Origin of the sequence: Pseudomonas sp. GM30 (assembly GCF_000282275.2) — a bacterium.
Lineage (GTDB): Bacteria > Pseudomonadota > Gammaproteobacteria > Pseudomonadales > Pseudomonadaceae > Aquipseudomonas.
Genome location: NZ_AKJP02000028.1, coordinates 1 through 57,671 on the forward strand (window position 1 = coordinate 1; position 57,671 = coordinate 57,671).

General features: G+C 60.4%; 50 protein-coding genes (1 of these 50 running past the window's edge). 20 read left to right on the forward strand and 30 right to left on the reverse strand.

Annotation, left to right across the window (positions count from 1 at the left end):
- Positions 1-696: 696 nt before the first annotated feature.
- Positions 697-3,765, reverse strand: coding sequence for an efflux RND transporter permease subunit (locus tag PMI25_RS19775; RefSeq protein ID WP_007964238.1), 3,069 nt, complete (start codon positions 3,763-3,765; stop codon positions 697-699).
- Between the two features lie 6 nt (positions 3,766-3,771).
- Positions 3,772-4,872, reverse strand: a complete 1,101-nt coding sequence (locus PMI25_RS19780; protein ID WP_007964236.1) for an efflux RND transporter periplasmic adaptor subunit — start codon at positions 4,870-4,872, stop codon at positions 3,772-3,774.
- A 94-nt stretch (positions 4,873-4,966) separates the two neighbouring features.
- On the opposite strand from PMI25_RS19780, the gene PMI25_RS19785 reads away from it, so the two are divergent.
- Positions 4,967-5,602 (forward strand): TetR/AcrR family transcriptional regulator, encoded by a 636-nt coding sequence (locus PMI25_RS19785; protein WP_007964234.1) that lies wholly within the window; start codon positions 4,967-4,969, stop codon positions 5,600-5,602.
- Positions 5,603-5,711: 109 nt separating this feature from the next.
- On the opposite strand, the gene PMI25_RS19790 is transcribed toward PMI25_RS19785, so the two are convergent.
- The gene (locus PMI25_RS19790; RefSeq protein WP_007964232.1) at positions 5,712-6,494 is read right to left on the reverse strand and encodes a class I SAM-dependent methyltransferase; all 783 of its coding nucleotides are present in this window, start codon (positions 6,492-6,494) and stop codon (positions 5,712-5,714) included.
- A 93-nt stretch (positions 6,495-6,587) separates the two neighbouring features.
- Between PMI25_RS19790 and PMI25_RS19795 the strand changes: the two genes are divergently transcribed.
- A complete protein-coding gene (locus tag PMI25_RS19795) occupies positions 6,588-7,208 on the forward strand; it encodes a hypothetical protein (RefSeq protein ID WP_045122152.1) in 621 nt (206 codons plus the stop codon).
- Positions 7,209-7,212: 4 nt separating this feature from the next.
- On the opposite strand, the gene PMI25_RS19800 is transcribed toward PMI25_RS19795, so the two are convergent.
- The 7 genes from PMI25_RS19800 to ppc form a co-directional block, all read right to left on the reverse strand.
- Positions 7,213-7,905, reverse strand: coding sequence for an extensin-like domain-containing protein (locus tag PMI25_RS19800; protein WP_007964228.1), 693 nt, complete (start codon positions 7,903-7,905; stop codon positions 7,213-7,215).
- A 2-nt stretch (positions 7,906-7,907) separates the two neighbouring features.
- Positions 7,908-8,744 (reverse strand): isocitrate lyase/PEP mutase family protein, encoded by an 837-nt coding sequence (locus PMI25_RS19805; protein WP_007964226.1) that lies wholly within the window; start codon positions 8,742-8,744, stop codon positions 7,908-7,910.
- A gap of 32 nt (positions 8,745-8,776) precedes the next feature.
- Positions 8,777-9,637, reverse strand: coding sequence for a DUF72 domain-containing protein (locus tag PMI25_RS19810; RefSeq protein ID WP_007964224.1), 861 nt, complete (start codon positions 9,635-9,637; stop codon positions 8,777-8,779).
- Positions 9,637-9,945: a hypothetical protein gene (locus PMI25_RS19815; RefSeq protein WP_003222071.1), complete on the reverse strand. Its 309-nt coding sequence runs from the start codon at positions 9,943-9,945 to the stop codon at positions 9,637-9,639. Before PMI25_RS19815 ends, PMI25_RS19810 begins: the two co-directional genes overlap by 1 nt.
- Before the next feature lie 313 nt (positions 9,946-10,258).
- Positions 10,259-10,933 (reverse strand): tRNA (adenosine(37)-N6)-threonylcarbamoyltransferase complex dimerization subunit type 1 TsaB, encoded by a 675-nt coding sequence (gene tsaB, locus PMI25_RS19820; RefSeq protein WP_007964222.1) that lies wholly within the window; start codon positions 10,931-10,933, stop codon positions 10,259-10,261.
- A 93-nt stretch (positions 10,934-11,026) separates the two neighbouring features.
- Entirely contained in the window at positions 11,027-11,674 is a 648-nt protein-coding gene (gene adk / locus PMI25_RS19825; RefSeq protein ID WP_003222067.1) for an adenylate kinase, read from the reverse strand.
- Between the two features lie 289 nt (positions 11,675-11,963).
- Positions 11,964-14,594, reverse strand: a complete 2,631-nt coding sequence (gene ppc, locus PMI25_RS19830) for a phosphoenolpyruvate carboxylase (RefSeq protein WP_007964221.1) — start codon at positions 14,592-14,594, stop codon at positions 11,964-11,966.
- 213 nt (positions 14,595-14,807) lie between these two features.
- Between ppc and PMI25_RS19835 the strand changes: the two genes are divergently transcribed.
- The 3 genes from PMI25_RS19835 to PMI25_RS19845 all read left to right on the forward strand — a co-directional run bounded on the left by PMI25_RS19835 (position 14,808) and on the right by PMI25_RS19845 (position 16,768).
- Positions 14,808-15,152 carry a hypothetical protein gene (locus PMI25_RS19835; RefSeq protein ID WP_007964220.1) on the forward strand — a complete coding sequence of 115 codons (345 nt, stop codon included), beginning with the start codon at positions 14,808-14,810 and terminating at the stop codon, positions 15,150-15,152.
- 366 nt (positions 15,153-15,518) lie between these two features.
- Positions 15,519-15,923 carry a DUF4398 domain-containing protein gene (locus PMI25_RS19840; RefSeq protein ID WP_007964219.1) on the forward strand — a complete coding sequence of 135 codons (405 nt, stop codon included), beginning with the start codon at positions 15,519-15,521 and terminating at the stop codon, positions 15,921-15,923.
- Between the two features lie 56 nt (positions 15,924-15,979).
- Positions 15,980-16,768 (forward strand): OmpA family protein, encoded by a 789-nt coding sequence (locus PMI25_RS19845; RefSeq protein WP_007964218.1) that lies wholly within the window; start codon positions 15,980-15,982, stop codon positions 16,766-16,768.
- A gap of 174 nt (positions 16,769-16,942) precedes the next feature.
- On the opposite strand, the gene PMI25_RS19850 is transcribed toward PMI25_RS19845, so the two are convergent.
- The 14 genes from PMI25_RS19850 to PMI25_RS19920 form a co-directional block, all read right to left on the reverse strand.
- Positions 16,943-17,272 (reverse strand): hypothetical protein, encoded by a 330-nt coding sequence (locus PMI25_RS19850; RefSeq protein WP_007964217.1) that lies wholly within the window; start codon positions 17,270-17,272, stop codon positions 16,943-16,945.
- A complete protein-coding gene (locus PMI25_RS19855) occupies positions 17,269-18,174 on the reverse strand; it encodes an alpha/beta hydrolase (protein ID WP_007964216.1) in 906 nt (301 codons plus the stop codon). The genes PMI25_RS19850 and PMI25_RS19855 overlap by 4 nt, the downstream gene beginning before the upstream one ends.
- A gap of 151 nt (positions 18,175-18,325) precedes the next feature.
- Entirely contained in the window at positions 18,326-19,603 is a 1,278-nt protein-coding gene (locus PMI25_RS19860) for a flavohemoglobin expression-modulating QEGLA motif protein (protein ID WP_003222055.1), read from the reverse strand.
- 24 nt (positions 19,604-19,627) lie between these two features.
- Entirely contained in the window at positions 19,628-20,185 is a 558-nt protein-coding gene (locus PMI25_RS19865) for a hypothetical protein (protein WP_007964214.1), read from the reverse strand.
- Between the two features lie 149 nt (positions 20,186-20,334).
- The gene (locus PMI25_RS19870; protein ID WP_007964212.1) at positions 20,335-21,048 is read right to left on the reverse strand and encodes a TetR/AcrR family transcriptional regulator; all 714 of its coding nucleotides are present in this window, start codon (positions 21,046-21,048) and stop codon (positions 20,335-20,337) included.
- A 105-nt stretch (positions 21,049-21,153) separates the two neighbouring features.
- A complete protein-coding gene (lysS, locus tag PMI25_RS19875) occupies positions 21,154-22,656 on the reverse strand; it encodes a lysine--tRNA ligase (protein ID WP_007964210.1) in 1,503 nt (500 codons plus the stop codon).
- A gap of 112 nt (positions 22,657-22,768) precedes the next feature.
- Positions 22,769-23,864 (reverse strand): peptide chain release factor 2 gene (gene prfB, locus PMI25_RS19880; RefSeq protein WP_096795805.1). Its coding sequence is split into 2 segments (ribosomal slippage): positions 22,769-23,791 and positions 23,793-23,864, totalling 1,095 coding nucleotides; the frame shifts between segments, so codons are not numbered across the junction.
- A 235-nt stretch (positions 23,865-24,099) separates the two neighbouring features.
- Positions 24,100-25,101 (reverse strand): response regulator, encoded by a 1,002-nt coding sequence (locus PMI25_RS19890; protein WP_007964207.1) that lies wholly within the window; start codon positions 25,099-25,101, stop codon positions 24,100-24,102.
- 48 nt (positions 25,102-25,149) lie between these two features.
- Positions 25,150-26,160 (reverse strand): chemotaxis response regulator protein-glutamate methylesterase, encoded by a 1,011-nt coding sequence (locus PMI25_RS19895; RefSeq protein ID WP_007964205.1) that lies wholly within the window; start codon positions 26,158-26,160, stop codon positions 25,150-25,152.
- Entirely contained in the window at positions 26,157-28,445 is a 2,289-nt protein-coding gene (locus PMI25_RS19900) for a hybrid sensor histidine kinase/response regulator (protein ID WP_007964203.1), read from the reverse strand. The genes PMI25_RS19895 and PMI25_RS19900 overlap by 4 nt, the downstream gene beginning before the upstream one ends.
- On the reverse strand, positions 28,442-29,137 hold the full coding sequence (locus PMI25_RS19905; RefSeq protein WP_007964201.1) for a chemotaxis protein CheW: 696 nt from the start codon (positions 29,135-29,137) through the stop codon (positions 28,442-28,444). The genes PMI25_RS19900 and PMI25_RS19905 overlap by 4 nt, the downstream gene beginning before the upstream one ends.
- Complete coding sequence (locus PMI25_RS19910) at positions 29,134-30,411, reverse strand: CheR family methyltransferase (protein WP_007964200.1); 1,278 nt, start codon at positions 30,409-30,411, stop codon at positions 29,134-29,136. Before PMI25_RS19910 ends, PMI25_RS19905 begins: the two co-directional genes overlap by 4 nt.
- Positions 30,408-30,926, reverse strand: a complete 519-nt coding sequence (locus tag PMI25_RS19915) for a chemotaxis protein CheW (protein WP_007964199.1) — start codon at positions 30,924-30,926, stop codon at positions 30,408-30,410. The genes PMI25_RS19910 and PMI25_RS19915 overlap by 4 nt, the downstream gene beginning before the upstream one ends.
- Positions 30,926-32,548: a methyl-accepting chemotaxis protein gene (locus PMI25_RS19920; RefSeq protein ID WP_007964198.1), complete on the reverse strand. Its 1,623-nt coding sequence runs from the start codon at positions 32,546-32,548 to the stop codon at positions 30,926-30,928. Before PMI25_RS19920 ends, PMI25_RS19915 begins: the two co-directional genes overlap by 1 nt.
- Positions 32,549-33,073: 525 nt before the next feature.
- Here PMI25_RS19920 and PMI25_RS19925 point away from each other — a divergent pair.
- From PMI25_RS19925 to PMI25_RS19945, 5 genes are all read left to right on the forward strand, one after another.
- Positions 33,074-33,589 (forward strand): Hcp family type VI secretion system effector, encoded by a 516-nt coding sequence (locus tag PMI25_RS19925; RefSeq protein ID WP_003226246.1) that lies wholly within the window; start codon positions 33,074-33,076, stop codon positions 33,587-33,589.
- 131 nt (positions 33,590-33,720) lie between these two features.
- On the forward strand, positions 33,721-35,769 hold the full coding sequence (gene tssI / locus PMI25_RS19930; RefSeq protein ID WP_024164481.1) for a type VI secretion system Vgr family protein: 2,049 nt from the start codon (positions 33,721-33,723) through the stop codon (positions 35,767-35,769).
- Positions 35,770-36,642, forward strand: a complete 873-nt coding sequence (locus PMI25_RS19935; RefSeq protein ID WP_007967741.1) for a DUF4123 domain-containing protein — start codon at positions 35,770-35,772, stop codon at positions 36,640-36,642.
- Positions 36,639-40,055 carry a toxin VasX gene (locus PMI25_RS19940; protein WP_150113653.1) on the forward strand — a complete coding sequence of 1,139 codons (3,417 nt, stop codon included), beginning with the start codon at positions 36,639-36,641 and terminating at the stop codon, positions 40,053-40,055. Before PMI25_RS19935 ends, PMI25_RS19940 begins: the two co-directional genes overlap by 4 nt.
- Entirely contained in the window at positions 40,048-41,238 is a 1,191-nt protein-coding gene (locus tag PMI25_RS19945; protein WP_238547092.1) for a DUF6708 domain-containing protein, read from the forward strand. The genes PMI25_RS19940 and PMI25_RS19945 overlap by 8 nt, the downstream gene beginning before the upstream one ends.
- 39 nt (positions 41,239-41,277) lie before the next feature.
- Here the strand turns inward: PMI25_RS19945 and PMI25_RS19950 are convergent, their stop codons facing one another.
- Positions 41,278-42,000 (reverse strand): tellurite resistance TerB family protein, encoded by a 723-nt coding sequence (locus PMI25_RS19950; RefSeq protein ID WP_007967747.1) that lies wholly within the window; start codon positions 41,998-42,000, stop codon positions 41,278-41,280.
- 176 nt (positions 42,001-42,176) lie between these two features.
- On the opposite strand from PMI25_RS19950, the gene PMI25_RS19955 reads away from it, so the two are divergent.
- The 8 genes from PMI25_RS19955 (at position 42,177) to PMI25_RS19990 (ending at position 52,201) form a co-directional block, all read left to right on the forward strand.
- Positions 42,177-43,091, forward strand: a complete 915-nt coding sequence (locus PMI25_RS19955) for a LysR family transcriptional regulator (protein WP_007967749.1) — start codon at positions 42,177-42,179, stop codon at positions 43,089-43,091.
- A gap of 130 nt (positions 43,092-43,221) precedes the next feature.
- Positions 43,222-44,679: a gamma-aminobutyraldehyde dehydrogenase gene (locus PMI25_RS19960; RefSeq protein WP_045122138.1), complete on the forward strand. Its 1,458-nt coding sequence runs from the start codon at positions 43,222-43,224 to the stop codon at positions 44,677-44,679.
- Between the two features lie 85 nt (positions 44,680-44,764).
- On the forward strand, positions 44,765-45,916 hold the full coding sequence (gene ydcS, locus PMI25_RS19965; protein WP_007967754.1) for a putative ABC transporter substrate-binding protein YdcS: 1,152 nt from the start codon (positions 44,765-44,767) through the stop codon (positions 45,914-45,916).
- A gap of 224 nt (positions 45,917-46,140) precedes the next feature.
- Positions 46,141-47,178, forward strand: a complete 1,038-nt coding sequence (locus tag PMI25_RS19970) for an ABC transporter ATP-binding protein (RefSeq protein ID WP_007967755.1) — start codon at positions 46,141-46,143, stop codon at positions 47,176-47,178.
- Between the two features lies 1 nt (position 47,179).
- Positions 47,180-48,115 carry an ABC transporter permease gene (locus PMI25_RS19975; RefSeq protein WP_045122139.1) on the forward strand — a complete coding sequence of 312 codons (936 nt, stop codon included), beginning with the start codon at positions 47,180-47,182 and terminating at the stop codon, positions 48,113-48,115.
- On the forward strand, positions 48,105-48,914 hold the full coding sequence (locus tag PMI25_RS19980) for an ABC transporter permease (protein ID WP_007967757.1): 810 nt from the start codon (positions 48,105-48,107) through the stop codon (positions 48,912-48,914). Before PMI25_RS19975 ends, PMI25_RS19980 begins: the two co-directional genes overlap by 11 nt.
- 165 nt (positions 48,915-49,079) lie before the next feature.
- The gene (locus tag PMI25_RS19985; protein ID WP_007967758.1) at positions 49,080-50,504 is read left to right on the forward strand and encodes a gamma-aminobutyraldehyde dehydrogenase; all 1,425 of its coding nucleotides are present in this window, start codon (positions 49,080-49,082) and stop codon (positions 50,502-50,504) included.
- 212 nt (positions 50,505-50,716) lie between these two features.
- Positions 50,717-52,201: an APC family permease gene (locus tag PMI25_RS19990; protein ID WP_007967759.1), complete on the forward strand. Its 1,485-nt coding sequence runs from the start codon at positions 50,717-50,719 to the stop codon at positions 52,199-52,201.
- Positions 52,202-52,259: 58 nt separating this feature from the next.
- On the opposite strand, the gene PMI25_RS19995 is transcribed toward PMI25_RS19990, so the two are convergent.
- Both PMI25_RS19995 and PMI25_RS20000 read right to left on the reverse strand, forming a co-directional pair.
- A complete protein-coding gene (locus tag PMI25_RS19995) occupies positions 52,260-52,817 on the reverse strand; it encodes a hypothetical protein (RefSeq protein ID WP_007967760.1) in 558 nt (185 codons plus the stop codon).
- Positions 52,818-52,822: 5 nt separating this feature from the next.
- Positions 52,823-53,404 carry a ComF family protein gene (locus PMI25_RS20000; protein ID WP_007967761.1) on the reverse strand — a complete coding sequence of 194 codons (582 nt, stop codon included), beginning with the start codon at positions 53,402-53,404 and terminating at the stop codon, positions 52,823-52,825.
- Between the two features lie 346 nt (positions 53,405-53,750).
- Here PMI25_RS20000 and PMI25_RS20005 point away from each other — a divergent pair, with 346 nt between their 5' ends.
- On the forward strand, positions 53,751-54,263 hold the full coding sequence (locus tag PMI25_RS20005) for a BRO-N domain-containing protein (protein ID WP_007967762.1): 513 nt from the start codon (positions 53,751-53,753) through the stop codon (positions 54,261-54,263).
- Between the two features lie 64 nt (positions 54,264-54,327).
- Here the strand turns inward: PMI25_RS20005 and PMI25_RS20010 are convergent, their stop codons facing one another.
- Entirely contained in the window at positions 54,328-54,513 is a 186-nt protein-coding gene (locus PMI25_RS20010; protein ID WP_003222012.1) for a hypothetical protein, read from the reverse strand.
- A gap of 393 nt (positions 54,514-54,906) precedes the next feature.
- On the opposite strand from PMI25_RS20010, the gene PMI25_RS20015 reads away from it, so the two are divergent.
- Positions 54,907-56,535, forward strand: coding sequence for a glucan biosynthesis protein D (locus PMI25_RS20015; RefSeq protein ID WP_007967763.1), 1,629 nt, complete (start codon positions 54,907-54,909; stop codon positions 56,533-56,535).
- Positions 56,536-56,660: 125 nt separating this feature from the next.
- Here PMI25_RS20015 and PMI25_RS20020 read toward each other — a convergent pair whose 3' ends face one another.
- Together PMI25_RS20020 and PMI25_RS20025 are read right to left on the reverse strand one after the other, a co-directional pair.
- The gene (locus tag PMI25_RS20020; protein WP_007967765.1) at positions 56,661-57,194 is read right to left on the reverse strand and encodes a GNAT family N-acetyltransferase; all 534 of its coding nucleotides are present in this window, start codon (positions 57,192-57,194) and stop codon (positions 56,661-56,663) included.
- 88 nt (positions 57,195-57,282) lie between these two features.
- Positions 57,283-57,671 carry the end of an NADH:flavin oxidoreductase/NADH oxidase gene (locus PMI25_RS20025; RefSeq protein WP_007967767.1) on the reverse strand. The gene runs 718 nt beyond the window's last position, so the window shows 389 of its 1,107 coding nt (coding positions 719-1,107); the start codon falls outside the window, past its right edge — the gene reads right to left on this strand; it ends in the stop codon at positions 57,283-57,285.

The window sequence follows — 57,671 nt, forward strand, 5'->3', positions numbered from 1 at the left end:
AGTGGGATTGGGTGCAGGCAGTTGGAGATTGGTCGGCTCATAGGCCGCCATCGCGAGCAGGCTCACTCCTACAGTGGGATTGGGTGCAGGCAGTTGGAGATTGGTCGGCTGTCAGGCCGCCATCGCTGGCAAGCCAGCTCCCACATTTGGATTGGGTGCAGGCAGTTGGAGATTGGTCGGCTACTAGGCCGCCATCGCGAGCAGGCTCACTCCTACGGTGGGATTGGGTGAGTCAGTTAGAGCCTGGTCGGCTGTCAGGCCGCCATCGCTGGCAAGCCAGCTCCCACAGAAAAGCAAAGCAGTCCAGACAAACCGCATGCTTTTCACCACTCAAATGGCCGAGTGTCAGCTCGCCGAAAGCTCTTGATCTTGCCGTGCCGGCCCCTTCGGCAGGCTGAGTGGAGGGGGTTATCCGGGGGTGGGAGCGCAGCGACCGTTTGGCGCAGCCAAACACATCGAGAGGAGGTGCAGCGAAGCAAACCGGAGGCGATGCCCCCGGATGAACCCCGCAACGAAGGAACCCGAGCCTAAGCGAGGGCCGTACGCCGGGGCCAAGACCTTTGCTTCCTTTGGGGCGTTTGCCAAAGGGAGTCGCCGTAAGGGCGAAACCGCCAGTGGCAACACCCGAAGCAACGGATATACACCCAAAACCCCAGGAACATGGTCGGCCCAAAGGCCGCCAAGTCCAAAAAAGCCTCACCCCTCCCGACGCACCCGGAACCAAGCCGCATACAAAGCAGGCAAAAACAAAAGCGTCAACGCCGTAGCCACAATCAACCCCCCCATGATCGCCACCGCCATCGGCCCGAAAAACACACTGCGCGACAAAGGAATCATCGCCAGCACCGCCGCCAGAGCCGTCAAGACAATAGGCCGAAACCGCCGCACCGTCGCCTCGATAATCGCCTGCCAAGGCTTGAGCCCAGAGGCAATATCCTGCTCGATCTGATCCACCAGAATCACCGAGTTGCGCATGATCATCCCCGACAGCGCGATCGTCCCCAGCATCGCCACAAACCCGAACGGCTGGCGGAACACCATCAGAAACAACACCACCCCGATCAACCCCAGCGGCGCCGTCAGAAACACCATTGCCGTACGCGAAAAACTGCGCAACTGCACCATCAGCAACGTCAGCACCACCACAATGAACATCGGCACCCCGGCATTCACCGACTTCTGCCCACGCTCCGAATCCTCCACCGTACCGCCAACATCCAGCAGATACCCGTCAGGCAATTCGGCACGGATCGGGTCCAGCGTCGGCTCGATCTGCTTGACCAGCGTGGCCGGCTGCTCCTTGCCGTAAATGTCCGCCCGCACAGTCACGGTTGGCAGACGATTACGGTGCCAGATGATGCCCTCCTCAAACCCGTATTCCAGCGTGGCAATCTGCGACAGCGCCACACTGCGACCGTTATCGGTCGGCACCGCCAGACTCGGCAGCAACGACAACTCGGTGCGCTCATGCACCGTGCCGCGCAGCAGAATCTCGATCAACTCGTTGTCCTCGCGGTACTGGCTGACACTCGAGCCGGTCAGCGAACTCTGGAGGAATTTCGCCAGATTGGCCGTGCTCACACCCAGCGCCCGGGCACGGTCCTGATCGATGTTCAGGTACACCACTTTGCTCGGTTCTTCCCAATCCAGATGCACATTGACCACGTGCGGGTTCTCGCGAACCTTGGCCGCCACTTTGCGCGCCAGCGCACGGACTTCCTCGATGTGCTCACCGGTGACGCGGAACTGCACCGGATAGCCTACCGGCGGACCGTTTTCCAGACGCGTGACCCGCGAACGCAGGGTCGGGAATTGCTCGTTAAGGGTCTCGATCAACCAGGTGCGCAGGGTCTCGCGCTCTTCGATGTTTTTCGCCAATACCACAAACTGGGCGAAGCTCGCCGCCGGCAGTTGTTGATCCAGCGGCAGGTAGAAACGCGGCGAGCCGGTGCCGACATACGCTACGTAGTTATCGATGCCGGCGTGATCCTTGAGCAGCGCTTCCAGGCGTTTGACCTCGGCCGTGGTGTTGGCCAGCGACGCCCCTTCAGCCAGTTTCAGATCGACCATCAACTCCAGTCGATTGGAGGCCGGGAAGAACTGCTGCGGGACGAAACGAAACAGCATCACCGACGCGATGAACAGCCCCACCGTCAGCACGATCACGGTTTTGCGGTGCGCCACGCACCACTCCACCAGACGTCGCACCCGTTGATAGAACGGCGTGCCATAGGGGTCCGCCTGGCCGTCAGCCGTGCCGTGTTTGGCTGCATGAATTTTCGCCAGATCCGGCAGGAGTTTTTCCCCCAGATACGGCACGAACATCACTGCCGCCACCCATGAGGCGAGCAAGGCGATGGTCACCACCTGAAAGATCGAACGGGTGTACTCACCGGTGCCGGACTGCGCGGTGGCAATCGGCAGGAAGCCGGCGGCGGTGATCAACGTACCGGTGAGCATCGGGAACGCGGTGCTGGTCCAGGCGTAGCTCGCAGCCTTGATCCGGTCGAAGCCCTGTTCCATTTTGATCGCCATCATTTCCACGGCGATGATCGCGTCGTCCACCAGCAAGCCCAGCGCCAGCACCAGCGCGCCGAGCGAGATCTTGTGCAGACCGATGCCAAGGTAATACATGCAAGCGAAGGTCATCGCCAGCACCAGCGGAATGGTCAGCGCAACCACCATGCCGGTGCGCACGCCGAGGGAAAAGAAGCTCACCAGCAACACGATCGCCAGCGCCTCGACCAGCACCTGGACGAACTCGCCGACACCGGTTTTCACCGCCGCCGGCTGGTCAGACACCTTACGCAGTTGCATGCCGGCCGGGAGGTTTTTCTGCAGGCGCGAGAACTCGCCCTCCAGCGCCTTGCCCAGCACCAGAATGTCGCCGCCGTCCTTCATCGCTACAGCGAGGCCAATGGCGTCTTCGCCCATGAAGCGCATGCGTGGAGCCGGAGGGTCGTTGAAACCGCGATGCACATCGGCGACATCGGAGATGCGGAACGTCCGGTCACCAACCCGGATCGGGAAGTTCTTGATCTCCTCGACCGTCTGAAAATTCCCCGAAACCCGCAATTGCACACGCTCGCTACCGGTCTCGAAGAAGCCGGCGGTGGACACCGCGTTCTGCTCTTGCAGCGCTTGCTGCACGGCCGCCAGCGGCAAACCGAGAGTGGCGAGTTTGACGTTGGACAGTTCGACCCAGATCTTCTCGTCCTGCAAACCGAGCAGATCGACCTTGCCGACATCCTTGACCCGTTGCAGCTGGATCTGGATGCGGTCGGCGTAATCCTTAAGCACCGCGTAGTCGAAACCGTCACCGGTCAGCGCATAGATGTTGCCGAACGTGGTGCCGAATTCATCGTTGAAGAACGGCCCCTGAATATCCGGCGGCAAGGTCTGGCGAATGTCGCTGACCTTCTTGCGCACCTGATACCAGAGGTCAGGGATTTCCTTGGAATGCATCGAATCGCGGGCAATGAAGGTCACCTGCGATTCGCCCGGGCGGGAGAACGACACGATGCGCTCGTACTCGCCGGTTTCCATCAGTTTCTTTTCGATGCGTTCGGTAACCTGGCGCGAGACTTCCTGCGCGGTCGCCCCCGGCCAGCGGGTCTGAATGACCATGGCCTTGAAGGTGAACGGCGGGTCTTCGCTCTGGCCGAGCTTGGTGTAGGACAACGCGCCGACGATGGCCAGCAAAAGCATCAGGAACAGTACGATCTGGCGATTACGCAGCGCCCATTCAGAAAGGTTGAAGCGCATCGGGACTTACTCCTTGTCCGCCAGATTGACCACTCGGTTGGAGCGATCCACAGGCCGCACCTGCTGACCTTCGAGCAATACGTGAACCCCGGCGGCGACTACCCAGTCGCTGGCATTCAAGCCTTCGAGCACCGGCACGCTTTTCTCGCCAAACGGGCCGACGCGCACCGGAGTCTTTTTCAAGGTGTTGTTGGCGTTGACGACCCAGACGTAGGTCGCGCCGTTTTCTGCGGTCAGCGCCGAGAGCGGTACCGACAGCGGCACGGCATCCGCCGATTGCACGAACACCCGGGCGCTCTGCCCGAGCTCAGCCGGGACTTTGCCGCTGGTGAACGAGATGCGCGCGGCGAAGGTGCGGGATTTCGGGTCGGCTGCCGGCGATAGCTCACGAATCTGCCCGGCGAAGCGCTGGTTCTGCTGGGTCCACAGTTCAACGGTGACTGGCTGGCCGACCTTGAACCGCCCGAAGCTCTGCTCCGGCAGGCTGATCGACACTTCACGCTCGCCATCGGTGGCGAGGGTGAACACGGTTTGCCCGGCGGCGACTACCTGCCCGACTTCCACCGAACGCTTGGCCACCACGCCGTCCTGAGGCGCGCGCAACACGGCGTAACTGGCCTGGTTGGTCGAGACGTTGAATTCGGCCTTGATCTGCTTGAGGCGCGCCTCGCCGGAGCGGTAGAGGTTTTCCGCGTTGTCGTAGGCCGAACGGCTAACCATCTGCCGCTCCATCAGCGTCTTGTAGCGGTCACGCTCGGCGCGCACCAGATTGAGATTGGCTTCGGCGGCGGCGACCTGTGCGCGGGTGGCTTCCAGTTGCAGGCGCACATCCTGCGGATCGAGTTCGGCCAATGGTTGATCAGCCTTCACGCGCTGGCCTTCCTCGACCAGTCGTCGGCTGACTTTGCCGCCAATGCGGAACGCCAGATCGGGCTCGTAACGGGCACGAACTTCGCCCGGATAACTTTCCATCGCCTGCGCCGAAGGCTCTGGCTGCACCACCATGGCCGGTCGAACGCTGACTTGCGTCGCCTCTTCCTGACCGCACGCGGACAATAAAACAGCCAGGCTGACTGGCACGGCAAACGACAACGCATGGCGGAACATGGTGACGGACCTTTCGCTAATGGTGCTTGGAATATTTATACTGGCCGGTATGGTATTAATAGCAAACTCACCAGTCCAGTATTAAAAGCGAAGAATGTCGAACAATCTTTCAGCTCCAAACGGCCCGGGCCGTCCGAAGGATCCGGCCAAGCGCCGGGCGATCCTCGATGCGGCGAAAACCCTGTTTCTGAGTCACGGCTACGCCAACACCAGCATGGACGCGGTCGCCGCCGAGGCTGGCGTGTCGAAACTGACGGTTTACAGCCACTTCAACGACAAGGAGACGCTGTTCTCCTCCGCGGTGATGGCCAAATGCGAGGAGCAGTTACCGCCGCTGTTCTTCGAACTGCCCGCCGGGATCCCCGTGGAAAATGTGTTGCTGAACATTGCCCGAGGCTTTCATCAACTGATCAACAGCGACGAGTCGGTGAATCTGCACCGCCTGATGATGGCGCTGGGCACCCAGGATCCGAAGCTGTCACAGATTTTCTTCGAGGCCGGCCCCGAGCGCATGGTGCAAGGCATGGAGCGGCTGCTGAAACGCATCGACGAGACCGGCGCGCTGAGCATCGACCTGCCGCGCAATGCGGCCGAGCATTTCTTCTGCCTGCTCAAGGGCGCGGGGAATTTTCGTTTGCTGTATTGCTGTGGCGAGCCGCTGAGCGAAGAGGCCTCAGAGAGTCATGTGCAGGAGGTGGTGGGGTTGTTCATGCGGGCGTATCGGCCCTGATTCAGCGGTGTTTTTGCGGACGCCTTCGCGAGCAAGCTCGCTCCCACATTGGATTGCATTTCAAATGTGGGAGCGAGCTTGCTCGCGAATGAATGGGCGCAACTCGGTCTTAGGGTTTTAGCGCTTTCTTCGGGTAGATGTCATATCGACTGGATTTGCCATCCAGCGCATGACTCGGCTTCGGCCCCTCGATGCACGGCGCCTTGCGTGGGCGCTTGACCACCACCCGGTGCGTCGCCAATGCCAGCGCCGCCTCCAGCAATGCCGGCGCATCCGGATCATCCCCGACCAGCGGCCGGAACAGGCGCATTTCCTTCTTCACCAACGCGGTTTTCTCGCGGTGCGGGAACATCGGGTCGAGGTAGATCACCTGCGGTGGCTCGCCTTCCCAGTTGCGCATGACTTCGATGGAGTTGCCCTTGAGCAGCTTCATCCGCGCGACAATCGGCGCCACGTCGAAGTCTTCCGCCGCCCGCGCCAGACCATCCTCCAGCAGCGCCCCGATCAGCGGCTGGCGCTCGATCAGGCTCATCTCGCAACCCAGACTGGCCAGCACGAACGCGTCCTTGCCCAGCCCCGCCGTGGCGTCCAGCACTCGCGGGCGCACGCCTTGAGCGATGCCGACCGCCTTGGCGATCATCTGCCCGCTGCCGCCGCCGTACAGACGCCGGTGCGCCGCGCCACCCTCGACGAAGTCCACCCGCACCGGCCCCGGTGCATCCGGACCGAGCTGCTGCAGCTGCAGACCCTGCTCGCCGACCTGCAAGGCGAACTCGCCGTCGTCCACCTGCAGCGGCAGGTCCAGACGCTCGGCCCATTGCTCGGCTTGCGCTTCAAACGTCGGGCCGAGGGCCTGGACATGGATGCGGCAGGCCGCGGGTTGCTCAATCATGAAAACACGCTCAAAAAAGTTAAGGATCGGCAAAAAGTGGCCGATAAACCAATCAACGCGCATTTTGCCAGAGCTGAGCGTCAACCGAAAAAAATGTCAGGCATTCTTCCCACATCGATTGGCTACATTTCGCCCAAGGGCGACTTCAGCCGTCATAACACTCAAGCATTGGGCGGCGTCAGTCACCTGTGGCAGGATTTCTTTGCCCAGGCGATGGCCGAACAGACGAGTGATGTGGTGCCGGCCTGTGGCACCTTTCCACCGGTTGACCTGAACAGCCCGGAAGAACCGACCCTGGGCAGCGAGCTGCACGCGCACATCGTCGAGCAGCGTCAGTGCGACGTGGTCGACACCGAAGTGCGTCCGCCGGAGCCGCTGTTCCTGCCGATCGCCGAGTTCGAAACCGATCTGCTGGACAAGCCGTTCCCGCCGTTCCCGCCAGAAGAACTCAAGGCTCAGCAAGAGCAGCAGGACTTCGACAGCAGCTGGGTCCGGCCGATCGTGATCAACAACGGTCAGCCTGTGCCGGAGCCTGGCCCGGCGCCGCAGAAGAAGCCGCTGTACCTGCCTATTGCCGAATTCGACCTCGACCTGCTGCAAAAACCTTATCCGCCGTTCCCGCCGGAAGAAATCGTCGAGCAGCAGAAAGCGCTGGACTTCGACAACGGCTGGGCACGCCCGATCGTGCTGCAGAATCTGCGCCTCGCCGCCTGATCCCTCAGCGACACACGCTCCAGCGCCCGACATCGACATGAAAGTGATTGCGGTGGGCGGCGTTGTAATCCGGACTCAACACCACACTGAACGCCTCACAGGCGCCATCGCGCACCTGACGCAGAAACTGCGCATCCTGATTCTGTTTCGGCCAGTCCTTGAGCACGCTGATGCTGCGCCCGTCCGCCAGACGAAATCCGCTGATATCCAGCGCATCGGCACTGGCATGCCGACTGAGCGCCCCGCTCTCGCGGTTATAGACATTGCGACAGGCAAAGCTGCCGAGGTGATCAAGCCGCACCACCCTCTGCCCGTAAACAGACTGCGTGGCGGGTTGCAGGGTATGCCGCTCAAACATCGCGTAAGCCACCGCCAGCGGACAACTGGCGAGGAAGCTGCTGCTCAGCGCCACCTCACCGCCCTGCACGCGCACGGCGCCGATCAGCGGGCACTTGGCGTCGGGGCTGTCGGCTTGCGCTGTGACGCGCAGACCCGAGCTGCTCAGGACTTGCCCGCATAACTCGGGATTGCCGCGCAGGCGCATCAGTTTGAAACCGGTCAGCCAGTTGGGCGCGGCCTTCACGTCCAGCGGCGCCCACGGGTTCCACTCGGCCGGGACATCGAGCCAGCCGCGCCAGACGCCGATCACGGCGCCCGCAATCATCAACAGTAGCGACAGCGCAATCCAGCGACCCATGCTCAGCCTTTGAAAAACTGATTGGCCTTGGCGTACGGCATCGATTGCGACGTGAAACCGAAGTTGCCGCGCTGCCGGATTTCTTCAGCCGCGCGGTAAAACTCGCCGTACGCCGCCAGCGCCAGGGCCGAACCGGTACTGATGCGCCGCACCCCCATCTCTTCGAGCTGCTGCACCGTCAGTTTCAAACCGCCGGACATCAGCACGTTGACCGGTTTCGGCGCTACCGCGCGCACCACCGCCAGCACTTCTTCGGCATTGCGCAAACCCGGCGCATACAACACGTCGGCGCCCGCCTCGGCGAAGGCCTGCAAGCGGCGAATGGTGTCGTGGATATCGGGATTGCCGTGCAGGTAGTTTTCCGCGCGGGCGGTCAGGGTAAAGGGAAATGGCAGCGTGCGCACCGCAGCGACAGCGGCTTCGATGCGCGCCACGGCGTGTTCGAAGCAGTAGATCGGTAGGTCGGCACGGCCCGTGGCGTCTTCGATCGAACCGCCGACCGCGCCGGCCTCGGCGGCACGCAGCAAGCTTTTGGCGCACTCGGCCGGGTCATCGGCGAAACCGTTTTCCAGATCCACCGACACCGGCAGATCGGTGGCCGCGACAATCGCCCGGACGTTGTCCAGAGTCTCATCGAGACTCAAGGCACCGTCGGCCTTACCCTGAGAAAATGCATAACCGGCACTGGTGGTCGCCAGCGCCTGATAGCCCAGACTGGCGAGCATCTTCGCCGAGCCTGCATCCCATGGATTGGGAATCACGAAAATCCCCGCACGCTCATGCAGGGCTTTGAAGGCTTGGGCTTTGCGCAGTTGTTCTGTACGGGCGTGGGCGTCCATCGGCAGGCTCCTGGGCAGGAAAAAAATCCGCCTCAGAGCAGGCCAAGTTGCTCGGCGGCGGGTTCTCTGTATAGCTCAGGCAAGGATGGCAGGCCAGGCAAACGTTGCATCAATTGTGCGTGAAAACGTTGCGCCAGCTTCGCCGCCATGACGTTGTCGGCGGTGTGCAGGAAGATGTACGGCGTGCGGCCCTCTTCGATCCACTCGGCGATTTTCGCCACCCACGGCACGAGGAACGGATCATTGGCTTCCAGCTGCGGGTGGCCAATGAAGCGCACCTGCGGGAACTGGGTAAACGCCGCCGGACGGGTTGGCACCCGGGGCTTTTTCGATTGTGCGTGGATCACCGAAGACTCGGTCGACAGGCAACTGAACAGCGCCCGTGGATCGAGGCAGATGCGCTCCACACCACGCTCCAGCAGCAGGCGATTGAGCAGACGCTCGCTCTCGCCCTTGGCGAAGAACTGTTCGTGGCGCACTTCCACCGCCAGCGGTCGGTCCAGCGCGTCGATGAACGCGGTCAGCTCCGGCAATCGATGCGGGGTGAAGCTTTTCGACAGTTGCAGCCACAGCGGCGAGACACGTTCACCGAGCGGCTCGAGAAGTTTTACGAAGGTTTCGGCAGCGGTCAGTTGATCGCGCAGGTCACCGCTGTGGCTGATGTCGCCGGGAAACTTGGCGGTGAAGCGAAAGTGTTCGGGCATGGTCTCGGCCCAACGCTGCACGGTGGCCGGCGAGGGGCTGGCGTAGAAGGTCGTGTTGCCTTCGACGGCATTGAACACTTGGGAGTAGAGACCGAGGAAGTCGGAGGTCTTGGCGTCTTCGGGGTACAGATATTCGCGCCAGGCGTTTTCACTCCAGGACGGACAACCGAGGTAGTAAGGCAGATCCATCAGATGTACAGGTCGAGGCCCAGCACGTCCGCATCCCAATCGACAAAACCGGCGGTGCTCAGGTAGCTGGCGAGGGCCATCGCTACGCTTTTGCTCATGGCGCGGTGATAAATCATGTCTTGCTGACGGGCGGGCAGATTGGCCAGGCGTTGTGCGGAGGCTTTGGCAGCGCGGGCGGCCAATTGCTCTTCAGTCGGAAATTCCAGCTCGCCGTCGATATCGTCGACGGATTCATCCAGCGCCACATTACCTTTGCGAGGCTTGCGCTTGATGGGGTAGGACTGAGAGGAAAGGCCGTCTATACGCATAATTTCATGCTCGGTATCGATGATGGCAATTTAGCGGCACTTGACCGACTTAGCAAACTGCCGAGTGATAACTAGAACACATAAAGCGCAAAAGGTTTAAAGCGCGGGGTTGGAAACTGACGATTGGCAGAATTTGGAATAAGCCACTGAATTCTGCGTGAGTGCTTTCGTGGCGAGGGAGCTTGCTCCCGCTGGGCTGCGAAGCGGCCCCCACTGGATTATCAGATAAATCGCGGTCGCAAGTTTTGCGACTGCTCCGCAGCCGAGCGGGAGCAAGCTCCCTCGCCACAATAGCCCCCGCCGCTTTGAATGATCAGCGAGCCTTGGGGGTGGCGACTTTGTCGCGCAGGTAAACCGGTTGCGCGTCGTCTGCCGGGATCGACTCGCCACGCTCCCAGGCAAACCGCGCCAGGGTCAGCAGGTCTTCGGCGTGGGGCAGCATGCCGGCGTCGGAGCCAGTGAGGTTGACCGCAATCCGCTCGCCATAACCCCAACCGGTACCGGCACCGAACCACTCACCGCTGGCATCGGCCGGCAATGCCGCGTCTTCCGGCGGCAGTACCGCCTCGACGCCGACCAGACGCATTTCGCCGGCAGTCTGGCGGTAGCAGCCCCAATACACTTCATCCATCCGCGCATCGATGGCCGCCGCAACCTGGCTGACGCCGTGTTCGCGATACGCACGTTGCGCCAGCACCGCCAGGTTCGACACCGGCAGCACCGGGCGATCCAGCGCAAACGCCAGGCCCTGCACCACACCGATGGCAATCCGCACACCGGTGAACGCACCCGGCCCGCGACCGAAGGCAATGGCGTCCACCGCCTGCAGCGTGGTGCCGGCATCGGCCAGCAGTTGCTGGATCATCGGCAGCAGTTTCTGCGCGTGCAGACGCGGGATCACCTCGTAATGGCTCGTGACCTTGCCGTCATGCAGCAAGGCAACGGAGCAAGCTTCGGTCGCGGTGTCCAGGGCCAGCAAGGTGCTCATCGATGTATCCAAAACAGGTGGTGGAAAAAGTGCGTCAGTATAAACAACTACGGCCCGCAAGCGGGCCGTGGATGATGCAGCCGATCAGCTTTTTCAGCTCAGCGCTTCGAGCACCTTGGCAGTGATCGCTTCAACCGAACCAACGCCCGGGATGTGGCTGTACTTCGGCTTGCCGTTGGCAGCGGAGAGCTTCTGGTAGAAGTCCACCAGCGGCTTGGTCTGCGAATGGTAGACCGACAGGCGATGACGCACGGTTTCTTCGGTGTCGTCTTTGCGCTGCACCAGATCGTCGCCGGTAACGTCGTCTTTGCCAGCCACTTTCGGCGGGTTGTAGACGATGTGGTAAACGCGGCCGCTGGCCTCGTGAACGCGACGACCGGCGATACGCTGAACGATTTCTTCGTCTTCAACAGCGATCTCGACCACGGCGTCCAGCTCGACACCGGCAGTTACCAGCGCTTCGGCCTGTGGAATGGTGCGCGGGAAACCGTCGAACAGAAAGCCGTTGGCGCAGTCTGGTTGAGCGATGCGATCCTGCACCAGCGCGATGATCAGGTCATCCGACACCAGGCCGCCGGCATCCATGATGCTCTTGGCTTGAACGCCCAGCGGAGTGCCAGCCTTGACCGCTGCACGCAGCATGTCGCCGGTGGAGATTTGCGGAATGCCGAATTTCTCGGTGATGAACTTAGCCTGAGTACCTTTACCGGCCCCGGGAGCTCCCAGCAGAATGACGCGCATCGATGTGCTCCTCAATTTTTTATATAGAAAACAACGGGATTCGCCTCTTTGGGCCAATCTTAAAAAACGGGTCGTGGCCGCACAAACGGCCAAAGGCTGATCAAGATACACAGCAGGCTGCGCCCACACAAGACGCCAAAAGTCGGAGAAACCGGCGCCCGCCGCGACCTCGCGACGCGGTAACCCAAGTCGCAACCCCATCACTAACTGTCGCCTGACCGCACTTTCTCTCTGTGTACAAAGCGGCACCCGGCCTGTGCACCGGGTGCCTGATGCCAGCGCAAAAACCTTAGCCGGTATTGCGCAACCCGGCGGCAATCCCCGCCACAGACACCAGCAGCGCCTGCTCCACCGGGCTGCCCTGCTCGACATTTTGCTGCCGTGATCGGGCCAACAGCTCGGCCTGCAATAGATGTAGCGGATCAAGATAGGTGTTGCGCAGACGGATGAATTCCAGGGTGTCTGGGCTATGTGCCAGCAGCTGCGACTGCCCGGTCAGACCAAGCACCACCGCACACGCCTGCGACAATAGGTCGCGTAACTGTGCGCCCAACGGCAGCAAGTCCGGCTCGACCAGCCGCTCATCGTACGACAGCGCGACGTCAGCGTCGGCCTTGGCCAGGACCATTTCCAGCATGTCGATGCGCGTGCGGAAAAATGGCCATTGCTCGCGCATCTGCCCCAGCAACTCGCCCTCGCCGCGCTCCAGCGCCTTGCTCAACGCGCTTTCCCAGCCGAGCCACGCCGGCAGCATCAGACGAGTCTGGGTCCAGCCGAAGATCCACGGAATCGCCCGCAGGCTCTCGATCCCACCGGCACGGCGCTTGGCCGGACGGCTGCCAAGGGGCAAGCGCCCCAGTTCCTGCTCCGGTGTCGACTGGCGGAAATACTCGACGAACTGCGGATTTTCACGCACCACGGCGCGATACGCGGCAACGCCATCGGCGGCCAGTTCATCCATCAGGTGCCGCCATTCGGGCGTCGGTGGCGGTGGAGGCAACAACGTAGCTTCGAGCACAGCGGCCAGATACAGATTGAGGTTCTGCTCGGCGATGTCCGGCAGGCCGAATTTGAATCGAATCATTTCACCCTGTTCGGTGGTACGGAAACGCCCCGCCACCGACCCCGGCGGCTGCGACAGAATCGCCGCGTGTGCCGGACCGCCGCCACGGCCCACGGTGCCACCCCGACCATGGAACAACAGCAGTTCGACTTGCTGCTCGCGGCAGATCTCCACCAGCCGCTCCTGCGCGCGATATTGCGCCCACGCCGCAGCGGTGGTGCCGGCGTCCTTGGCCGAGTCGGAATAACCGATCATCACTTCCTGCGGGCCTTGCAGCCTTGCGCGGTAGCCCGGCAACAGCAACAGCCGCTCCATCACCGGCCCGGCGTTGTCGAGGTCGGCGAGGGTTTCGAACAGCGGCACCACGCGCATTGGCCGCAGTACGCCGGACTCTTTCAGCAGCAGTTGCACCGCCAGCACGTCGGAGGCGGCGCCCGCCATCGAGATCACGTAGGAACCCAGCGAGGCGCCCGGTGCGGCAGCGATTTCCTTGCAGGTGGCGAGCACTTCAGCGGTGTCGGCGGACGGCTTGAAATGCGCCGGAAGCAAGGGCCGGCGATTGCTCAATTCACGGGTGAGGAAGCTGATGCGCTGTTCTTCGTCCCAGTCTTCGTAGCGACCGAGGCCGAGGTAGTCGGTGATTTCGGTCATTGCCGAGCTGTGTCGCGTCGAATCCTGACGCACATCGAGGCGCACCAGGAACAGGCCGAAGGTCACCGCCCGGCGCAGACAATCGAGCAACGGCCCATCGGCAATCACGCCCATGCCGCACTCGTGCAGCGAGTTGAAACACAGTTCCAGCGGATCGAGCAGATCGCGGTTGTTGTGCAACACATCGGCTGGCGGTGGCGTTGTAGCGCTGAGCGAGGCGTGCGCCCAGTTACGCGTGGCGCGCAGGCGTTCGCGCAATTGCTTGAGCACCGCCCGGTAAGGTTCGGCGCTGTCGCCGGCCTTGGCCTTGAGCGCGTCGCTGGCCTGCTGCATCGACAGCTCGGCGGCCAGGTGATCGACATCGCGCAGGTACAGGTCGGCGGCCATCCAGCGCGCCAGCAACAGCACTTCGCGGGTTACCGCCGCCGTGACATTCGGGTTGCCGTCACGGTCGCCGCCCATCCACGAAGCAAAGCGGATCGGCGCCGCTTCCAGTGGCAAACGCAGGCCCGTCGCTTCATGCAGCGCCTTGTCGGCCTTGCGCATATGGTTGGGAATCGCCTGCCAAAGCGAATGTTCGATCACCGCAAAGCCCCATTTCGCTTCGTCGACCGGGGTTGGCCGGGTGCGGCGGATTTCTTCGGTGTGCCAGGCTTCGGCGATCAGCCGCTGCAGGGTGTTCTGGATCTGTTCGCGCTCGGCGCTGGTCAGGTCGCGATGATCCTGCGCGGCCAGTTGCGCGGCAATCGCGTCGTACTTCTGGATCAGCGTGCGCCGCGCCACTTCGGTCGGGTGCGCGGTCAGCACCAGTTCGATTTCCAGGCGCGCCAGTTGCCGGGCCAGGGATTCGGCGCTGTGGCCTTCATTGCGCAGGCGCGCTAGCAGTTCCGGCAGCACGCGGGACTCGAACGGCGCCGGTTGCGACTCTTCGCGGCGATGAATCAATTGATACTGCTCGGCGATGTTCGCCAGGTTGAGAAACTGGTTGAACGCCCGCGCCACCGGCAGCAGTTCGTCTTCACTCAACTGATTGAGGCTGGCGCTGAGTTCGGCGTCCATCGAGCCACGGCGGTCGGCCTTGGCGCCCTTGCGGATCTGCTCGATCTTGTCGAGAAATTCCTCACCGTACTGGTCACGGATGGTATTGCCCAACAGCTCACCCAACAGGTGAACGTCCTCGCGCAAGCGTGCATCAATATCGGTCATCAGCAGTTCTCCAGCGTTAATCGGGACGGCGCAGAAACGAATGCTTTGCCCAGAGAGTGCCGCTCTACGGCGCTTCTTACAAGCAGACGACGAAGGGACTTTAAACCTTGCGGCTTGAAGCTAGTCTCAACAGTAAGCCGTACAGCGGCTTGCCGCCGGCCCTGCCGGACACTCACCAGATCCTGCCACGAGCAGGTGTGACATGAGGTCATCATGAAAATCCGTGAACTCGCCCAGCATTGGGAAGAAAACGCCAAGGGTCGCCTGACCGACACTGGCTACACGATTCATCTGGACGTCGAGGCCGCCGCGCGATTGGCGGCGATTGCCGAGATGTACCCCAAACGCCACCCGGAAGAACTGCTCGGCGAACTGATCGGCGCCGCGCTCGAAGAGTTCGAGGCGAGCCTGCCGTATGTGAAAGGTTCGACGGTGGTGGCGACTGATGAAGAAGGCGATCCGCTGTATGAAGATGTCGGCCCGACGCCGCGTTTTCTGGCGCTGTCGCGGCGGCATTTGCAGGATTTGTCCACTGCTGCCGGCAAGCAAAAGCACTGACACAACAAAGATCAAACTGTGGGAGCGAGCTTGCTCGCGAATGCGGTATTTCAGCCGACATTGATAGCGACTGATTAACCGCATTCGCGAGCAAGCTCGCTCCCACATTGGCTGCATTGAACTTCAAAAATCGTACACTTCTACCCCGCGCGTACCTCTCCCCGCCTCCAAAGTTCCCGGTTTAGAGCCTTGTCGGTTTGGTCAAAAAAAATTTTGGCGATAGGCCATCTTTTCTGAACTTTTGAAAAACGCCTCCGGTCGGAAGCTGTAACCACGCCTGGAACGAGCGTTTCAAAAACGCGCTTTTACACGACGCTTGCGGCTCCTCGACCAGGATGGATTTTCGGTTTTATCAGGAGTTAAACAATGGAGTTGAAGACCATGAAGACCCAAACCTCGTTCTCCCACCTGCGCGGTCTGAAACTGGCTGCTCTGGCTATCGGTACCAGCTTCGTTCTGGCCGGTTGCGCCGGTAACCCGCCGACCGAGCAGTACGCCGTGACTCAATCGGCCGTCAACAGCGCCGTCAGCGCCGGTGGTACCGAGTTCGCCGCAGTGGAAATGAAGCAGGCTCAGGACAAGCTCAAGCAAGCCGAAATCGCCATGCACGACAAGAAGTATGAACAGGCTCGCACCCTCGCCGAACAAGCCGAATGGGACGCTCGCGTAGCAGAACGCAAGGCTCAGGCTGCCAAGGCCGAACAGGCTGTGAAGGATTCCCAGAAAGGTGTTCAGGAACTGCGTCAGGAAAGTCAGCGCACCGTGCAGTAAGCGCGCATCCCGAATCGCAAAGCTGAAACTTTTATCGATAGAAAGGACGACAAATTATGCGTAAGCAACTGATGATCCCCGCTCTTCTGGCCGCAAGCGTTGCCCTGGCTGCCTGCTCTACTCCGCCTAACCCGAATCTGGAACAGGCGCGCACCAACTACGCCGGCCTGCAGGCCAACCCACAGGCAAGCAAAGTCGCTGCCCTGGAAACCAAGGACGCCAGCGATTACCTGGACAAGGCCGACAAGGCTTATCTGGACAAGCAAGACGCGGCCAAGGTTGACCAACTGGCCTACCTGACCAACCAGCGCGTGGAAGTGGCCAAGCAGACCATCGCCCTGCGCACCGCTGAAAACAATCTGAAGAACGCTGCCGCGCAACGTGCCCAGGCGCGTCTGGACGCTCGCGATCAGCAGATCAAGCAACTGCAGCAGAGCCTGAACGCCAAGCAGACCGATCGCGGTACGCTGGTGACTTTCGGTGACGTGCTGTTCGCCACCAACAAGGCTGATCTGAAATCCAGCGGTCTGGTGAACATCAATAAACTGGCGCAATTCCTTCAGGAAAACCCTGATCGCAAAGTGATCGTCGAGGGTTACACCGACAGCACCGGCGCGGCTTCGTACAACCAGTCGCTGTCCGAGCGTCGTGCCACCTCGGTACAAGTCGCTCTGATCAAGATGGGCGTAGATCCTTCGCGCATCGTGGTGCAGGGTTATGGCAAGGAATACCCGGTTGCCGATAACAGCAGCGTCTCGGGTCGTGCGATGAACCGTCGTGTGGAAGTGACCATTTCCAACGACAACCAGCCAGTGATGCCACGTTCGGCGGTCAGCTCGAACTAAGCATTACGCGGTAACGCAAAAGCCCCGCCTGACTGAGTCAGGCGGGGCTTTTTTCATACACGAACACAAAACCCTGTAGGAGTAAGCCTGCTCACGATAGCTGTCTGACATTCAATATTTATGTTGGCTGACACACCGCTATCGCGAGCAGGCTCACTCCTACAATAGACCGGGTTATGGTTCGAGTTTCTGCGGCGTTTCCTGGCCCATGCAGCGCACGGCTTTTTTCTGCGCATTGATCAGCACCCCGGTCAGGCCTTTCTGCTCGGTGTCGAACAGCACCAGCACGCCATCGATGCATTGCGCCACTTGCGGCGCCGGGTCCAGCGAAACTTTGTAGTCTTCGCCCGGTACGGTTTTGAGCATGGTGAATTCGTTGAGCAGCAGCGCATCCTCGGGTTTGGCGAAGTGCAGGTAGCCGTAGTACCACAGCGCCCCGACCGTGCCGAGGATGCTGCAGATACCGGTGATGATCAGCGGGATGGCGTTACGTTCTTCAGTCATTGCGGATTCTCATCTTCAGAATTCGGGGGTTGCGGATAATTCGGGATCTCGCCGAGGCGGCGCAGGCCGTTGAAATGTTCGGGATCTTCCAGATAGCGCAGCATCACCTGGCGCCAGACAGGGTCGCCGAAGGTCTGCACGTGGCCGCCGCGGGTCAGCTGCAGCACGCGCGGTGGCGGCGCCGCCTGATACAGGCGGATGGCGTTGGACATTGGCACCAGCGGGTCATCGATGCTGTGAAAGATCAGTTTCGGCACGCCCGTGAGCTGCGGCATCGAGTTGATCGCACTGTCGCCATCCGGCACCAGCCACGACAGCGGCACCTGAAACGGCCAGGTCAGCCATGAGGTGCTGAGGGCGTACTGGCCGACGCTGCGGTAACTGGCGGGCACACCGTCGAGTACGAAGGCCTTGAGTTGCTTCTGCCGCTCGGGGTGCTGCACCAGCCAATGCACGGCCATCGAACCACCGAGGCTCTGGCCGAGCAGGATCAGCGGTTTGCCTTTGACCTCTGGCGCCTTGTCGAGCCAGGCGAACGCAGCGTCGATGTCCTGATAGATCGCCGGCAGACTCGGTTTGCCCTCGGACAAGCCATAGCCGCGATAGTCCACCAGCAGCACCTGATAACCGTTTTTCGGCAACCACCAACTGCCGCCCAGGTGCATCGGCAGATTGCCGCCGTTGCCGTGCAGGTGCAGGACTGTGCCTTTGACCTCGACCCCGGGTTTGGCCGGTAGCCACCAAGCGTTCAGCTTCAAGCCATCCGCCGTGACCAGTGTGACGGTGCGGTATTCGAGTTTGGCTTTTTCCGGGGTGAAGATCTGGCCCGGTTCGGGGTAGAACAACAGCGAACTGCAACCACCGAGGGTCAGGAGCAGGCAAAGGATGCCGAGGATTCTCATCCGGTGAAACCTCGCAGAATTCGAATTGGAATACAGTCAAAAACTGTAGGAGTGAGCCTGCTCGCGATAGCGGTGTGCCAGTCGATATTTATGTTGATTGACACACCGCTATCGCGAGCAGGCTCACTCCTACAAAGGGTTTGTGTGTGGTCTACAGGATATTGGAGTAATCCGCCTCGATCCGGTCCAGGCTCAGGTGATTGAGGAAGTTGGAGAAGCACATCCACGCCGACAGCGCGTTCATGTCGCGGAACTGTTCCGGCAGGTATTTCGGCGGCACCACCAGACCTTCATCGACCAACTGCCGCAGGGTACGCATGTCCTCCAGCGTGGTCTTGCCGCAGAACAGCAGCGGCACCTGCTCGAGCTTGCCCTTACGCACGGCCAACTGAATGTAGTTGTAAACCATGATAAAGCCCTTGAGGTAGGACAAGTCTTTGGTGAATGGCAGACCGGTCGGCGTCGAACCACGGAACACCCGGCTGGCGTTACCGTAGCTTTCGGCCATTTCGAAGCCCTGCTCGCGGAAGAATTCGAACACCTGCAAAAAGTCCGCGCCCTCCTCGACCATGTGAATGGCGCGGGTGCGGTTGGTCAGTTTGCGCAGGCGACTCGGGTAGGAGGCGAAGGTGATGATTTCCATCAGGATCGCCAGGCCTTCCTGAGTCACCGTCGACGACGGCGGGCCTTTGGACAGGAAGGTGCAGATCGGCTGGTTCAAGCCGTTGAGCGTGGTGCCGACATGCACCAGACCTTCGTGGACTTCCAGTGCACGCACGTCGCGGTCGTTGAACAGCGCGTCGGTGCGGATCTTGATGTAGTCGGCGCCCGCCGCCGCGTCGGCGACGATGCCGTCGGACTCGAACACCCGGATGGTTTCCTCGGCCTCGCCAAACACCTTGTTCAAGCGGGTTTGCAGCAGGTGCACGGCATCCTTGGCGGTGAGGATCTTCGGTTCGTCCTTCAGGTCGCCACGGCCATCGATGTTGTTCAGGTAGTCGGACATCATCAGGCCGAGGTCGGCCAGGGTCGGGTCGCCGGCGTGGAACGCATCGGAGGCGGCGCCGTATAGCTCCTGGGAGATCAGGCCGAAATCCTCGGTGCCGCGCGCTTCGAGCATGCGCACCACCATGCGGTATTCCTTGCACATGCGCCGCATGATCTGCCCGACCGGGTTGAACTGGCCGAGCTGGCGGGTGATGTCGCGCTCGATGTTCTGGAATTCCAGTTTGACCTTGCTCGAATCGAAGGACAGCGGCCGATTGAGGTAGTAGTCGCGATCCACCGCCGGCATTTCCTTGCCCTTGGCCTTGAGAAAGCCCTTGCGGATGTTCTCGTCCCACTTCACCGCATCGAGCACGCGGATCGGCGTCTGCGCCAGCACAATGCGATCGGACAGCGTGCGTATCGTCTGCTGGTAATCGTCCACCCGAAACTCCTGTAGAAAACTGAATTATTTGGCGCGGGCCTGGCGCTGATAGCGCGCGGCCTCGACGAAGACATCGGAATTGGCCGGATCGTCGAGGTAAGCAAAGACCTTGTCGAGGCTGCTGTCGACCTGCACGCCGTCGCCGTCGTCCTCGGTCTGGAAAGCCTTGCCGTCGAGGGTTTGCTGTTTGATCGCCTGATTGATCTGTTCGAGGTCGAGGTTGTACACCACCAGCTCGTGTTTGTCGGTGAGTTCGAAACCGGCGATGGTGTATTGGCCACCGTAACGCGCCGGCACTTTCGCTGACAGGTACCAACGACTGCCATGGCGCGACACGGTGAACGGGTACGCCTCGCGCTCGTGAGGCCGGGCCTTGAACCAGGTGATGGCCTGATAGCGATCGTGGCCGACGCGGCTCAGCTCAAGGCTCATCGGCTCGCCCCAGGCGTTGGTGCTCGACCACGTGCCCAGCAGGCCCTTGGGCGCCGGGTCAGTGGCAGGCAGCGGATCCTTGAAGGTCACCAGACAGCCACTGAGCAGCAGGAACGACAAGGCGATCAGCACGCCACGCCAGGCTTTCATTCAACACTCCCTATGAACATATCCCGCCCTGACGATCACCACTTTCACTTGTAGGAGTGAGTCTGCTCGCGATAGCGGAGTGTCAGCCAACGGGGATGTTGAATGTCAGACAGCTATCGCGAGCAGGCTCACTCCTACAAGGTATTGAGTCAGACCGAGGCCAGGACCAGATGCATATACCGCGTCAGAATCCCGAGCATGTCCTGTTCGGCCAATGGCTCGGCGTCGTTGAGCAGGCCCTGATATTCCATCCGTCCGATAATCGCCGTCAACACCTTGGCATCCTGCTGCGGTTCACGCGAGCCCAGCACCTGGAACAACTGGCAGGTGCCCTGCAGCAGAATCTGCTGATGCGAGCGCACCAGATCCGCCAGCCGCGGGTTAAGCAGCGCTTCCTGGCGGAACGCCTGCTCGGCCATCAGGTGCTCGCGACGATTGACCAGTTGCCGGTGCACATAGTCAGCCATCAGCCGCGCGATGTCGTCCGCCAGTTGCGAGCGCGACTCGGGGCTGCCGTCACCACTGACGACCATCTCGCGCAGCAGGCCTTCGTTGTTGATCCACAGCTTGGCCATGTAGGCCGCGCTGCGTTCGACGTATTGGGCGAAGGTATCGGTGAGCAAGTCATCGATATCCTTGAAGTAATAAGTGGTGGCCGACAGCGGCACACCGGCCTCGGCCGCCACGGCCCGATGGCGCACGGCGCGCACGCCGTCACGCACGACAATGCGCATCGCCGCGTCGAGAATGTCCTGTCGACGCTGCTCACTGCCCTGTCGGCTGGCCTTGCGGCCCTGGTACTGAACACTTTCAGCGACCGCAGTGGCGATACCCGCTGCACCTTCTTGAGCGATTGCAACCATCACGACTGGACTTCCTCTGCTATTGCAAAATTAACCAATTGATACATTTGTACCAGACAGGCAATAAAAAGCCGCCTGTTTTAGGCGGCTTTTTAACTGAAACGTTTACGCTTGCGGTCGCATGTGCGGGAACAGGATCACATCGCGGATCGACGGCGAGTTGGTCAGCAACATCACCAGACGGTCGATGCCGATACCCTCACCGGCCGTTGGCGGCATGCCGTACTCCAGCGCACGCACGAAGTCGGCGTCGTAGTGCATGGCTTCGTCGTCGCCGGCGTCCTTGTCGGCCACCTGCGCCATAAAGCGCTCGGCCTGGTCTTCCGCGTCGTTCAACTCGGAGTAGGCGTTGGCGATTTCACGGCCGCCGATGAACAGCTCGAAACGATCGGTGACGTTCGGGTTCTCGTCGTTGCGACGGGCCAGCGGCGACACTTCGAACGGGTACTGGGTGATGAAGTGCGGCTGCTCCAGCTTGTGCTCGACCAGCTCTTCGAAAATCATCACCTGCAGCTTGCCCAGACCTTCGAAGCCCAGCACCTTGGCGCCGGCCTTCTTGGCGATGGCGCGCGCCTTGTCGATGTCGTTCAGGTCATCGGCGGTCAGCTCAGGGTTGTACTTGAGGATCGAGTCGAACACCGACAGACGGGCAAACGGTTCGCCGAAGTGGAACACCTTGTCGCCGTACGGCACGTCGGTGCTGCCCAGCACCAGCTGTGCCAGTTCACGGAACAGCTCTTCGGTCAGGTCCATGTTGTCTTCGTAGTCGGCGTAAGCCTGGTAGAACTCCAGCATGGTGAATTCAGGATTGTGACGAGTCGAAACGCCTTCGTTACGGAAGTTGCGGTTGATCTCGAACACTTTCTCGAAACCGCCAACCACCAGACGCTTCAGATACAGCTCTGGGGCGATACGCAGGAACATTTCCATGTCCAGCGCGTTGTGGTGGGTTTCGAACGGCTTGGCTGCGGCGCCGCCAGGAATGGTCTGCAGCATCGGCGTTTCGACTTCGAGGAAGTCGCGCTTCATCAGGAAGCTGCGGATGTGCGCGATCACTTGCGAGCGTACGCGGAAGGTCTGGCGTACTTCTTCGTTGACGATCAGGTCAACGTAACGCTGACGGTAGCGCTGTTCGGTGTCGGTCAGGCCGTGGTGCTTGTCCGGCAGCGGGCGCAGCGACTTGGTCAGCAGGCGCACGTGGGTCATTTCGACGTACAGGTCGCCCTTGCCGGAACGCGCCAGGGTGCCTTCGGCGGCAATGATGTCGCCCATGTCCCAGGTCTTGACGGCGGCCAGGGTGTCTTCGGACAGGGTTTTACGGTTGACGTAGACCTGGATGCGACCGGTCATGTCCTGGATCACCATGAACGAGCCACGGTTGAGCATGATGCGACCGGCAACCTTGACCGGGATTGCAGCCTCGGCCAGCTCTTCCTTGGTCTTGTCCGCGTATTTCTTCTGCAGGTCTTCGCAGTAGTTTTCGCGGCGGAAGTCGTTCGGGAAGGCGTTGCCCTTGGCGCGCTCGGCAGCCAGCTTTTCCTTGCGCAGGGCGATCAGGGAGTTTTCTTCCTGTTGCAGGGCTTGCGGGTCGAGTTGTTGGTCGCTCATGTCTTCAGATATTCCATCAGGTTCGTTGCCCCCGGGCCTGGCGGCCCGGGAATCGCCAGCTGAGCTGGCTCCTACAGGGATCGCATTGCATCAGCGACCCTGTGTGCGTCTTTTACAGCCCCGATTTCAGGCTGGCTTCCAGGTATTCGTCGATGTCGCCGTCGAGCACCTTGTCGCAGTCGCTGCGTTCGATGTTGGTGCGCAGATCCTTGATCCGCGACGCGTCGAGCACGTACGAACGGATCTGGTGACCCCAGCCGATGTCCGACTTGGTGTCTTCCAGCGCTTGCGACGCGGCGTTGCGCTTCTGCATTTCCTGCTCGTACAACTTGGCCCGCAGCATTTTCATGGCGGTGTCCTTGTTGGCGTGCTGGGAACGTTCGTTCTGGCAGCTGACCACGGTGTTGGTCGGTACGTGGGTGATACGTACGGCCGAGTCGGTGGTGTTTACGTGCTGACCACCGGCACCGGAGGAACGATAGGTGTCGATCCGCAGGTCTGCCGGGTTGATTTCGATTTCGACCTTGTCGTCGATCTCTGGCGAGACGAAAACGGCGGAAAACGAGGTGTGGCGACGGTTGCCAGAGTCGAACGGGCTCTTGCGTACCAGACGGTGCACGCCGATCTCGGTGCGCAGCCAGCCAAAGGCGTATTCACCCTTGATGTGCACGGTCGCGCCTTTGATACCGGCGACTTCACCGGCCGACAGTTCCATGATGGTCGCGTCAAAACCGCGTTTGTCGGCCCAGCGCAGGTACATGCGCAGCAGGATGTTGGCCCAGTCCTGGGCCTCGGTACCGCCGGAGCCGGCCTGGATGTCCAGGTAGGCGTTGTTCGGGTCCATCTCGTGGCTGAACATGCGGCGGAATTCAAGCTTGGCCAGTGACTCTTCAAGCCCTTGAAGCAGTTCAACGACGTCGTTTACCGCGCCTTCGTCGTTTTCTTCAACGGCCATGTCGAGCAGCTCGCGGGAATCGGCCAGACCGCTGGACAGCTCATCCAGGGTGTCGACGATCTGCGCCAGCGATGCTCGCTCGCGGCCCAGTTCCTGGGCGTATTCAGGTTTGTTCCAGACTGCAGGATCTTCAAGCTCGCGATTGACTTCGATCAGACGCTCATGCTTTTGATCGTAGTCAAAGATACCCCCGAATAGTTTCGGAGCGCTCGGACAGGTCCTTGATGGTGTTCAGGATCGGGTTGATTTCCATGACGGGCAGCACTCGTTGGCGAACTTTTGAAAGCCGGCGAGTATAACGTAATCAGGCTGTCACGGCAGCCCGTCTGGCGGCTGTTACGCCGAATCGATTGACATTGGCTCGGCGCACTTTTCAATGTGGGAGCGAGCTTGCTCGCGAAGGCGGCGTGCCAGGCAACATCAATGTCGACTGTCCGGCCGCTTTCGCGAGCAAGCTCGCTCCCACAGTGATTTGCGGTGCCCGGGGGTTATTCGATGCCGACCTGGTTACGGCCATTGTTCTTCGCCAGGTACAACCCGCGATCCGCCGCCGAAATCAGCAGCCGGCAATCGCTGCCCGCCTGCGGCACCATGGTCGCCAGGCCGATGCTGATGGTCAGGCTCGCCCCTTCGCTCGGGGTGTTGTGCGGAATCTTCAGCGCCGCCACCGTCTGGCGCAGTTTCTCCGCCACCAGGCGTGCGCCGCCCGGCGAGGTGTTCGGCAGCACCAGCGCAAACTCTTCACCGCCGTAGCGTGCCGGCAGGTCCGACGGGCGGGCGCTGGCGTCGCGGATCGCGGTGGCGACCTTGCGCAGCGCTTCGTCGCCCTCGACGTGGCCAAAGCTGTCGTTGTAGGACTTGAAGTAATCGACGTCGATCATCAGCAACGACAACTGGCTCTGGTCGCGCAGCGAGCGGCGCCATTCCAGCTCCAGGTACTCGTCGAAGTGCCGGCGGTTGGACAGTCCGGTCAGCCCATCGGAGTTCATCAGCCGTTGCAGCACCAGGTTGGTATCGAGCAACTGCTGCTGACTGACGCGCAACGCCCGATACGCCGCATCCCGCTGCAACAGGGTCATGTACGAGCGCGAGTGGTAACGGATGCGCGCCACCAACTCGATGGTGTCCGGCAGTTTCACCAGATAGTCGTTGGCCCCGGCGGAGAACGCCGCACTCTTGATCAGCGGGTCTTCCTTGGTCGACAGCACGATGATCGGGATGTCCTTAGTTGCCGGGTGATTGCGGTATTCGCGCACCAGGCTCAGGCCGTCGAGGCCGGGCATCACCAGGTCCTGCAGAATCACCGTCGGCTTGATCCGTACCGCCTGGGCGATGGCCTGGTGCGGGTCGGAGCAGAAGTGGAAGTCGATGTTCTCTTCATTCGACAGCCCACGGCGCACGGCTTCGCCGATCATCGCCTGATCGTCCACCAACAACACCATGGCGGCGTTTTCGTCGGTTTTAATGTCGTCGATCTGTAAATCATTCATGGGCGGTCACCTGAGTACTGCGGGGGCCAGGATTGCGGAATAGCCTGTTCATTTGGGGAAAACCTCCAGCAACCGTGGCGCTATCTTTTCCAGTGGACGGATTTCGACGGCCGCATCGATCGCCGCTGCGGCCTTGGGCATGCCGTACACCGCACTGCTTTGCTGATCCTGCGCGATGGTCAGATAACCCTGCTGGCGCATGAGCTTAAGCCCTTGCGCCCCGTCGCGTCCCATCCCGGTCAATAAAACCCCGATGGCATCGCCATTCCAATAGCTGGCGACACTTTCGAAAAACACGTCGATCGAGGGTCGGTAGATCTCGTTGACCGGCTCGGCGGTGTAGGCCAGCGTGCCGTTTTTCAATAAACGAATATGGTGGTTGGTGCCGGCCAGCAGCACCGCGCCGGCCTGCGGTGGCTCGCCTTCGCGGGCCAGGCGTACATCGAGGCCGCTGGCGCTGGCCAGCCATTCGGCCATGCCTGCGGCGAACACCTGATCCACATGCTGCACCAGCACGATGGCCGCCGAGAAATGGCGTGGCAGGCCCTTGAGCAGGACTTCCAGCGCTGCCGGTCCGCCGGCAGACGAGCCGATCGCCACCAGCCGCTTGCACGATGCCGAACTGCGGTGGGGCGTCGGCACCGGACGCGAGCGCGGGGTTTTCTCGCCGATCAGCCAGCCGATGTTGAGGATCTTGCGCAGCAACGGCGCCGCCGCTTCCTGGGCGTTCCCCGCACCAATGGCCGGGGTATCGACCACATCCAGCGCGCCGTGGCCCATGGCTTCGAAGACCCGGTGCACGTTCTGCTGGCGGTCGACCGTGACGATGACGATCGCGCACGGGGTTTCGGCCATGATCCGCCGGGTCGCTTCGACGCCATCCATCACCGGCATGATCAGGTCCATCAGGATCAGATCCGGCGTGTTTTCGGCGCACAGACGCACCGCCTCGGCGCCGTTGTTGGCGACCCAGACCACCTGATGCGCCGGCTCGAAGGCCAGCGCACGGCGCAAAGCCTCCACCGCCAGGGGCATGTCGTTGACGATTGCGATTTTCATGCCCGCGCTCCTCCAATGAGCTCAACCACTGCATCAAGCAGGGCGTCGTCATGAAAACTGGCCTTGGCTAAATAATAGTCGGCGCCAGCGTCCAGTCCACGACGCCGGTCCTCTTCACGATCCTTGTACGAGACCACCATCACCGGCAGCGATTGCAGGCGGTTGTCGCGGCGCAACAGGGTGACCAGTTCGATGCCGTCCATGCGCGGCATGTCGATGTCGGTGATGAGCAAATCGAAGTCCTCCGAACGCAAGGCGTTCCAGCCGTCCATACCGTCCACCGCGACCGCCACGTCGTAGCCGCGATTGAGCAGCAACTTGCGTTGCAACTCGCGCACGGTCAGCGAGTCGTCGACCACCAAAATCCGTTTGCGCACCACTTCGGCGGCCTGATTGCCATGGCGGGCAATACGCTCCAGACGCCCGGTGTTGAGCAGTTTGTCCACCGAGCGCAGCATGTCTTCGACATCGACGATCAGCACTACCGAACCGTCGTCGAGCAAGGCTCCGGCGGAAATGTCCTGCACCTTGCCCAGCCGCTCATCCAGCGGCAGCACCACCAGCGTGCGCTCGCCGACAAACCGCTCGACCGCCACCCCGTAGACCGAATCACGCTCGCGAATCACTACGACTTTGAGGGTTTCGCCGCTGCTCTGACTGGCCGGACGATTCAGCAACTGACTGGCCGCGACCAGCCCGACGTGTCGACCTTCATGCCAGAAATGCTGACGGCCCTCGATCTGCACAATGTCCTGTGGCTCCAGATCACACATGCGCTCGATATGCGCCAGCGGAAACGCATAAGCCTCCTCGCCGACTTCCACCACCAGACTGCGCACCACCGACAGGGTCAGCGGTACTTCCAGATGAAAGCGGCTGCCCTCGCCCGCCGTCTGCTCCAGCACCACCGCGCCGCGCAGTTGTCGCACCATATGCTGCACCGCATCAAGACCGACGCCACGCCCGGACACTTCGGTGACCGTGTCGCGCAGGCTGAAACCCGGCAGAAAGAGGAACGTCAGCAACTCTTCTTCGCTCAACTGCGCCGCCGTCTCGGCGGGCGACAGCTGACGCTCGACAATGCTGCGGCGGACCTTTTCCAGATCGACGCCATTGCCGTCATCGCTCAATTCCAGCACCAGCAAACCGGCCTGATGCGAAGCACGCAGGCGGATCAGGCCCTCTTCTGTCTTGCCCTTGAGCAGACGTTGTTCCGGGGTTTCGATGCCGTGGTCGACCGCGTTGCGCAGCAGATGGGTCAGCGGCGCTTCGAGTTTTTCCAGTACGTCGCGATCGACCTGGGTCTTCTCGCCTTCGATCTCCAGCCGCACCTGTTTGCCGAGGCTGCGCCCCAGGTCCCGAACCATGCGTACCTGACCGGTGAGCACATCGGCGAACGGACGCATGCGGCAGGCCAGCGCGGTGTCGTAGAGCACTTGCGCGCGCTGGCTGGCTTGCCAGGCGAACTCGTCGAGCTCGGCGTTCTTTTCCGCGAGCAATTGCTGGGATTCGGCCAGCAGGCGCCGCGCGTCTTCAAGGGCTTCCTGGGCTTCGAGGCTCAGCGCATGTTCCTTGAGATGCACATTGAGGCTTTCCAGCGCCCGCAGACCATTGTTCTGCATGCGTTTGAGGCGCTGCATGGTTGCCAGATGCGGTTTGAGGCGCTGGGTTTCGACCAGCGATTTACTCGACAGGTCGAGCAGGCTGTTCAGGCGTTCGGCGGTGACCCGCAACACGCGCTCGCCACCCTCGGTGGTGCGCTTGTTCTTGCGCGGGGCCGGGTCGGAGGTTTCCAACGGTGTTTCGATCGATGGCGCCGGGGTTTCAATCGGCGCAGGCGGCGGCGCCTGCATCTGCAATTCGGCCATCGGCGGCGGCGCGACTGCGGGCGCTGCCGAAGGGTCAAGCAGGCGCCCCATCAACGCCACATACGCTTCGATGTCCGGCGCTTGCGGAGCATTGGCCGGTGTGGCGATGCGCATCAACAGATCGGTGCCCTGCAACAACGCATCGATGTGCTCGGGACGCAGCAACAGCCGCCCTTCCTGGGCGCTGACCAGGCAATCTTCCATCACGTGGGCGACGCTGACACCGCTGTCGATCCCGACGATCCGTGCCGCGCCCTTGAGCGAGTGGGCCGCACGCATGCACGATTCCAGATAGTCGGCCTGAGTCGGGTTACGCTCCAGCGCCAGCAGCCCGCTGCTGAGCACCTGGGTCTGGGCTTCGGCTTCAAGGCTGAACAGCTCCAGCAGCGAGGCGTCGCGCATTTGCTCGGGGGTCATGTGAGGCTCCGGGTCACGGCGGACAGCAGCTGTTCTTCATCCAGCCAACGCAGGCTGCGCCCGCGGAATTGCAAAACGCCACGGGTGTATTTGGCGCTGGCCGTGCTGTTGTGTTCACCGCCGGCACGTGACGCGGCGTCGAGAATTTTTTCATCGATGGCATGGATGCCGTCGACCTCGTCCACCGGCACCACCACCGGTCCACCGTGGGCGGCGATGATCAGCATGCGCGGCATGATCCGCGCGCCGGTGGCCGGTGCGGCATTGCCGTCCAGATCAAGCAGTTCGACCAGCGACAGGCACGCCACCAGCGCCCCGCGCACGTTCGCCACGCCGAGCAAGGCCCGCGAGCGCTGGTGCGGCAGCGAGTGGATCGCCTGCAGCGGCGCCACTTCCACCAGACTGCGAGTCGCCAGTCCCAGCCATTCTTCGCCGAGGCGGAACATCAGCAGCGAACGGGTTTTCACATCGGTTTCGACCGCCACGGCGACCGGATCGCGTTCGTCCTGCTGCAATGCATAACGGTCCAGCAGGCGCGTGGCGGCGGCGGAATACACCGCGCAGTTGCGGCAATGAATGTGCTCGGCCAGCAACGGGCACGACTTGTCGCCATGAATACCGATACGGTTCCAGCAATCATCGATGGCCCGGGCGTCTTCGTGGGTGACGTTCAAGGTGTCGGACGGGATCATCGTTTACGCTCACTGTCGGCGGTGCGGCCGCTGCGGGCGGCGCGTTCCTGCAATCGTCTGGCACCGGCGCTGTCACCCTGGGCCTGCAGCAAGGCGGCCAGGTGCATCAGCGCTTCGGGATGCTGCGGCTCAAGGTACAAGGCCTTGCGGTAATGACCCTGGGCTTCGAGCGCGGCGCCGGCCACGTCGCTGAGCAGACCGAGCCAGTAGAACACCTGCGCCACTGGCTCGTGACTGCGCAGATACTGCTCGCACGCCGCGCGGGCCTCGGCGCTTTTGCCTTCGTTGGCCAGCGCAGCGATGTTGGCGAGCAAGGCAGTCGCGTCCGGGTTGGCGCTTTTGCTGCTGACAGGCAACGGAGCAACGCTGGCAAACGGACGTGGACGCACCGGCGGTGGCAGCGGCGGCGGACTGCGCAACGGTTGGCGCACCGGCAAAGGGGTTGGGGTCGGCAATGCCACAGGTTCGGGCATGGGTTCAGCGTGTCGACTGAAGGCAAACGACTGCGGGATGCCGATCGAGCGCATGCCCAGGCGCCCGAGCAGACTGCCCTCGGCCGGGCCGATGAACAACACGCCATCAACGTGCGTCAGACGCTTGAGCACTTCGAAGACTTGCTTCTGCGTCGGCTGGTCGAAATAGATCAGCAGGTTGCGGCAAAACACGAAATCGAACGGCGGCTCACCCGCCAGCAGCGTCGGATCCAGCACATTGCCGGCCTGCAGGCGCACCTGCTCACGCACCGCTTCGCTGACCCGATGGCCGTCCTGCTCGGCCGTGAAATGACGTTCGCGAAAATCCAGATCCTGCCCCCGAAACGAATTCTTGCCGTACAGCGCCCGTCGCGCCTTGTCCACCGACAGCGGACTGACGTCCATGCCATCGACCTTGAACTGATGCGGCTTGAGCCCGGCATCGAGCAAGGCCATGGCAATCGAATAGGGTTCCTCGCCGGTCGAGCACGGCAGGCTGAGGATGCGCAGCGCACGCATGTTGTTCAATTCGTCCAGCCGCTTGCGCGCCAGTTTGCCGAGGGTGGCGAAGGATTCCGGATAACGGAAAAACCAGGTCTCGGGGACGATCACCGCTTCGATCAACGCCTGCTGTTCGTCCCGCGAACCTTGCAGCAGTTGCCAGTATTCATCGCTGTGCGCCGCCTGCGAGAGCGTGGTGCGTTGGCGCACCGCGCGCTCGATGATCGCCGGCCCCACCGAAGTGACATCCAGGCCGATGCGTTCCTTGAGGAAATCGAAAAAACGCTGGTCGCTGCTCATGGCTGCGCCTCGAGTGGCGCCGGGAACAGCAGGCTGCGCACCGCGTCATCCAGCAGGTCGTTGACCCGGACCCATTGCACCAGCCCGTGGGCATCTTCGCGCACCGGGCCGAGGTACGGCGCCTGACGATTGTCCAGACCGTAAGGCTGAAAATCCTCGGGATTGCAGCGCAGGGTGTCGGTCGCCTGCTCAAGGATCAGCCCGAGCCAGCGCGACGGCTGCCGTTCATCCGGACGGTAATGCACCAGCACCAGCCGCGTACTGGTGCGCGCCTCGGCGGGATGGCCGAAGGTCAGCGCACTGAGATCGATCACCGGCACCACCGTGCCGCGATAGGCGAACACCCCGGCGACCCACTTCGGCGCCTGGGCAATCGGCTTCAATGGCAGGCGCGGCAGCACTTCCGCCACCTCGGTGGCGCGCAAGGCGTAACGCTCGCTGCCGATGCGAAACAGCAGGAACAACGCCTGCTTCGCCACGGGCGCAGCGCTGCGTTTGGCGGTGATTTCGCTCATCAGACTTTGAATCGCGAAACGCCGCTGCGCAGCCCGACGGCCACCTGGCTCAGTTCGTCAATGGCGAAACTGGCCTGACGCAGCGACTCGACGGTCTGACTGCTGGCATCGCCCAACTGCACCAGCGCATGGTTGATCTGTTCGGCACCGGTGGCCTGAGCCTGCATGCCTTCGTTGACCATCAACACCCGCGGCGCCAGCGCCTGCACCTGATGGATGATCTGCGACAGCTGTTCGCCGACCTGTTGCACCTCGGCCATGCCACGGCGCACTTCTTCGGAGAACTTGTCCATGCCCATCACGCCGGCAGACACCGCCGACTGGATCTCGCGGACCATCTGTTCGATGTCGTAAGTGGCGACGGCGGTCTGATCCGCCAGACGCCGCACTTCGGTGGCGACCACGGCAAAACCGCGACCGTATTCGCCGGCCTTCTCGGCCTCGATGGCGGCGTTGAGCGACAGCAGGTTGGTCTGGTCGGCGACCTTGACGATGGTCACCACCACCTGATTGATGTTGCCGGCCTTCTCGTTGAGGATCGCCAGTTTGGCATTGACCAGATCGGCCGCGCCCATTACCGAGTGCATGGTGTCTTCCATGCGCGCCAGGCCTTGCTGGCCGGAACCGGCAAGCACCGAGGCCTGATCGGCGGCGGTGGACACTTCGGTCATGGTGCGCACCAGATCCCGCGAGGTGGCGGCGATTTCCCGTGAAGTCGCGCCGATTTCGGTGGTGGTGGCCGCAGTTTCGGTAGCAGTAGCCTGTTGTTGTTTGGAGGTGGCCGCAATCTCGGTCACCGAAGTGGTCACCTGCACCGAGGAGCGCTGGGCCTGGGACACCAGCGAAGTCAGCTCGGTCATCATGTCATTGAAGCCGGTTTCCACCGCGCCGAACTCGTCCTTACGGTCCAGATTGAGACGGCTGCTCAGGTCGCCGGTACGCATGATTTCGAGGATCTTCACGATGCGGTTCATCGGCGCCATGATCGCGCGCATCAGCAGCAGACCGCAGGCACCGGCCGCCAGCACGGCCACCAGCAGCGAGACGAACATGCTGACCTTGGCCGCCGCCACCGCTTCGTCGATGTTGGCCATGGCCTGATCAGCGACCCGTTTGTTCTCGCCGATGATGTCGTTGAGTTTCATGCGGCCGGTGTACCAGGCCGGGGTCAGCTTCTCGGTGAACAGCTTGACCGCCTCGGCTTCGAGATTGCGCTTGTGCAGATCGAGTACCTGATCCTGGATCTGCATGTAGGTGTCGTGATCCTTCTCGAACGCGGCGAACTCGACCCGGTCTTCGTCGGTGGTGACGGTGTTGCGGTAGTTGGCCATCTGCTCTTGCAGGCGCGTCTCGAACGCCTTGTAGTCCGCCGCGTCTTCGCTGCTGATGCCCTGCCCTTCCTTGAGGCCGAGCAGTTCCTGGGTCTGCAGATAGCTGTCAACCCACGCCCCGCGGATCATCGAGCTGTAATAGACGCCGGGAACCGCGTCGTCACGCACGCTGCTTTCACTGGCCTCGATCTTGAGCAAGCGTGAATACGAGACAACGACCATCAGCAACATGATCGCGATAATCACCGCAAAGCTCGCCAAAATGCGTTGGCGCAACGTCCAGTTCTTCACAGTGATTCCTCGTGCCTAAGTCGAAATGCGGGGAGTATAGCCGAGGGCGGTGTTTCATTTATAAGACGCTTTTTAACCCTCGGGCCGGCCCGACTTGGTTCGCGGGAAGGCTCTGGGGTGGGACTGTCCGACAATCTGGGGCTGGCGTGCCAGTGATGGAACGGCAAAAAGGGGCGCTGGTTCGGTCATTTGCGGCCCTCGACATCTCGCCAAGTAATGGCAATGCGCCTTTATGCGCAACTTCTTGCGCACTTGATCGCGTTTTTTCGCTACTCGAATTGCTACAGAGCCCGTGTGCCGGAGCCTGTAGCCGAGTGCGCAACTTCTTGCACACCACTGCGCAAGAAGTTGCGCACTTTTAGCCTTATTTTGGCATGAAACATCTTGAAACATGAGCTTTAGAGCAGTTTAACCCCCGTATCACGGAGACTTTGGCAAACCTGGCACGCTCCTTGATAACAGTCAGGCACCCACCGAGCGATTTCGCCCCGGGCACCCTAAATTTATCCGCAAGGAGAGCACCCCATGGCAACACCAGCGTACATGTCGGTTACCGGCGAAAAACAAGGCCTGATCACTGCCGGCGCCTTCACCGCCGACTCCGTTGGCAACACCTACCAGGAAGGCCACGAAGACCAGGTCATGGTTCAGGCTTTCAGCCACGACGTGATCATCCCGCGTGACCCACAATCCGGTCAGCCAACCGGTCAGCGCGTGCACAAGCCAGTGATCATCACCAAGGTCTACGACAAGGCTTCGCCTCTGCTGCAAGCTGCTCTGACCTCCGGCGAGCGCATGAGCGAAATCGTTATCCAGTGGTACCGTACTTCTGCTCAAGGTACTCAAGAGCACTACTACACCACCAAACTGGAAGACGCGATCATCGTCGCCATCAACAACAAAATGCACAACTGCCAGGATCCAGGCAACTCGCACTTCACCCACCTGGAAGAAGTGCAGTTCACCTATCGCAAAATCACCTGGACCCACGAAGTATCCGGTACTTCGGGTTCCGATGACTGGCGTGCTCCAGTCGTTTAATTACGGCTGATCGTTACAAGCATCGACCAGCCCTGCTGGTCGATGTTGTTTACGCCCCTCCAGAATTTCGCGTGCGTTGAACCGCCTTGCGGTTGTCGACGAACGCCGCTGTACAGCACGAGGAACAAGGGATGTTCGCGCCGGCCAATGAAACCCACTTTGCCCTGACCATCGAAGGGCTCTCCGCCGATTTTCAGGTATTCACCTTGAGCGGCCGGGAAGCCATCAGCCAGCCTTTTGTGTTTGAGGTGGAGCTGGTCAGTGAGCAACCGTCGCTGGACCTCGAAACCCTGCTGCACAAACCGGCCTTCCTGCAGCTGTCGCCCGATGGCAGCGGCATTCATGGCCAGATCTACCGCGCCGCGCAAAGCGATTCCGGCAAGCGCCTGACGCGTTATTCGGTGACCCTGCGCCCGCAACTGTCGTACCTGGCGCACCGCGTCAACCAACGCATCTTCCAGAATCTCACGGTGCCGAAAATCATCGGCATGGTTCTCGAAGAGCACGGCATCCAGAGCAACGCCTACGAATTCAAGACCGGTTCGATCTATCCCGAGCGCATCTACTGCGTGCAATACGATGAATCGGACCTGCATTTCATCCAGCGCCTGTGCGAGGAAGAAGGTATTCACTACCACTTCCAGCACAACGCCACGGCGCACAAGCTGGTGTTCGGCGATGACCAGACGGTGTTCCCGAAACTCCAGCCTGTGGCCTACCAGCAAGACTCCGGCATGGTCGCCAGCAACCCGGTGATCAAGCGTTTCGACCTGCGTCTGGAAACCCGCACCAGTCGCACCACCCGCCGCGATTACGATTTCGAAAAACCACGCCTGACCCTGGAAAGCGAAAACCGCGGCGACGCCCTGCCCGACCTCGAAGACTACGACTACCCAGGCCGTTTCATCGACCGCGAGCGCGGCAAACACCTGGCCAAACGCGCCCTCGAACGCCACCGCAGCGACTTCCAGCTCGCCGAAGGCAAGAGCGATCAGCCGCTGCTGGTCAGCGGCCATTTCCTCGCATTGACCGAACACCCAAAGGCCAAGTGGAACGACCTGTGGCTGCTCACCGAAGTCCTGCACGAAGGCAAACAGCCGCAAGTGCTGGAAGAATCGGTGACCAGCGACACCACTGCCCTGAAAGACGATTTCCATCAGGGCTATCGCAACCGCTTTCAGGCCACGCCATGGGACGTGCCCAACCGTCCACCGCTGCGCCACCCGAAACCGCGCATCCTCGGCAGCCAGAGCGCCGTGGTCACCGGCCCCAAAGGTGAAGAGATTCACTGCGACCAGTACGGCCGGGTCAAAGTCCAGTTCCACTGGGACCGCGAAGGCCAGGCCGACGACAAGACCAGTTGCTGGCTGCGCGTCTCCAGCGCCTGGGCCGGCGCCCAGTACGGCGGCATCGCCATCCCGCGCATCGGCATGGAAGTGCTGGTCACCTTCCTTGAAGGCGACCCCGATCAACCACTGATCAGCGGCTGCCTGTACCACAAGGAAAACACCGTCCCGTATGAGCTGCCGGCAAACAAGACCCGCAGCACGTTCAAGACCCTGAGCTCGATGGGCGGCGGCGGTTACAACGAACTGCGCATCGAAGACAAAAAAGGTCAGGAGCAGATCTACCTGCATGCCCAGCGCGACTGGGACGAAAACATCGAGCATGACCAGAAGATCCGCGTCGGTAACGAACGCCACGACACCGTCGAGCAGAACAGCTACACCGAATTCAAGGCCGAAGAACACCACACCGTCTACGAAGACCGCAAAGTCGAAGCCCGCGCCAACGACCACCTGACCGTGGGCGTGAACCAGCACATCAAGATCGGCACCGGCCAGTTCATCGACGCCGGCCAGGAAATCCACCTGAGCAGCGGCATGAAAGTCGTGCTCGAAGCCGGCGCCGAGCTGACGCTGGTCGGCGGCGGCAGCTTCATCAAGATCGACGCCGGCGGCGTGACCATGAGCGGCCCGACGATCAACATCAACTCCGGCGGCAGCCCCGGCAGCGGCACCCCAACTGCGCCGCTGTTGCCGGGGCCGTTGAAGCAGGCGGATGCGGATACAGCGGGGCAGGTGTTGGTGCCTGCGCAGCGGCAGGCGTTGCTGCAGAAGAAGCCGATTTGTGCAGTATGCGAAGCCGCCAGACTGGCCGCGCAAAAGGAGGCACAGTAAATGATCGAGCTACCGCCGCTCCCGAATGATCTGCCATGGAAAATTCCAGCCTTTCTGCTGCTGGATGGCGTCAGTGTTCCCAACCTTGCGCAGCAATTGTTTCAGTGGGACAACCAGGCCTACAGCCTGTACCAGTCCACTCGCTGGCAGGATCTGGCAGATATTTCGCCCTATTTGATCGCTCTGAAGGGTGCCAGCGACCCGCTCTTGGCTTACTTCAAAGAGCATGCATCTGAGGAATGGGGTTACCTGCTTTTCAGCGACGCTGATGCTCATGATCTATGGAGACATTGGCGCAATCTACTCAGCGTGGAACACTCGAGCGGTATCGAAGTCATGCCACGCATTGCCGACCCCGCGGTGATGCACCAGCTATTTGGCCTGGCTGAAAAAAACAGCAGCGCGCGCTGGTTTGGCCCGATAAGCCATGTCTGCCTGCCGGACGGTGTTGAAATCAACTGGAAGCAACACACCCGCCCTGAACCCGCCTCTACCGAACCCGACACCTATCGCTTGACGGATCAGGAACTCACCGCGTTGGGTGAAGTCGAGTTTCGTAACTTCGTCTCAGGTCTGAATGAGCACCTTCATACTCACTTTGCGGACTTCATGGCGACGTTTGCACCAGAGGATCGACGCCCGTACGCTCAAGCGCTCGCAGATGACGCCTATCAAAAGGGCTTCACTTCCGAACAGGAAATCACGCTCTACGCGAATGTCTTTGGTTACCTCGCCGGTGAGCCAGTCACTGATCATCCCGATATCGTTCAGCTACTAATGGAATCAACGCCTGAAGTACCACTCAAACGCGTGGAGCGCGCTGCCGAACTGGCCGAATACCGTGCCGCCGATCGACAAGGAAGCCTATCGTGACTGCTCATCAAACACCAAAACCCAGTGCCAATACTGCAGCGATGGCCAAGCCGTCCAAGGACACTCGTGTACCGCTGGGCGTATGCCCGCTGATGAACAAGAAAGTGCAACTGCTGCCTCTGCGCTACGGTCTGGTTCAACACCTTGATCCGGCTTCCGAGCTGTCGATGCCGTACAAAACCAAAAGCCAGCCGCTGGGCATTCGCTTGCTGCGCGATGGCTATCTTTACATCGTCAATGGCACCACCGGTTACCTGCACGAATACCGCATCGAGAACGGCCAGATCACCAAACTGCTGTGGAACAGTCAGGAAGTGTCGGGCGACACCCGAACCAGTTCGGTCGGTGAGCCGCACCTGGTGTTCACGCGCCAACACACCTTGTACGCCAGCTACTCCGAGATTCAGTGGACGGCCTTCAAATGCTCGCAAGTGCTCATTTCCAGGGATGAGCGCAAGCGCTTGATGCAACAGCTCGAACTGGCAAGCGCCTGCCCGGAAAAGGGTGGAGAGCATTTGTTGAGCAAGCGGCAGGCGGAGAGTTGGCTGGCGGAGGTCAAGGAAGATCAGTCTAGATCCGATGCCAAACCAGACGGTTCAAATCCGATGGAAGGCGTGGCTTATCATTGGGAGGATCAGCCGCTCTTCAAGCAAACCACCATTGAGAGTCTGATCAGTAACGTACAAGGCCCTTATAAGGATGATTACCTGTTTCTGGTGCTGCGTGACGACATTGGCGTGATGCGTGATCTGGCCAGTGCGCAGTTGAAAGTGGCTGACTGGATTGAGCAATGGAGTGCCGATGACAGGTCTCAGGCTCAATACCTTACTGGTTCTTACATCCAGTCACTCTATGACGTCAACGGGCCACGGCTCGACGCTTTGAGCAAAACAGACCCTGATGTCAAGGCGTTGAAAGATGAAACCAACGAAGAACAACAGGCGAAAATATATGAGTATCTAAAGGTTCGCCGGGATACTTTTGACCCTGGGATCTACGGGGACGAGGCACATTGGCGGAAAATGGCAGAGACGGATCCTTATGCTCGAGCCTACATGGACATGACGGACTCTTTGGGCGACCCGCTCTACCGTAAACACCAAAGCACTTTGAACAAACTGAGTCTGCAAAGCTGGTACGCATTGCATGGCAAGGATCTGGGTCAACGCGGTGTCGATGATCTGGTTAACCGAGCAGAGATGGAGTCGTTTCTCGTCAAACAGCAAATGCTGCTGAGTCACTGGCACGGACGGCTGCAAAATATCCGTGACGATCGCCTGACGATGTTTACCAGTGGCTACTTTCACGGAGCCGCTTGGTACTACGATTTCAAACTTGATGCGCAAATCAAGCATCGTCTGGAAACCGAATTCGTCTGTGTTGCTGCCATGTGTGCAGATCCTGCCGCAGTCGCAAAACTTGCGGCCTATATGGAATCCAATCTACTGATTGCCGTACCTGGGCTAGACACCCTGACCCTGGCCGCACAAGTCGACGTAGCCAAAAAACTTGCCGACTTGAGCAGTTTCTCGATCAATGTGATCTCCACCAAGGAGAACCTGGCCAACGTCAACGTGCTGACCAACCAGTTCCACAGCCTGATGACCGAGCGCCTGCCCAACTACGCCAAATTGAGCACTCAGTTCAAGGGCATGCAAAGCATGCTGGACGAAGCCTACAACCCGGCTCGACAGATGAGAATTGCCGACCAACTGGGCAAGGCTCACGACGCCTTCGCGCGCGCGCAGACTATCGACCCCAACAGCTACATCCGCAAGATCGGCGCGCCGGCGCGATTGCAGTTGTTGCGCGAATTCTCCCGCCAGGGACTGACGTTGCGAGGGGCCACCGCTGCTGAAATTAACGCTTTCAACCTTGCTCGCGATCAGGCATTGAACCTACGCAGTCATTTAAAGGAAACCTACAAGCTGCGTAATCGCGAATTGGCCCTGCAATCCAGCGGCTCGGGCAACCCGAACAGACTAGTGGACTACAACCAACAAATTACCCAAATCAAAAACTCGCTACTGCCATTGGAAGTAAGGCTCAGCGACGCCTTGACGGTAGGCGCCGACGGTCCGGCGAAAATCGGTACGGTGATCGACGGACTGGACCCGCAGTTGCGTGCCGAGATGGGCAGGACGGCCCGAGACTTCCGCGCGACGGGGACTTTTAACAAGCCGCTCGTGGGAGCCATGAAGTCGAAGGGGGATGGGATTGCGTTTGCGTTGTTTGTGATTCAGGGGCAGAAGTTTATTGAGGCGATGAGTTCTATTGCAACAAAGACAACCACTACCGCATCTGAGAAATTTACGGTCTTTGAATCATTCATAGGGATGTCGTCTGCGGGTTTCGCGTCAGTCCAAGGATTATCCGTCACCATCTTCCAAGCGCATATCGAGCAGATGGAGAGTGCCGCAGGAAAATTGACCACCATGAGCCGTTTAGGCCGCTGGAGCGGTATCGCGGGATTGGGGGCGTTCGGATTTGGAATGGCGGCTGCAGCAATTGATCTTGGCAAACATTCTGTTCAGTGGGGTAAAGCTCTGGCACAAGGAGACTATAAGAGTTTGGGCGCAACGACGATGCAAATCGCAGGTGATGGAATACTGGTTGGTACAAATACTTGGGCGGCCAAGCATACGGGGACCATCGCCACAAACATTATGAAGGCACCGACCGAGTTGCGAGCTCTTGCATGGGCAGAGGCCAGCCCTCGCCTTTTAGCCATCGCAGCTCGCGCCAACCTGATAGGCTTGATCGCTACAGCCCTGCAGCTGGTTGGAGAAGGTCTTTACAACTACTTCAATTTAGACGATCTGCAAAAATGGATGAAAAGTAGTGTATGGGGGAATGAGAGCAAGAATCGCAGCTTTCAGGATGAGTGGAATGAACTGGCAAAAGTGGTACAAAAACCAACATGCGAAATGATCCGCAAAGACAAAAAAACCTATCTGAAGCTGATAATGCCAGGGATCAGCACAGAGGAAATGGACAGTCGAAAATTGCGACTTCAAGCATACGAGAGATATCGCGATACCACACACAGAAGCATTGGCCCCGGGCCGTTTCTTTTTAGCTGGAAAAATTGTAGTGCAGCCTGGGCTACGCGATTCGTAATCGCTAGCAAGGGAACGGAAGCATTAACGCTCCATTTGCCCATTAGTGATTCATTGCAAGTACCGGATTTTTCCTTGGCTTTCAACATTGCATATCAATTAGAAGCCGCACGAGACGTCATTCACGAAACCTGCTTCGAAGTAAAGGATTGGCACATCACTGGGGCACCCTATACGCGTATTCCAACTGATGGAGTGTTTAGGATAGAGTCAATTGATACGTTCCCGGTCAAAACAAGCAGATCTCAATTCATGCTTTTCACAAAAGAAGATTTGGCGACTATCGATGTTTAAAAATCTGTTAAAACGCAAAGAGAAATCCCCCATTGCCGAATCCAGGCCGGAGATCCGAAGCCAGCGACCTCACGCCGGGGAACTACGCGTAAAGGCATTGAGTGAGACTTTGTTTCTGTCGCCATTACCGGTTTATACAGGCCAGCCTCAGTCATCTCGCCGTAATTTCTCAGAAATGAACGATAGTTTTTTAGAGCTAGGGGGTAGCAATTGGGGAATGGTCGAGCAAGGAAAAATCTTTGCGGCTGGAATATGGATGATGATAAGTACCGCATTCATAGTCCCTGTACTCATATCCATCTGGCTCTGTACCTTTCAGCCGCCCGGTATTGATCGAGATTTTCTCGACACGGTTGCAGGCTTTCTGCAGGTGTTTGCCACAGGATCACTCCTACTGCTTATTCCACTGGGTGCTTACGCTTACGGAATGTTCTCCGGCGTCTTCAAAGCAGCAAAAACCTACCCCGTCCGCTTCAATCGTCAACGCCGCGAAATCTGCTACGTCGACAGTAAAACCCACCGCATCCTGATCGTACCTTGGGAAAATGTCGTCGCCTGGGTCTCTAACACCCAAGGCGTCACCAGTTACGGCGCCACTCGGCAATACACGTTCGGCATGGGTCTGGAGGATGAAGAGCAGGACAAAGTGCAGTTCCTCCTGCTGCCACAACCCAGCGATGCGCACGCTTTGGGAATGTGGACGTCGATTCGTAATTACATGGAAGACGGTCAATTGGTCGATGTGCCAAACCCGATGCTAAAAGCACTGGGTTTGATTCCCACCGGGGATCGGCTCAAACCGTACGAAGGGCTGCACACCTTTGACATCGAGCGCGAAGACGCGCGCGCGATGGGTTCGCTGGACGAGGGCGGCGACAATCTGACACCCGGGCAGCGAGAGCACTACGGTTACTCAAAAAAATCCTATTGGCCGCTGCGTCGCTGGTACATGTGGCGCGTGCTGAGCTTCTGGAAAATGCCTTACATGCTCGCCGAATGGGCGCACCGCAAAGGCCGGCCGGCTCTCCCGGAACAAGTGCAAATATGGTCTCAGCCGCTGCCACCTGAGCAATGGGCCAAGCCCAGTGCTGCACTGGTGAAAGCCAATCAAATGGTCAAGACTGCCATGGACAATAAAGGCGCTACGTTTGTCGAAGCGTGCAAGGCCGCTGGATTGCACTGAGGCATCCGAGCCAGCGGCGCCCGCAGCCAACAACGGAAATCAGACTGTCGCCAACCGCACCTGCTTCTCCAACTCCACCTTCAACCCCGGCTCCAGCTTCAACTGGCGCGCCAGTTCATCCAGATACGACTTCTCCATAAAGCTTTCCTCATCCACCAGCATCACGCTGGCGATGTACATCTCCGCGGCCATTTCCGGGGTGCCGGCGGCGCGGGCGACATCGGCTGGGTCGAGGGGTTTGTTGAGTTCGGCGTGCAGCCAGTGTTGCAGTTCCTGATCGTTGTCGAGTCGGGTGAATTCACCTTCGATCAACTGACGTTCGCGATCATCGATATGGCCGTCGGCCTTGGCCGCTGCAACGAGGGCTTTTAGAATCGCCTGACTGTGCTGCTCGGCTTGTGCGGGCGGCAGTCGATCCAGGGTTTGCGGTTCGGTTTGCGGTGCTGTGCCTTTTTGTGCGTTCCAGTTGCCATAAGCTTTGTAGGCCAGCACACCGAGAGCCGCGAGGCCACCGTAGACCGCAACTTTGCCGCCGACCTTGCGCGCCTTTTTGCTGCCGAGCAGCAGGCCCATGGCCCCGGCCGCCAGAGCACCACCGCCAGCCCCCGAGAGCAGGCCGCCCAGCGCACCGGAGCCTGAAGACCCGCCAAGCAAACCGCCAAGGCTGCCAGCCGCCGGTTTGTTCTGCGCGCCACCGGCCTTGTTCTGCAACAGATCCTGGCCGGACTTGAGTAGTTGATCGAGCAATCCACGGGTGTTCATGTTCCGCCTCCAAAAAAGGGGTATCCGGATCTATCAGGCCCTCAGCCTAGTTCGAAAGTGCCCCGGCCCGGCCTGCAAGTGTGCTTCCAGATGTTGCTCCGTCTGCAGAATCCCTTCGTGAAAATAGATATACACTCCAGCCAATCTATAAAAACCGCCCACCGGGTACCCTCCTCATGATGACCCTGCGTCAGATCCGCCACTTCATCGCGGTGGCCGAGACCGGCTCTATCTCCGCCGCCGCGCAAACCGCGTTCATTTCCCAATCGACCCTGACCCTCGCCATTCAGCAACTGGAAGAGGAAATCGGCGTCAGCCTGTTCAGCCGTCATGCCAAGGGCATGACCCTGACTCATCAGGGCCATCAGTTCCTGCGTCAGGCGCACCTGATTCTGGCTACCGTGGATAACGCCAAGCGCAGCCTGCAACAGAGCACCGATCAAGTCGCCGGGCAGTTGATTGTCGGCGTGACCAGCCTGGTCGCCGGTTATTACCTCGCCGATCTGCTCACCCGTTTTCAGCGCGCCTATCCCAACGTCGAGATCCGCGTGATGGAGGACGAGCGGCCGTATATCGAGCATTTGCTGGTCAGCGGCGAGATCGATGTCGGCGTGCTGATCCTGTCCAACCTCGAAGACCGCCACGCCTTGCAGACCGAAGTGCTGACCCACTCGCCGCATCGTCTGTGGCTGCCGGCCCAGCATCCGTTGCTGGAACACGACAGCATCAACCTCGCCGACGTCGCTCGCGAGCCGCTGATTCAACTGAACGTCGACGAAATGGATCGCAACGCCCAGCGCCTGTGGCGCGGCGCCGGGCTGCAACCGAAGATCACCCTAAGAACCGCATCCACCGAGGCGGTGCGAAGTCTGGTGGCGGCAGGGCTAGGCGTTTCGATTCAACCCGACATGACTTACCGCCCATGGTCGCTCGAAGGCGACATCATCGAAGCGCGGCCGATTGCCGACCTCAACCAGACCCTCGACGTCGGACTGGCCTGGCGCCGAGGGACCGCGCGCCCTGCCCTGGTTGACCCATTTCTGACCGTGGCCCGCGAACAACCGCACGGCGGACGCAAGCCATCTATTTAATCGAATGCCACCTTCAGTATTTAGAATTTGTCGACCTCGGAGCCGCCCACTAGTCTTGCTGCATCTATAAGACGGTCGGCTCCCGGGCATGGGAGCCTCAATGACCACACAAGAAAAGAGATCGCGGAAAATGGCTGGCGTGCAGACCCCGATGTGTACCGCGTTGCTGATCGATGGCGAACTGGTCGCCGGGCAAGGTTTCGTCGAGCCGATCCTCAACCCGGCCAGCGGTGAAATCCTCACCCACATCGCCGAGGCCAGCACCGAGCAGGTCGAAACCGCGATCCTCGCCGCCCACCGCGCCTTTGCCGAATGGTCACGCACCACGCCACAGCAACGTTCGAACCTGCTGCTGGACATCGCCAGTGCGGTGGAAAAACACGCCGATCACCTCGCCCGCCTCGAAGCGCTGAACTGTGGCAAGCCGCTGCATCTGGCGCGGCAGGACGATTTGACTGCGACCGTCGACGTATTCCGCTTCTTCGCTGGTGCCGTGCGCTGCCAGACCGGTCAGCTCAGTGGCGAGTACCTGCCGGGTTACACCAGCATGGTGCGTCGCGATCCGATTGGCGTGGTGGCATCGATTGCGCCGTGGAACTACCCGATCATGATGGCCGCGTGGAAAATCGCCCCGGCCCTCGCCGCCGGCAATACGCTGGTGTTCAAGCCGTCGGAACACACACCGCTGTCGATCCTCGCACTGGCGCCAGCGCTCGCCGAGATCCTGCCGCGCGGGGTCATCAATATCATCTGCGGTGGCGGTGAAGGCGTCGGCAGCCATCTGGTCGGCCACGCCAAGGTGCGCATGGTCTCGCTGACCGGCGATATCGTCACCGGGCAGAAAATCCTCCAGGCCGCTGCAAAAACCCTCAAGCGCACGCATCTGGAGCTCGGCGGCAAGGCCCCGGTGATCGTCTGCAACGATGCCGACATTCAGGCGGTGGTTGAAGGCGTGCGCACCTACGGTTACTACAACGCCGGGCAGGACTGCACCGCGGCGTGCCGCATCTACGCCCAGGCCGGGATTCACGACAAACTGGTCGCCGAACTCGGCGCGGCGGTCAGCAGCCTGCGCTTCGCCGGCAAACGCGACGCCGACAACGAGATCGGCCCGCTGATCAGCACCCGCCAGCGCGACCGCGTCGCCAGTTTCGTCGAGCGCGCCCTCGGCCAGCCGCACATCGAACGCGTGACTGGCGCGGCAGTGCATTCCGGCGCCGGGTTCTTCTACCAGCCGACGTTACTGGCCGGTTGCAAGCAGAGCGATGAAATTGTCCAGCGCGAAGTGTTCGGCCCGGTGGTCACCGTGACCCGCTTCGACGAACTCGCGCAAGCGGTGGACTGGGCCAACGATTCCGAATACGGCCTCGCCTCGTCGGTGTGGACGCAGAACCTGGACAAGGCGATGCAGGTCGCCGCCCGCTTGCAGTACGGCTGCACCTGGATCAACAGCCATTTCATGCTGGTCAGCGAAATGCCCCACGGCGGGCTGAAACGCTCGGGTTACGGCAAAGACTTGTCCAGCGATTCGCTGCAGGACTACAGCGTGGTGCGACACATCATGGCCCGCCACGGCCAGCATCTCTGACTACGCTAATAACAAGCCGCAAAACGGCATGGCTTCACCGCGTTCACAACTGCCCCGACCATAATTTGAAGAAGAGGGTTCAACCATGTTCGTGCACAAGACCGCACTGTTCAGTGCAATCACCACGGCCCTGCTCGCCAGCGCCAGTTTGCAAGCCGCCGAGCCGCTGAAAGCCGTCGGCGCCGGCGAAGGTCAGCTGGATATTGTCGCCTGGCCGGGTTACATCGAACGTGGCGAGAGCGACAAGGCCTACGACTGGGTGAGCGGTTTCGAGAAGGAAACCGGCTGCAAGGTCAACGTGAAGACTGCCGCCACCTCCGACGAGATGGTCAGTCTGATGGCCAAGGGCGGTTACGACCTGGTGACCGCGTCCGGTGATGCCTCGCTGCGGTTGATCGTCGGCAAGCGTGTGCAACCGATCAACACCGCGTTGATCCCGAACTGGAACACCCTCGACCCACGCCTCAAAGATGCGCCGTGGTATGTGGTCAACAAGCAGACCTACGGCACCCCGTACCAGTGGGGCCCGAACGTGCTGATGTACAACACCAACGTGTTCAAGACGCCGCCGACCAGCTGGAACGTCCTGTTCGACGCGCAGAATTTCCCCGACGGCAAACCGAACAAAGGTCGCGTGCAGGCCTATGACGGCCCGATATACATCGCCGACGCGGCGCTGTACCTGAAGACCGCCAAACCTGAGCTGGGGATCAAGGATCCGTATCAACTCACCGAAGCGCAGTACAAGGCTGTGCTCGATCTGCTGCGCGCGCAGCAGCCATTGATCCACCGCTACTGGCACGACACCACGGTACAGATGAGTGACTTCAAGAACGAAGGTGTGGTGGCATCGAGCGCCTGGCCGTATCAGGTCAACGGCCTGATCAACGAGAAGCAGCCGATCGCTTCGACCATCCCGAAAGAAGGCGCCACCGGCTGGGCCGACACCACCATGCTGCACGCCGAGGCCAAGCACCCGAACTGCGCGTACAAATGGATGGACTGGTCGCTGCAGCCGAAAGTCCAGGGTGACGTGGCGGCGTGGTTCGGTTCGCTGCCAGCCGTGCCGGCGGCGTGCAAGGAGAGCGAACTGCTCGGCGCCGAAGGCTGCAAGACCAACGGTTTCGACCAATTCGACAAGATCGCCTTCTGGAAAACCCCGCAGGCCGAGGGCGGCAAGTTCGTGCCTTATAGCCGCTGGACTCAGGACTACATCGCGATCATGGGCGGCCGCTGACAAGCCGCTCACCTGTGGCGAGGGAGCTTGCTCCCGCTGGGTGGCGAAGCCACCCCAAGACCTGTCAATGCGGTCTGCCAGTCAAATCGCACATGGCCAATTGGGAGTGCTGCGCACTCCAGCGGGAGCAAGCTCCCTCGCCACAAAAGCAACAGGATTCAGTTTTTTCAGAAGTCCAGGCGAGGACCGCTGCGACGGCCCACGCCTTTTTGGAGCACCGCACCATGACGCTTGCAGTCCAGTTCACCAACGTTTCCCGGCAGTTCGGCGAGGTGAAGGCCGTTGACCGGGTTTCCATCGATATCCAGGACGGCGAGTTCTTTTCCATGCTCGGCCCTTCCGGCTCGGGCAAGACCACCTGCCTGCGCCTGATCGCCGGGTTCGAACAACCGAGCGCCGGTTCGATCCGTATTCACGGCGCGGAAGCCGCCGGTTTGCCGCCGTATCAGCGTGATGTGAACACGGTATTCCAGGACTACGCGTTGTTCCCGCACATGAACGTGCTGGACAACGTCGCCTACGGTTTGAAGGTCAAGGGCGTGAGCAAAACCGAACGCCACAAGCGCGCCGAAGAGGCGTTGGACATGGTCGCCCTCGGTGGTTATGGCGCACGCAAACCGGTGCAGTTGTCCGGCGGTCAACGCCAGCGCGTCGCCCTCGCCCGGGCTCTGGTCAATCGCCCGCGTGTGCTGTTGCTCGATGAACCGTTGGGCGCCCTCGACCTGAAACTGCGCGAGCAGATGCAGAGTGAACTGAAGAAGCTGCAACGCCAGCTCGGCATCACTTTCATCTTCGTCACTCACGACCAGACCGAGGCGCTGTCGATGTCCGATCGCGTGGCGGTGTTCAACAAGGGCCGCATCGAACAGGTCGACAGCCCACGCAACCTGTACATGAAACCGACCACAACGTTTGTCGCCGAATTCGTCGGCACTTCGAATGTGATCCGTGGCGATCTCGCCCGGCAAATCAGCGGCCATCCGCAGCCGTTTTCGATCCGCCCCGAGCACGTGCGTTTCGCCGAAGGGCCGCTCGCCAGTCACGAAATCGAAGTCAGTGGTCTGCTCCACGACATCCAGTATCAGGGCAGCGCCACACGCTATGAACTGACCCTGGAAAACGGCCAGACTCTGAGCATCAGCCACGCCAACAATCAGTGGATTGACAGCAGCGCGCAGCACCAGACCGGCCAGCGCCTGAGCGCACGCTGGGCGCGGGAAGCGATGATCCCGCTGCACGACACCGTGGCGAGCGGGGTGTGAAATGAGCACGCTCGCGATGACTCAATCGCCGCCCCTGCGCCGGTTCTCCAACCTGCTCTACCGCAAGCCGAATCTGTATCTGTCGCTGCTACTGGTGCCGCCGTTGCTGTGGTTCGGCGCGATCTACCTCGGCTCGTTGCTGGTGCTGTTGTGGCAGGGGTTCTACACCTTTGACGACTTCACCATGGCGGTCACCCCTGACCTCACGCTAGCGAATTTTGCCGCGCTGTTCCAGCCGTCGAACTTCGACATCATCCTGCGCACGCTGAGCATGGCCATCGTCGTGTCGATCGCCAGCGCCATCGTCGCGTTCCCGATTGCCTACTACATGGCGCGCTATACCACGGGCAAGACCAAGGCGTTTTTTTACATCGCGGTGATGCTGCCGATGTGGGCCAGTTACATCGTCAAGGCCTACGCCTGGACGTTGCTGTTGGCCAAGGGCGGTGTCGCGCAGTGGTTCGTGCAGCACCTGGGGCTGGAGCCGGTGTTGCAGTTCATCCTCGGCATTCCCGGGGTGGGCGGCAGCACCCTGTCGACCTCGCATCTGGGGCGGTTCATGGTGTTCGTCTACATCTGGCTACCGTTCATGATCCTGCCGATTCAGGCCTCGCTGGAGCGTCTGCCGCCGTCGCTGTTGCAGGCTTCTGCCGACCTTGGCGCCAAGCCGCGCCAGACCTTCATGCAGGTGATTTTGCCGTTGTCGATCCCAGGGATTGCTGCCGGTTCAATCTTCACGTTTTCGCTGACCCTGGGCGACTTCATCGTGCCGCAACTGGTCGGCCCGCCGGGCTACTTCGTTGGCAGCATGGTCTACGCCCAGCAAGGTGCGATCGGCAACATGCCGATGGCGGCGGCGTTCACGTTGGTGCCGATTGTGCTGATCGCGGTTTACCTGTCCATCGTCAAACGTCTGGGGGCCTTCGATGCACTCTGAAAAGGCTTCATTGGGTTTGCGCATTGCAGCCTGGGGCGGGTTGGTGTTTCTGCACTTCCCGATCCTGATCATCTTTCTTTACGCCTTCAACACCGAGGAAGCGGCGTTCAGCTTTCCGCCGAAGGGCTTCACCCTGCACTGGTTCAGCGTGGCGTTTTCGCGGCCGGACGTGCTGGAGGCAATCAAGCTCTCGCTGCAGATCGCGGCCATCGCCACGTTGATTGCGATGGTGCTCGGCACCTTGGCTTCCGCCGCGTTGTATCGCCGGGACTTCTTCGGCAAGCAGGGCATTTCGCTGATGCTGATTTTGCCGATCGCGCTGCCGGGGATCATCACCGGGATCGCACTGTTGGCGACGTTCAAGACGCTGGGGATCGAGCCGGGGATGTTCACCATCATCGTTGGTCACGCGACCTTCTGCGTGGTGATCGTCTACAACAACGTCATCGCCCGGCTGCGCCGCACCTCGCACAGCCTGATCGAAGCCTCGATGGACCTCGGCGCGGATGGCTGGCAAACCTTTCGCTACATCATCCTGCCGAACCTCGGCTCGGCGTTGCTGGCCGGCGGCATGCTCGCCTTTGCGCTGTCGTTCGACGAAATCATCGTCACCACGTTCACCGCCGGACATGAGCGCACGTTGCCGTTGTGGCTGCTCAATCAACTGAGCCGCCCACGGGATGTGCCGGTGACCAATGTCGTTGCGATGCTGGTGATGATGGTGACCATGTTGCCGATCCTGGGGGCGTATTACCTGACCCGGGGTGGCGAGAGTGTCGCGGGCAGTGGCGGGAAATAGACATCTATCGGACACCTAGATCCCCTGTGGGAGCGAGCTTGCTCGCGAAGGGGCCATGACATCCAACATTGATGTCGGCTGACACACCGCCTTCGCGAGCAAGCTCGCTCCCACAGGTTTCTCAATTCGGCCAGAACAATAAAAGTGTTAGTGAGGACAACAGACATGCAAACCAGACTCTTGATCAACGGCCATCTGGTCAACGGCGAAGGCCCAGCCCAACCGGTGCTCAACCCGGCGCTCGGCAGCGTGCTGGTGGAAATCAACGAAGCCAGCGAGGCCCAGGTCGATGCCGCCGTGCGCGCCGCCGACAATGCGTTCGCCGAGTGGTCGCAAACCCCACCAAAAGATCGCTCGCTGCTGCTGCTCAAACTCGCCGACGCCATCGAAGCCCACGGCGAGGAACTGGCGAAACTCGAATCCGCCAACTGCGGCAAACCCTACAGCGCCGCACTCAACGACGAGATCCCGGCGATTGCCGACGTGTTCCGCTTCTTCGCTGGCGCCAGCCGTTGCATGAGCGGTTCGGCCGGTGGCGAATACCTGCCCGGCCATACCTCGATGATCCGCCGCGACCCGGTGGGCGTGATCGCGTCCATCGCGCCATGGAACTACCCGCTGATGATGGTCGCCTGGAAAATCGCCCCGGCCCTTGCCGCCGGTAATACCGTGGTGCTCAAACCGTCGGAGCAAACCCCGCTGACCGCATTGCGTCTGGCCGAACTGGCGTCGGACATCTTCCCGGCCGGCGTACTCAATCTGGTGTTCGGTCGCGGTCCTACCGTCGGCAGCCCGTTGGTAACTCATCCGAAAGTGCGCATGGTCTCGCTGACTGGCTCCATCGCCACGGGCGCCAACATCATTGCCAGCACCGCCGACAGCGTCAAACGCATGCACATGGAACTGGGCGGCAAGGCACCGGTGATCATCTTCGACGACGCCGACATCGATGCAGCGGTGGAAGGCATACGCACCTTCGGTTTCTACAACGCCGGGCAGGACTGCACCGCCGCGTGCCGGATCTACGCGCAGCAGGGCATTTACGACAAGTTTGTCGAGAAGCTTGGCGCGGCGGTCAGCAGCATCAAGTATGGCTTGCAGGATGATCCGTCGACCGAGTTGGGGCCGCTGATCACCGCGCAACATCGCGACCGCGTGGCCGCGTTCGTCGAGCGTGCCGTGGCGCAGTCGCACATTCGCTTGATCACTGGCGGCAAGGCTGTAGACGGCAATGGGTTCTTCTTCGAACCGACGGTACTGGCCGACGCGCAACAGGATGACGAGATCGTCCGTCGCGAAGTGTTCGGGCCGGTGGTGTCCGTGACCAAGTTCACCGATGAAGCGCAGGCGCTGGAGTGGGCCAACGATTCCGACTACGGCCTCGCCTCCTCGGTTTGGACGGCGGATGTAGGCCGCGCACATCGGATGTCCGCACGTTTGCAGTACGGCTGCACCTGGGTCAACACGCACTTCATGCTCGTCAGCGAAATGCCGCATGGCGGTCAGAAATTGTCCGGCTACGGCAAGGACATGTCCATGTACGGGCTGGAGGACTACACCACGGTTCGGCATGTGATGTTCAAGCACTAAAAGCATCGCTGGCAAGCCAGCTCCAACAAGGTTCAGTGCAGCTCTTGTGGGAGCTGGCTCGCCAGCGATGGCGTCACCTCGGTTTCAGGAAGGAAACCGGCATTACGCACCACCAGGATCCCAAAACAATAACCACCGACCCGGGCGGCGCCCACAAAGCCCCGCCACGGCCTCGGCCATCCGAAATCTGCCGATTTCCCGGAGCAAAACACATGAGTGCCTCACCCGAACTCTCGGCCGCCGTTGCCGACAGCGATGCCGAACAACTGCGCAAACTCGGCTACACCTCCAACTTCAACCGCAGCATGAGCCTGTGGGAAAACTTCGCGCTGGGCTTCACTTATCTGTCACCGGTCGTAGGGGTTTATACCCTGTTCGGCCTGTGCCTCGCCGCCGGCGGGCCACCGATGTTCTGGGCTTACTTGCTGGTCGGTTGCGGCCAGTTGCTGGTGTGCCTGATCTTCGGCGAAGTGGTCTCGCAGTTCCCGATTTCCGGTGGCGTTTATCCATGGGCGCGGCGTCTGGTCGGCAAGAAATGGGCATGGATGGTCGGCTGGATCTACTCCATCGCCCTGTGCGTGACCATTGCTGCGGTGGCTGTCGGTGCCGGCCCGTATCTGGCGGCGATGCTCGGGTTTGAACCGAGCAACAACACCAACATCGTCATCGCGCTGGTGCTGACGTTGTTTGCCACGCTGGTCAATCTGAGCGGCACCAAAGTGCTGGCGCGCATTGCCATGTTCGGCTTCCTCTGCGAACTGGTCGGCGCGGTGATCGTCGGCGTGTACCTGCTGATCTTCGAGCGCCACCAACCGCTGAGCGTGCTGTTCAATACCTTCGACATCCGCGTCGACGGCTCGTACCTGCCGGCGTTCCTCACCGCTTCGCTGGCGGGGATGTTCCTCTACTACGGTTTCGAAGCCTGCGGCGACGTCGCCGAAGAAACTCCGAACCCGAGCGCAAAAATCCCGGTGGCCATGCGCATGACCATCTACATCGGCGGCATCGCGGCGATGTTCGCCTGCCTGGCGCTGATCCTCGCCGTGCCGGACATGCAAGCGGTGATCAACGGCACCGACAAAGACCCGGTCACCACCATCCTCAACAACGCCTTCGGCCCGATCGGCTCGAAAGTGGTAATGGGCGTGGTGATGATTTCCTTCATCTCCTGCGTCATCAGCCTGCAGGCTGCGGCGAGCCGTCTGCTGTACTCCTACGCTCGCGATGAAATGGTCGTCGGCAGCCGACTGCTGAAAAAGATTTCTCCTACAACTCAGGTGCCCGTTGCCGCGCTGTTCGTGTCCGGTGTCCTGCCCGGCCTGATCATCGCCCTCGGATTCTTCCTGCAGGACGCCGTCGCGACCATCGTCAGCTTCGCCGCCATCGGCATCTACCTCGCGTTCCAGATGATCGTGCTGGCCGCATTGTATGCACGCAGCAAAGGCTGGAAACCCAGCGGCAAATTCACCCTCGGCGCCTGGGGCTGGCCGGTGAACATCGGCGCGCTGGTGTACGGCGTCGGCGCAATCATCAACATGGCCTGGCCACGCACGCCGGATGCGGCGTGGTACGTGAACTATGCGATGGTGTTGAGCACGGTGATCGTGATTGGTTTGGGGCTGGTTTATATGTGGATTGGCAAGCCGTATGACCATGGGAAGGCGCCGGCTGGGGATGCGTGGAAGGTGAGTCGCTAAGAACCTGCCATCCCGGCACCGACAAGGTGCCGGGGTTCAGGAAGGCCGAGAAAAAACATCAAAAAGAAAGCTCTGCCTGATCGTGCTTCAGCAAGGAAATACGATCGAACAACCTGATTTTTTCATTGGCTTTTTGCCTGGCGTGATCGGACATGAATGCAATCAACTCTTCGAGCTGACTGACGTCTCCGACCACTTTGAATTCCTTTTCCTTGTTGACGAAGACAAGCGATTTCTTCTTTCTCGATAACAGTTCAATGACGTTGCTGAGCGTACCGGTGCTCTTTGCATCCCAGATCATCAAGCCGTAATCAGCCGCTTCAGCCATCACCACGTCTTTTTCGGTGAAGAAGGCTCTCGACCCTTTGGAGTGTTTGGAGTCGACTGTTCTGGCGGGCCATTTCCCAAGGTTATTCCTCGGTGCCGAACCGCTGCAGAACACCGTGGTTCTGGATCGCTCAAGACTCAGCAGATACTCCTGAATGGAAGTGTCGGCCCCCCCCGCATCACCCACCACCACCTCAAAATCGGACGCAACGATATTATTGATACGCTCTTTAACCTTCGGATCAAGGTTCTTGATGTTGATAGAGCCAGCAATAAATACAGTCGTCATTGAGTTCACTTCCAAGTTAGCGCCGCTACGTAAATCTTCCCTACCTTGGGATATTTACGCAAAACAGCGCAGGCCGCGTCCATCGACGCCCCGCTATCAAACAGATCATCTACAACTAAAACATTCCAGCGCCCATCCGTGGTGATTTCGTCATTGACGCTGAAACTGTCTCCAATCGCAGCAACCTTGTCTGCTTTGGAGTGCAAATCCTTGAGCGATTTTCCAGTGGCCGCTTTCCGAAGCAAATCAGAGAAAACCGGCAGCCCAGTAATTTGTCCCAACGCCAGGGCAACCTCGGTTACCGGTTGTCGCTGACGAATATTTGAAGCAGGCATAGGTACTACAAATCCGACCTGATCCAGTTTTGGGAACACATTTGTCGCTACCGCTTGGGCGAGTGGGCCGACCTGAGTCCAATCCTTCTGGTATTTGAGCTGGTAGGTCGCTTCGCCGATCTCGGTGCGCTGGTTATCGAAGCATGGATGCCCGCGATCATCGTTGCCAAGAAAGGTACTACTTACCATGTGTTTGTCCAGCACCCAGCCCTGATCCCAAGGGCCGTTGATCTGCTTGAGAGATACCTTCATTGAATTCTCCTTTATTCGTCACAATCCTTTGAGCCCTGAAACGACGGGCCGGCATCTGCAACGATGCGCAAGATTCAAACAAATAACGGAAAAAACACTGGTGAGGGGCGGTCTCGCTGGCGCCAATGCAAAAACAGGCATTTCCTACAGATACGACCCTCAGCGATAAATCCTCTTTCCTACAGAAGGTATCGATAGAGCCGACTTGGCGTCGTAGGTGGCTAGCCGATAGGCTTTCTCTCGGCGGCGAAATCAGCGGCCCGGTGTCGGAGCCGGAATAAATATCAAAACGGCGTGACCGCACTCATTTGAGTGGCGGCTCTATTCTCAATATTGGAGTCGAAAAATGCCTAACCACGTACAAATTCCTTCTGAAAGCTCCGCTTTCTTCACCCCCACCGCCTTCACCCGCCACAACCGCTTCCTCCACGCCTTCATGCAAGACCACGAAGCCTGGTTCTGCGTGCAAGATCTCGGTCGCTTGATGGGTTACCCCCTGAACGAACGCCTCACCCTGAAACTCGATCCCGACCAGCGTCGCCATGTCCTCCTGCGTCGGGACGGCGAAATCATCGATTGCGCGATGGTCAGCGAGTCCGGCCTGTTCGCCCTGCTCGTCCATCACTTCGTCCCGGAAAACCGCAACCTGCGCCAATGGCTAAGTCATGAAGTGATCCCGATGCTGCGCGAAGCCCAATCAAGCCCTGTGGAAAACCAACCGAGCCTGAGTTCGATGCATTGGGCGGGCGTTACCGTGCCGCTGTTGCACTGGCAACAGCAGGCGTGGGTCAAATGGCGGGATGTGCCTGAATTGATGCACGGCCAGCGGCCGTATCCGGTATTGGGTACTTGCAGCTAATAAATCCATTCAACAAAAATCCTGTGGCGAGGGAGCTTGCTCCTTCGCCACAGGATTTCGCGCGTTAAAACCGCGAAACACTCCGCATCGCATCCACCAGATACCGCATCGCTATCCGGTCACTCTCCGACAACTCGCGATAACGCTCCACCAGCTTCAGCTCTTCAGAACTCAATCGACGTCTTCTGCGCCCGCTGCCGAGGCAGGGAAAGATGCCGAGCATTTCGGCGATGCCTTGAATTTTTGCCATGGACGATGTCCTTCTCTGATACTTCGAAGAATTGCTTGATTACCACATCGCCCTGCCCCTTACAGCAGCGCCTGTGCCCTGCCGGTCGCGCCGGCCATGCCCATAGAATAGAAATTTAATCGGCGCTGAAAAGCGGTTTTTAGAGTAATTAGTCGAAAAAAGCAGATATGCCCTGTAAATCAGAAAGTGCCGTCAGACATTTAACCGACATGTCTTGTTTCATTGACACTCTGTCACCGTGTATCAACGAATTTTGCTCGGCGAGCGAACCGTTTAAGCTAGCCGGCATCTGTTTATAGTCCGTTGCGTTTGGCCGAAGGCTTGTCCGAACCGTTATCTCTGATCCAGCACGTGCCAGGAACGGCGCGGGATTGCTCACGACAGGTTGTATTTATGCACCGCAGGAATTTGCTCAAAGCGTCGATGGCCATTGCGGCTTACACCGGTCTCTCGGCTTCCGGCCTGCTCGCCGCCCGTGCCTGGGCGGCCAATGGTGGCGCCGCCGATGGTGAAGCGCAGGCCTTCGACTTCGAAGCGCTCAAGCGTCAGGCCAAGCAACTGGCCGGCTCGGCCTATCAGGACACTAAACAGGTGCTGCCGCCAACGCTGGCGACCATGACCCCGCAGAACTTCAACGCGATCCGCTACGACGGCGATCATTCGTTGTGGAAGGAGAACAAGGGTCAGCTGGACGTACAGTTCTTCCACGTCGGCATGGGTTTCCGCCAGCCGGTGCGCATGTACAGCGTCGATCCCAAGACCCGCACGGCCCGCGAAGTGCATTTCCGCCCGACGCTGTTCAACTACGAGAACACCTCGGTCGATACCCAGCAGCTCAAGGGCGACCTGGGCTTTGCCGGCTTCAAGCTGTTCAAGGCGCCGGAGCTGGATCGCCATGACGTGGTGTCGTTCCTCGGCGCCAGCTATTTCCGCGCGGTGGATGCCACTGGCCAATATGGCCTCTCCGCTCGCGGCCTGGCCGTCGACACCTACGCGAAAAAGCGCGAAGAATTCCCTGACTTCACCAAGTTCTGGTTCGAGACTCCGGAGCAGAACGCCACCCGTTTCGTGGTCTACGCCCTGCTCGACTCGCCGAGCGCCACCGGTGCCTACCGCTTCGACATCGATTGCCAGGCCGAGCGCGTGGTGATGGAGATCGACGCCCACATCAACGCGCGTACCGCCATCGAACAACTGGGCATCGCGCCGATGACCAGCATGTTCAGCTGCGGCACCCACGAACGCCGCATGTGCGACACCATCCACCCGCAAATCCACGACTCCGATCGCCTGGCGATGTGGCGTGGTAACGGCGAGTGGATCTGCCGCCCGCTGAACAACCCGGCGACCCTGCAGTTCAACGCGTTCGCCGATACCGATCCGAAAGGCTTCGGACTGGTGCAGACCGACCACGAATTCGCCAACTATCAGGACACTGTCGACTGGTACAGCAAGCGCCCGAGCCTGTGGGTCGAACCGACCACCGCGTGGGGCGAGGGCTCCATCGATCTGCTGGAAATTCCAACCACCGGCGAAACCCTCGATAACATCGTCGCGTTCTGGACGCCGAAAAAACCGGTGGCCGCCGGCGACTCGTTGAACTACGGCTACAAGCTCTACTGGAGCGCCCTGCCACCGGTCGGCACGCCGCTGGCGCGGGTGCATGCGACCCGGTCGGGCATGGGTGGCTTCGTCGAAGGCTGGGCACCGGGCGAGCATTACCCGCCGGTCTGGGCCCGTCGCTTCGCCGTGGACTTCACCGGTGGCGGCCTGGATCGCCTGCCGCAGGGCACCGGGATCGAACCGGTGGTCACCTGCTCCAACGGCAAGGTGCAGGACTTCAGCGTGCTGGTGCTCGATGACATCAAGGGTTACCGGATCCTGTTCGACTGGTACCCGACCAGCGACAGCGTCGACCCGGTGGAACTGCGCTTGTTCATCCGCACCAATGACCGCACGTTAAGCGAGACCTGGTTGTACCAGTACTTCCCGCCGGCGCCGGACAAGCGCAAGTATCCTTGAAGGTTGTCTAGCGTCTGATCGGGCCTCATCGCTGGCAAGCCAGCTCCCACAAGTTCGGTGCCGTACACAAATTTCGTGATCGACATTGACCATTGTGGGAGCTGGCTTGCCAGCGATGGCGTCCGTCAGGCCAGCGGCAAATACAAATGGATATCGCAGGGTTCCAGAGCGAATAACTCCGGATCCGGTTGATCAACCAGCCGGCAACCCTGACGCTGATAAAACTCCACGGTATTACGCGATTCAGTCGCTGAAACATATAATGCCTGGGCACCGAATCGCCGTCCCTGCTCGCAGGCCAGCGCAAACAACTTCGCCCCCAGCCCTCGCCCGCGGTAATCACGGCTGATGTGCAGAAACTTCAACTGGCGCATGCTCAACCCCTGATTGTGAATAACCCGGTTATCCACAACCACCGCCGCGACCAGCACCTGCCCATCGAAAACCCCGTACAACCAGCCACCGCGCCGCAAGCACGTCTCCAGCGCCAGCGCGTTTTCCTCAGCTTCGCCTTCGGGCCATCCGCGCATGTCGAAATGCACCGGATACAGAATCAATTCACCGTATTCCAGCCGATAGCACTCCTCCACCAGCTCGCTGCGGTCGATCTGTGCCAGCAATGGCAAGTCGTGTTCGCTCAGTTCTCGTTCGCTCAACATGGCAGTCTTCCCTGATATCCGCGAACGGCAGGCAAGAAAAAACCCGCCGGTTCAATGGCGGGTTTATAGACGTTACCCAGACCTGAAATCAATCGCGCAGATCAGACTCGTGAATCGGCTGATCACGATGGGTCGCACGCTGGTACTGCGCCGGCCACACCGCTTTGCGCCCACCCAGATCATCGTCGGCATGCAGCGGCCAGTACGGGTCACGCAGCAGCTCGCGGGCGAGGAAGATGATGTCGGCCTGACAGGTGCGCAGAATGTGCTCGGCCTGCGCCGGCTCGGTAATCATGCCGACGGTGCCGGTGGCGATGCCTGATTCCTTGCGTACCCGTTCGGCAAAGCGTGTCTGATAACCCGGCCCCACGGGAATCTCGGCATTGGCGGCGGTCCCCCCGGAGGAGACGTCGATCAGATCCGCTCCCAGTGCCTTGAGGCGACGCGCCAGCTCCACGGTTTCATCCGGGTTCCAGC

Excerpts from the sequence above, each read along its gene's own strand:
- PMI25_RS19775 (WP_007964238.1), bottom strand. The coding sequence starts at position 3,765 with ATGCGCTTCAACCTTTCTGAATGGGCGCTGCGTAATCGCCAGATCGTA.
- PMI25_RS19780 (WP_007964236.1), bottom strand. The coding sequence starts at position 4,872 with ATGTTCCGCCATGCGTTGTCGTTTGCCGTGCCAGTCAGCCTGGCTGTT.
- PMI25_RS19785 (WP_007964234.1), top strand. The coding sequence starts at position 4,967 with ATGTCGAACAATCTTTCAGCTCCAAACGGCCCGGGCCGTCCGAAGGAT.
- PMI25_RS19790 (WP_007964232.1), bottom strand. The coding sequence starts at position 6,494 with ATGATTGAGCAACCCGCGGCCTGCCGCATCCATGTCCAGGCCCTCGGC.
- PMI25_RS19795 (WP_045122152.1), top strand. The coding sequence starts at position 6,588 with ATGTCAGGCATTCTTCCCACATCGATTGGCTACATTTCGCCCAAGGGC.
- PMI25_RS19800 (WP_007964228.1), bottom strand. The coding sequence starts at position 7,905 with ATGGGTCGCTGGATTGCGCTGTCGCTACTGTTGATGATTGCGGGCGCC.
- PMI25_RS19805 (WP_007964226.1), bottom strand. The coding sequence starts at position 8,744 with ATGGACGCCCACGCCCGTACAGAACAACTGCGCAAAGCCCAAGCCTTC.
- PMI25_RS19810 (WP_007964224.1), bottom strand. The coding sequence starts at position 9,637 with ATGGATCTGCCTTACTACCTCGGTTGTCCGTCCTGGAGTGAAAACGCC.
- PMI25_RS19815 (WP_003222071.1), bottom strand. The coding sequence starts at position 9,945 with ATGCGTATAGACGGCCTTTCCTCTCAGTCCTACCCCATCAAGCGCAAG.
- tsaB (WP_007964222.1), bottom strand. The coding sequence starts at position 10,933 with ATGAGCACCTTGCTGGCCCTGGACACCGCGACCGAAGCTTGCTCCGTT.
- adk (WP_003222067.1), bottom strand. The coding sequence starts at position 11,674 with ATGCGCGTCATTCTGCTGGGAGCTCCCGGGGCCGGTAAAGGTACTCAG.
- ppc (WP_007964221.1), bottom strand. The coding sequence starts at position 14,594 with ATGACCGATATTGATGCACGCTTGCGCGAGGACGTTCACCTGTTGGGT.
- PMI25_RS19835 (WP_007964220.1), top strand. The coding sequence starts at position 14,808 with ATGAAAATCCGTGAACTCGCCCAGCATTGGGAAGAAAACGCCAAGGGT.
- PMI25_RS19840 (WP_007964219.1), top strand. The coding sequence starts at position 15,519 with ATGGAGTTGAAGACCATGAAGACCCAAACCTCGTTCTCCCACCTGCGC.
- PMI25_RS19845 (WP_007964218.1), top strand. The coding sequence starts at position 15,980 with ATGCGTAAGCAACTGATGATCCCCGCTCTTCTGGCCGCAAGCGTTGCC.
- PMI25_RS19850 (WP_007964217.1), bottom strand. The coding sequence starts at position 17,272 with ATGACTGAAGAACGTAACGCCATCCCGCTGATCATCACCGGTATCTGC.
- PMI25_RS19855 (WP_007964216.1), bottom strand. The coding sequence starts at position 18,174 with ATGAGAATCCTCGGCATCCTTTGCCTGCTCCTGACCCTCGGTGGTTGC.
- PMI25_RS19865 (WP_007964214.1), bottom strand. The coding sequence starts at position 20,185 with ATGAAAGCCTGGCGTGGCGTGCTGATCGCCTTGTCGTTCCTGCTGCTC.
- PMI25_RS19870 (WP_007964212.1), bottom strand. The coding sequence starts at position 21,048 with ATGGTTGCAATCGCTCAAGAAGGTGCAGCGGGTATCGCCACTGCGGTC.
- lysS (WP_007964210.1), bottom strand. The coding sequence starts at position 22,656 with ATGAGCGACCAACAACTCGACCCGCAAGCCCTGCAACAGGAAGAAAAC.
- PMI25_RS19890 (WP_007964207.1), bottom strand. The coding sequence starts at position 25,101 with ATGAATGATTTACAGATCGACGACATTAAAACCGACGAAAACGCCGCC.
- PMI25_RS19895 (WP_007964205.1), bottom strand. The coding sequence starts at position 26,160 with ATGAAAATCGCAATCGTCAACGACATGCCCCTGGCGGTGGAGGCTTTG.
- PMI25_RS19900 (WP_007964203.1), bottom strand. The coding sequence starts at position 28,445 with ATGACCCCCGAGCAAATGCGCGACGCCTCGCTGCTGGAGCTGTTCAGC.
- PMI25_RS19905 (WP_007964201.1), bottom strand. The coding sequence starts at position 29,137 with ATGATCCCGTCCGACACCTTGAACGTCACCCACGAAGACGCCCGGGCC.
- PMI25_RS19910 (WP_007964200.1), bottom strand. The coding sequence starts at position 30,411 with ATGAGCAGCGACCAGCGTTTTTTCGATTTCCTCAAGGAACGCATCGGC.
- PMI25_RS19915 (WP_007964199.1), bottom strand. The coding sequence starts at position 30,926 with ATGAGCGAAATCACCGCCAAACGCAGCGCTGCGCCCGTGGCGAAGCAG.
- PMI25_RS19925 (WP_003226246.1), top strand. The coding sequence starts at position 33,074 with ATGGCAACACCAGCGTACATGTCGGTTACCGGCGAAAAACAAGGCCTG.
- tssI (WP_024164481.1), top strand. The coding sequence starts at position 33,721 with ATGTTCGCGCCGGCCAATGAAACCCACTTTGCCCTGACCATCGAAGGG.
- PMI25_RS19935 (WP_007967741.1), top strand. The coding sequence starts at position 35,770 with ATGATCGAGCTACCGCCGCTCCCGAATGATCTGCCATGGAAAATTCCA.
- PMI25_RS19945 (WP_238547092.1), top strand. The coding sequence starts at position 40,048 with ATGTTTAAAAATCTGTTAAAACGCAAAGAGAAATCCCCCATTGCCGAA.
- PMI25_RS19950 (WP_007967747.1), bottom strand. The coding sequence starts at position 42,000 with ATGAACACCCGTGGATTGCTCGATCAACTACTCAAGTCCGGCCAGGAT.
- PMI25_RS19955 (WP_007967749.1), top strand. The coding sequence starts at position 42,177 with ATGATGACCCTGCGTCAGATCCGCCACTTCATCGCGGTGGCCGAGACC.
- PMI25_RS19960 (WP_045122138.1), top strand. The coding sequence starts at position 43,222 with ATGGCTGGCGTGCAGACCCCGATGTGTACCGCGTTGCTGATCGATGGC.
- ydcS (WP_007967754.1), top strand. The coding sequence starts at position 44,765 with ATGTTCGTGCACAAGACCGCACTGTTCAGTGCAATCACCACGGCCCTG.
- PMI25_RS19970 (WP_007967755.1), top strand. The coding sequence starts at position 46,141 with ATGACGCTTGCAGTCCAGTTCACCAACGTTTCCCGGCAGTTCGGCGAG.
- PMI25_RS19975 (WP_045122139.1), top strand. The coding sequence starts at position 47,180 with ATGAGCACGCTCGCGATGACTCAATCGCCGCCCCTGCGCCGGTTCTCC.
- PMI25_RS19980 (WP_007967757.1), top strand. The coding sequence starts at position 48,105 with ATGCACTCTGAAAAGGCTTCATTGGGTTTGCGCATTGCAGCCTGGGGC.
- PMI25_RS19985 (WP_007967758.1), top strand. The coding sequence starts at position 49,080 with ATGCAAACCAGACTCTTGATCAACGGCCATCTGGTCAACGGCGAAGGC.
- PMI25_RS19990 (WP_007967759.1), top strand. The coding sequence starts at position 50,717 with ATGAGTGCCTCACCCGAACTCTCGGCCGCCGTTGCCGACAGCGATGCC.
- PMI25_RS19995 (WP_007967760.1), bottom strand. The coding sequence starts at position 52,817 with ATGACGACTGTATTTATTGCTGGCTCTATCAACATCAAGAACCTTGAT.
- PMI25_RS20000 (WP_007967761.1), bottom strand. The coding sequence starts at position 53,404 with ATGAAGGTATCTCTCAAGCAGATCAACGGCCCTTGGGATCAGGGCTGG.
- PMI25_RS20005 (WP_007967762.1), top strand. The coding sequence starts at position 53,751 with ATGCCTAACCACGTACAAATTCCTTCTGAAAGCTCCGCTTTCTTCACC.
- PMI25_RS20010 (WP_003222012.1), bottom strand. The coding sequence starts at position 54,513 with ATGGCAAAAATTCAAGGCATCGCCGAAATGCTCGGCATCTTTCCCTGC.
- PMI25_RS20015 (WP_007967763.1), top strand. The coding sequence starts at position 54,907 with ATGCACCGCAGGAATTTGCTCAAAGCGTCGATGGCCATTGCGGCTTAC.
- PMI25_RS20020 (WP_007967765.1), bottom strand. The coding sequence starts at position 57,194 with ATGTTGAGCGAACGAGAACTGAGCGAACACGACTTGCCATTGCTGGCA.